Source organism: Stenotrophomonas rhizophila (genome assembly GCF_003651185.1).
Taxonomy (GTDB): Bacteria; Pseudomonadota; Gammaproteobacteria; order Xanthomonadales; family Xanthomonadaceae; genus Stenotrophomonas; species Stenotrophomonas maltophilia_Z.
The window spans coordinates 340,149-381,018 of record NZ_RCDC01000005.1 but is presented as its reverse complement, the minus strand read 5'-3'; the positions used below and the strand labels follow the sequence as shown (position 1 = coordinate 381,018).

The window sequence follows — 40,870 nt, the reverse complement described above, 5'->3', positions numbered from 1 at the left end:
GGGGTACGGCTGGGGGTACAGACCCCGCTTCCGGCGCGCCGCCCCTTGCCGCGTAAGGCTCGGCCGGGCGAGTAAGGTAGAGCCCACCTCCACCAATTAGCCGTTTCGACGGTGCATCAAAGGCTGGAACCCTAGAGAAATCGAAGGTCCCGGCCTTTTTTGTGCCCGTCTTCCGCCAGCGAGACAGCCGCTCAGCCCATCACGGCAACGTAAACTTCCGCGCCATCCGCAGCGGCCACACCGAAGTGAACTGCGCACCACCCACCAGCCGGTACGCCGCCGACACACTGTGCAGCACGCCCATCCCCTCCAGCACATCCTTGGTCTTCCGGAACGTGGGGCGCGGATCCGCGGTGAACATGAAAAGGTTGATCTCTTTCGCGCTGACGTCGTAGCCGTCCAGCGTGGCGGCCTTGCCGAGCGCGTTGGTCAGCTCGGCCTCCAGCGTGGCCAGAAAGGCCTCGTCGTCCAGCGACTTTCGCCAGAACTTGATCACAAGCTGGTAATCCATCAGGCGTTCCCGTCGTTCAAGAAGTGAACCGCCAAGGGTACCCGCATGGCAGACATCACGCTGTCTTCGAGGCGGCGGCAATCATCTGCGCCAGCCGGTCGGCGATGGCCTGCCGCACCTCCGGCGCCAGCCGCGAGCGCGATAGCGCTTCGAACACCCACATGCCGTCGGCGGCGAGCTTGGCGATGAACAGGTCCAGCGCGGCCGGGTCGCTCAGGTCCTGCGGCGTGGGCGGCGACCAGCGTTCGACCACATCGGTCCACGGCTGCATGTTCTCGTCGGTGGCGGCCGCGTCGAACATCAGCTGCAGTTCGGCCCGGGTGGCCGTCTGCGCGCAGGTGAGCGCGTAGGCCTGGTAGCGCTCAGTGGTCTCCGCCTCGTCGGCAGGTTTGCCCGCGGCATCGATCATGCTCGCCTCCCACACGCCGGCCAGGTGCTGGTGGATGCCCTGGAGCAGCGCATCGCGCGAGGGGAAGTGGTACAGCAACCCGCCCCGGGCGATGCCGGATTCGGCAGCGACGGCTTCGAAAGTGAGCGCTGTGATGCCGTCGCGTTCGATCACGCGGACGGCGGCATCCAGGATGTTGGTTCGGTTGCTCGGGCGCATGGGCTTCAGTGGGCGTGGGAGACGGTGGTGGCGTTGCCGGGGCCATGGCGGCGCAGCAGCACGCCGGTGACGACGGTACCGAGCAGCAGCACGGCGGCGATCACATACAGTATCCAGACATAGCTGGCATCGTAGGCGCTGGCGGCAGCACGTAGCCAGCCTGCATCGGCACCGGGCTGCGCGGCCAGTGCGAACGCCTGCTGGATGCTCTCGCCCGCCGCAGCGTCCACACCGTCCGGCAGCGTCACGGTGGCCGAGTACAGCGCAGCGATCAGGCTGCCCAGCAGGGAGACCGCGAACAGGCTGCCGAATTCATAGGACACCTCCTCCACCGAGGAGGCCATGCCGGCGCGGTGCGGGGGCACGTTGCCGATGATCGCAGTCGAGGCCACGGAGATGGTGGCGCCCATGCCCAGCCCGGTGAGCAGCAGCCCGGCGATGGTCCAGCCGAGGTCGCTGCCGAACGTCATCGCCACCAGCAGCACGCCCGCGGTGCCTGCGCCCAGCCCACCGGTGATCAGCGGCAGCAGCCCGACGCGGTGAAGGAACATGCCACCGAAAATGGCGCTGGGCAGGCACCCGATCGCCACCACGGACACCAGCAGGCCGGCCTGCAAGGGGGTGTAGTCGGCGACCAGCTGGAAGCGCTGGGTGGTCAGCAACTGCAGGCCGGCGATCGCGAACATCGCAAACGCCGCAGAGAGCACACCGGCCAGGAACGGCGCATTGCGGAAGATGGCCACGTCGAGCATCGGATACGGCAGGCGGCGCTGGCGGCGCAGGAACAGCACCAGCCCCACCACGAATACCAGCGCCGCACCGGCTGCGAGCAGCCCGTTCGGCGGCGCGTGCGCGACCTCCTTGATCGCCACCACCAGCCCGGACAAGGCGACCAGGCTGAGCAACGAGGAGATCAGGTCCCACGGTTTGCCTGCATCGGGCGTGCCGTGCGGCGCGAACAGCACCGCCCCGACCATGGCCAGCAGCACGATCGGCACATTGATCAGAAACACCGCGCCCCACCAGAAGTGCGCCAGCAGCACGCCACCGACGATCGGGCCGAGGGCGCTGCCGATGATGGAGATACAGCCCCACACGGCGATGGCCAGGTTGCGCTCGCGCTCGTCTTCGAAGGTCAGGCTGATCAGCGCCAGCGTGGCGGGCATCATCGCCGCCGCGCCCACGGCCAACAGCGCGCGCGCGGCGATCAGCAGATTGGCGTCCGGCGCGAACGCGGCCAGCAGCGAGGCGATACCGAAGATCGCCAGGCCGATCAGGAACATGCGGCGGTGCCCCAGGCGATCGCCCAGCGTACCGGCACCCAGCAGCAGGCCAGCCATCACCAGGGGATAAGCGTTGATGATCCACAGACCCTGCAGCGGGGTCGCGCCCAGTTCCTTGGTCAGCGTGGGCAAGGCGGTGTACAGCACCGAATTGTCGAGCGTGATCAGCAGCAGGCCGGCGGCGACGGTGAGAAGCAGGCTCCAGCGCTGGGTCTTGGTCGGGGTCATGGGGCCTCAGAGGGGGCAACGGGATCGTAACTATACAGGACGTCCTGTCCTGTTTGGCCGGATGCCGCCGACGCGTTCAGCCTGCGGCGACACACCGTCTGCGCACTGCGCGCTGGCCGGTGTGCCGGCCCAACTGCGTTTACCTCATTGCAGGGGGCTCACCCGGGCAGGCAGGCGCCTGCCCGGTATGGACTGGGTCGGGGGAACGCTATGGACGGACAGAAAGAGGCTTTTCGGCTGGCGCATGCCGAGTTGGCGCAGTGCTGGGCAGGCGGGATGTCAGCCGCCGAGCGCTGGGCGGTGTATGACGCCATCCATGATCGACTGGTCGCTCAGTGGCCTGCCGAGGCCCATCGCATCGTCGGCATGATGGTGATGTGGGTGACCGAGATCCGCGGCACCTGCCCTGCTCCGTATCGCACGGCAGATGCGGGCCTGAGTGACAGCCCGCCGCTGCGCGCGTGCCGTATCGATTCGTGAGGGGCTACGGCGCCGTCGGCTGGAACGGATCGGTATGGCCGGCCACTTCCATGTTGATGGCATTGATCAGGGCCGACACGGCGGTCGCCAGGCGGCGGCTGTCGGCGATGGAGCCGAAGAACAGAATCGAGGTGCCGTCCAGTTCGACCCCAGCCAGGCCAAGTTCGCCCTTGAGCGCGGCCACGCGTTCGTCGAACAGCGCCAGCCAGTGGGCATCGGGCACAACATCAAGCATGGCCACAATGGCCTCATCCGCGCCGTGATCGACAATGGTCTGCAATGTCGGGACGTCGAAACCCAGCAGGCGCGGCACGCTGCTGTCCGGTACGGGGATGCTCATGCGGGCATGGTAGCCGGTCAGCCGGGCGGGTGCCCGAAGACGTTCAGGAACACGCGATGCTTTCTCGCTGGCCGCAACACAAACGGCCCGGCCAACCCGGCCGGGCCACGGTGCGTACGGACCCGTTTTATTCTTCCTGATCGCTCTGCTGGCCCGAGCGCTGGCCCTGCTGATCCTGGTCCTGCTGTTGCTGCTGCTTCTGGGCATCGCGATCGCGCTGATCCTGCTGCTCCTGCTGGCCCTGCTGCGGGGCGTTGCGCTGCGGATCATTCTGACCCTGCTGCGGGTTCGGGGTGTTGGCCATTGCCGTATCTCCGGTGTTCGGCATCGAAGTGGTGCCGGTGAATCCACGCTAGGCCTGCCGGCGTTACCCATGTGTGCGTGATGGGCGCTTGTGCATGCACGCGCCGGGCACCTGCGTAAACAATTCAGAACGCACTGGAAAGCGACACCGATAGAGCACATTGCGTTCATCACCCGTCGGCGGTGAACCACAGCGCCTCGACAATCCCTTGATCGGGTCGCGCTCATGCTCGAGACGAAACACCCCTGTCGGGGCCACCAAGGACATGCCATGACGCCGCTCCGCTCGCTGCTGTTGACCACCCTGCTCGCCCTGACGCCGATGCTGGCCACCGCGGCGGACAAGGTCACCACCACCCCCGTGCACTTCACCAAGGGCGCCAGCAGCGCCACCGTGCGCGGCACGTTGTCCGGCTATGACACCGTCCGCTACACGATCGCCGCGCGCGCCGGCCAGACCATGGCGGTGACCATCGACGGTAGCCCGAATGCCAACTTCAATGTGTTTGCGCCCGGCGTGACGCCCGGCCAGGGGGAGGCACTGGGCAGCAACAACGAGAAGCGCCGCTGGAGCGGCACCCTGCCGACCACCGGCACCTATGTCGTACAGGTCTACCAGATGCGTGCCCAGGCGCGTCGCAATGAAAAAGCACCGCACAGCCTGACGGTCGCGATCCGCTGAGCCCTGCCCCGGGTATCCTCGGCGTTGTCGGCTTCTTCCTCGCAAGGACCCCGGGATGGACTTCCTCAAACTGCTGCGGTCGCTGGAAGAGTTTCTCTACGAGCTGTGCACCTGGTTCCTGTTTTTTCCGCGCACGCTGTACCGCGTGATCGTGTATCCGCGGCGGATGGCCCAGTACGTGGATACCGAGCTGGAGGAAAAACTGGAGCGCCAGTTCGACGATGCGATCAGCCCGCCCATGTTCCTGATGCTGGCGGTGCTGGTCGCGCACGGGGTGGAGCTGATGCTGCACCAGCAGGTGGTCGGCACCGGGGCGTTGTCGCGCTCGATCTTTGACAATGAGGAGAGCCTGCTGCTGTACCGCTCGATCACGTTCGCGATCTGGCCGCTGGTGACCACCACGCACCTGCTGCGTCGCAAGCACGTGCCGATGACCCGCGAGTCGCTGCGACGCCCGTTCTTCATGCAGTGCTACCTGACCGCGCCGTTCGCGGTGGCGCTGTCCACCAGCATGGTGTTCGTGCGGCTTCCGGGCCAGTTGTCGACCACGCTGGGCATCGCGGTCGGCGTGCTCGCCGCGCTCTGGTATGCGGTGGTGCAGGCCGGGTGGCTGAAGATCGCGCTGCAGCGCTCTTGGTTGAACACGATCCTGTCCACGGTGTGGGTGCTGGTGTTGGGGGCAGCGATCAATATGACGATCGGCGTGATCCTGCTTTCGAGCTGAGGGCGCCACCCCGACCAACCGCCATGTCCCGCATATCCTTTCCCTGCCCATCCATGCGACCCTTTGGGAACGATTTCATGGAATGGAGGGATTCCACATGCTGTCTCGTTTCCATCGGCCCGCGCTGCTGGCCCTGATGATGTTCGCCGCCCCGCTGGGCAGCGCCTGGGCGCAGGCACCGGACGCATTGAAGGTGATGTCTTTCAACGTACGCACACCGGCCGACACCGATCCGGGCAAGCGCTGGGAAGACCGCCGCGATGCGATGGTCACGCTGATCCGTGAGCAGAAGCCCGAGGTGATCGGCACCCAGGAGCTGGTGCAGAAACAGGGCGAGTATCTGGTTGCCCACCTGCCGGGCTACACCCTGTTCGGCAGGGACCGCCGCGGCGGCAACGGCGACGAACACATGGGCGTGCTGTACGACACGGCGCGCCTGAAAGTGCTGGAATCGGGGGACTTCTGGCTCTCCGATACACCGGACGTGCCGGGCAGCATCACCTGGGGCAACCTGTTCCCGCGCATGGTGACCTGGGCACTGTTCCAGCGTCATGCCGATGGCCAGCGCTTCTATCTGTTCAACACCCACCTGCCCTACCGTGATGAAGATGAGCCGCGCCGCGTACTCGGCGCGAAGCTGATCGTCTCGCGGCTGGCCACACTGCCCAAGGACATCCCGGTGGTGGTCACCGGCGATTTCAACAGTGAGCCCGGTAGTGAGACCTACAAGGCGTTTACCGCTGCGTTGGGCGATGCGCGAAAACTCGCCGCCAAGGTCGACGGCCCGCGCCTGACCTTCCATGATTTCACCGGCAAGCCGACGGTGGAACTGGACTGGATCCTGGTGCGCGGTTTCAGCGTGGACCACTTCAGCACGCTGGACCAGAAACCCGGTGGCGTGCTGCCGTCGGATCACTACCCGGTGCAGGCGGAACTGCGGTTCCCCGTGCCCACACCGACGGGCAAGTAAGGACACGCGCGATGGGCGGTCACTGCACCGTCCATCGGCTTGCCCCGGCCGCGCAGCGGCCCTGCGCTTACAGCAATTGACGGCTGTTGCTCAGCCTTCCATCGGGACGGCGCCCTCGCCGTCCCGTTCCCAATGGTGCGGTCAGCGCTGGGTGACCGCCACCGGGGTATTGGCCGCGTCCTGCTGCTGGCCCCAGCCACCCAAGGCCTTGTACACACCGACCACGCTGACGTTGACCGTGGATTCGGCCTCGGCCAGCGCGTCATCCGCAGCGAGCTGCGTGCGCTGTGCATCCAGCAGGGTCAGGAAGTCTTCCGAGCCCTCGCGGAAGCGGATCTGCGCCAGCTCCTCGGCGCGCCCTGCCGCCTGGGCCTGCTCGGCGACGATCGCCAGGCGGGCCTGCTGCTTGGCGTAACGCGTCAGTGCGTTCTCGGTGTCTTCCAGTGCCAGCAGCACGGCCTTTTCGTACTCGGCCGCGGCACCGTCGGCCTGTGCCTTGCTCGCGCGCAGACGTGCCTTCACCGTGCCGAAATCGAACGCGGCCCAGCTGATCGACGGGGTCACCGACCACGCCTTGTTGTTGCCGTTGACCAGGCCACTGGCGTCGCCGGACAGGAAGCCGACAAACCCGCTCAGGCTGATCCTCGGGAACAGGTCAGCCGTGGCCACGCCAACGCGTGCGGTCGCCGCGGCCAGCCGACGCTCGGCCACGCGCACATCGGCGCGCTGACGCAACAGATCGGTGGTGTCGCCCAACGGCAACGCCTTGGCGTACGGCTGCATCTCGCGCGGCTGCAGCAGGCTGTCCAGCGCGTCCGGGCGCTGGCCCAGCAGCACCGCCAGGCGATGACGCGACTGCACCTCGGCCACTTCCAGCAGCGGGATGTCGGCCTCGATCGCCTTCAGGCGCGCACGGCTGCTCTGCACATCCAGTTCGCTGCCGGCACCGAGTTCCCACCGGGTTTCGGTGAGCTTCTGGGTGTCGCGCAGGTTGACCAGCGTGCGTTTTGCCACCGCGATGCGCTTCTGGGTACCGCGCAGCTCGAAGTAGTTGCGGGCGACTTCGGCGGCGACGGTGACCTGTGCATCGGCGAGGTTGTCCTGCTCGGCGCCCAGGTCCGCGCGCGCCGCTTCGGCGGCACGGCGCTGGCGGCCGAACAGATCCAGCTCCCAGCCGGCATCGAAGCCGAGCTGGTAGCTTTCGCTGAAGACGCGCTCGCCACCGACGGTGGCATCCGGCTGCTTGCGACGGTCGTAGCTGCCACCACTGGTGACATGCGGCAACTGGTCCAGGCGCTGCTCGACGAACACCGCGCGGGCCTCACGCACGCGCGACATCGCGATGCGCAGGTCCAGGTTGGTACCCAGTGCGTCATGCACCAGCTGCTCCAGCACCGGGTCGTCGAACTGGGCCCACCAGCTCGCCACCGGCGAGGTGGTGGTGAACACCGGCGCGGCGGCGCCCTGCAGGGTCACCGGCTCGGCCGGCGGCGCCTGGTAGTTGGGGCCGACGCTGACGCAGCCGGCCAGCAGCGCGCTGGTCACGGCCACGGTCAACAGGCGGATCACCATGGCAGCACCTCGCCGAGGTAGGTGAAGCTGCCGTTCGGGCCATCGGCATCGATCAGTGCCATGCCGACGCTGGAACGCGCGCCTTCGCTGATTTCGATCTCACCCTCGCCACCGTTCATGTCGGTTTTGACGTAGCCCGGATGCACGGTGTTGACCTTGGTGGTGCTCTCGCGCAGCTCATAGGCCAGCTGCACGGTCCAGGCATTCACCGCGCTCTTGGAGGCGTTGTAGGCCGGCACCGCGAAGCCATAGATCGGCGAACCCGGCTGGCTGTGCAGGGTCAGCGAGCCCAGGATGCTGGAGACGTTGACGATGCGGCCGGCCGGCGAGGCATTGAGCAGCGGCAGGAAGGCCTGGGTGACGGCGATCACCGCGAACACGTTGGTGTCGAAGGTATCGCGCCAGGTCTGCAGGGTCTGCGCCGAGGGGGCCAGCTTGATGTCGTCGAGCAGGATGCCGGCGTTGTTGACCAGGATGTCCAGGCGGCCGTGGCGCTCGGTCACGGTCTGCACGGCGGCGGCGATGCTGGCGGCATCACCGACGTCGAGCTGGATCGCTTCCACCGGCAGGCCCTCGGCCTGCAGCTTCAGCGCCTCGGCCACGGCGACGTCGCGCTTGCGCCCGGCCAGCAGCGTATGCACGCCGGCCTGGGCCAGCTGACGGACGGTTTCCAGGCCGATGCCGCGGGTGGCACCGGTGACCAGGGCGATCTTTTGGGTAGCGGTATTCATAGGAAAAACCTCGCGGGGGAAGGAATCAGTGGTGGATGGTCGGTTCGCCGTGGGTCACCAGCTGCCCGCCGCCATTACGGCTGACGAACTTGCGCAGGGCCACGTAGAACACCGGGGTCAGGAACAGGCCGAACAGGGTGACGCCCAACATGCCGGCGAACACCGTGATACCGGTCACCGAGCGGACTTCCGCACCGGCGCCATGCGAGATCACCAGCGGGATGGTGCCGGCGATGAACGCGATGGAGGTCATCACGATCGGGCGCAGACGCAGGCGGCACGCTTCCAGTGCAGCCTCCACGATGCCCTTGCCGCCCATTTCCAGTTCTCGGGCGAACTCGACGATCAGGATGGCGTTCTTGCATGCCAGGCCCATCAGCACCACCAGGCCGACCTGCACGAACACGTTGTTGTCACCGCCCGTCATCCATACGCCGAACAACGCAGACAGCAGGGTCATGGGAACAATCAGGATCACCGCCAGCGGCAGCGACCAGCTTTCATACAGCGCGGCCAGCACCAGGAACGCCAGCAGGATCGCCACCGGGAACACGATGAAGGCGGCCTTGCCCTGGGTGGCCTGCTGGTAGCTCAGGTCGGTCCACTCGGTCTGCATGCCCACCGGCAGCACCTTGCCGGCGATTTCGGTCAGCTTGGTCATCGCCTCGGCCGAGGACAGCATCCGCGGGTCGGCTTCGCCGGCCAGATCGGCCGCCGGGTAACCGTTGAAGCGCAGCACCGGGTCCGGGCCGTAGGTCTGCTTCACGGTGACCATGGAGCCGATCGGCACCATCTCGCCGCGGTTGTTGCGGGTGCGCAGGCGACCGATGTCTTCCACGCTGTCACGGAACTGGCCGTCGGCCTGGGCGATCACCTGCCAGGTGCGACCGAACTGGTTGAAGTCGTTCACGTACGCCGAGCCCAGGTAGGTCTGCAGCGTGTCGAACAACTCGGTCAACTCCACGCCCTGGGCCTTGGCCTTGACGCGGTCCACTTCGGCATCCAGCTGCGGCACGTTGGCCTGGTAGCTGGTGATCGGGAACGCCATGCCCGGGGTCTGCGCGACGGCGCCCTGCATCGTGCTCACTGCAGTCTGCAGTGCGCCGTAGCCGAGGTTGCCGCGGTCCTGGATGAACATCTGGTAGCCGTTGCCGTTACCCAGGCCGAGGATCGGCGGCGGCATCATGGAGAACGCGAAGCCCTCCTGCAGCCCGGCGATCTTGGCGTTGATCTCGGCATTGATCTGCGCGGCGGTGCGTCCCTTGCGCTCACTGAACGGCTTGAGCGGAACGAACGCTACACCGGTGTTGGGCGTGTTGGTGAACTGCAGCGCGTTTAGACCCGGGAACTGGATCGTGTGCGCCACGCCATCGGTGTTGCGCGCGATCTCGGCGACCTTGGCCAGCATGGCGTCGGTACGTGCGATCGAGGAGCCTTCCGGCAGCTTCACACCGGCGATCAGGTACAGCTTGTCCTGGGTCGGAATGAAGCCGGCCGGCACCGCCTTGAACATCAGGCCGGTGGCCAGCAGCAGGCCGGCATACACCACGAACACCAGGCCACGGCGGCCCAGCAGGCGGCCGACCGAACCGTGGTACTTCTCCGAGCTGGTCTTGAAGAAGCGGTTGAACGGACGGAAGATCCAGCCGAACAGACGATCGATCAGACGGGTCAGGCCATCCTTCGGTGCACCGTGCGGCTTGAGCAGACGTGCGGCCAGGGCCGGCGACAGGGTCAGCGAGTTGATCGCCGAGATCACGGTCGAGATGGCGATGGTGACGGCGAACTGCTTGTAGAACGCACCGGTCACGCCCGACAGGAACGCCATCGGCACGAATACGGCACACAGCACCAGCGCGATCGCCACGATCGGCCCGGAGACTTCACGCATCGCCTGGTGTGCCGCGGCCAGCGGGGTCAGGCCTTCTTCGATGTTGCGCTCGACGTTCTCCACCACCACGATCGCGTCATCGACCACGATGCCGATCGCCAGCACCAGCCCGAACAGGGTCAAGGTGTTGATCGAGAAGCCCAGCACGTACAGCGCCGCAAACGTACCCACGATGGACACCGGCACGGCGATCAGCGGAATGATCGAGGCGCGCCAGGTCTGCAGGAACAGGATCACCACCAGCACCACCAGCGCGATCGCTTCCAGCAGCGTGGAGACCACGGCCTTGACCGAATCGCGCACGAAGATCGTGGTGTCATACACCGCTTCGTATTTCACACCCGGCGGGAACTGCTTGGTCAGCTCATCCATGGTGTGGATGACCGAGTCGCGGATCTCCAGCGCGTTGGCACCCGGGGCCTGGAAGATACCGATGCCGACCGCGTTCTTGCCATCCAGCTGCGAACGCAGCGTGTAGTCACCGGCGCCGAGTTCCAGGCGCGCGACATCGGACAGGCGCACCACTTCACCGTCGTCACCGGCCTTGAGCACGATGTCGCGGAATTCCTGTTCGGTACGCAGGCGGCCCTGGGCGTTGATCAGGGTCAGGAAGTCGCTGCTCGGCATCGGCTCGGCGCCGAGCTGGCCGGCCGAGACCTGCACGTTCTGCTCGCGCATCGCACGCACCACATCGCTGGCGGTCAGGCCACGGGCGGCGATCTTGTCCGGGTCCAGCCACGCACGCATCGCGTAGTCACCGCCACCGAACATCTGCGCATCGCCGACGCCCTGCAGGCGTGCCAGCGAATCCTTGACGTGCAGGCGCGCGTAGTTGCGCAGGTACAGCGAGTCGTACTTGCCGTCCGGGGAGGTCAGGTGGACCACCATCAGGAAGGTCGGCGACTGCTTCTGGGTGGAGACACCCTGGCGGCGCACGTCTTCCGGCAGGCGCGCCTGCGCCTGGGCCACACGGTTCTGCACCTTGACCGCGGCTTCGTCCGGATCGGTGCCCGGGCGGAAGGTCACGGTCATCTGCAGCACGCCGTCAGAGCCGGCGACGGACTTGATATACATCATGTCCTCCACGCCGTTGATCGCTTCTTCCAGTGGCGTGGCCACGGTTTCAGCAATCACCTTGGGGTTGGCGCCCGGGTACACCGTGCGCACCACCACCGAGGGCGGCACCACTTCGGGGTACTCGCTGATCGGCAGCATCGGGATCGCGATCAGGCCGGCGGCGAAGATCACGATCGACAGCACCGCCGCGAAGATCGGCCTGTCAATGAAAAAACGGGAAAAGTCCATGGGTGGATTCCTGGGGTTTCACCAGCGCCGGCGTGCACGACCCCGGCCGCTGTCGCAGGCGACAGCGGTGGCGGGTTCCCCTGCACGGGGCGATGGCAGTCACGGTAGAGCCGACCGTTGGTCGGCTGCTATGTAGAACCGACGGTCAGTCGGCTGCCCTTCAATTCTTTGCAACAGCCGGCGCGGCTACCGGTGCGGCAACCGGCTGCATCGCAACGGCCTTGGCCTGAACCGGCATGCCGGGCATGAAGACTTTCTGCACGCCGTCGATGATCACGCGGTCACCGGCCTTCAGGCCCTGCTCGACGATCCGCAGGCCGTCGGCGTTGCGGCCGAGCTGGATATCACGGCGCTGTGCCTTGTTGTCCTTGTCGACCACGTAGACGAACTTGCGGTCCTGGTCGGTCAGCACGGCCTTGTCATCGATCAGCATGGCCTGGAACTGGCCGCTGCCCAGCAACTGCACGCGGGCGAACAGCCCCGGGGTGAAGGCGCGGTCGGCGTTGTCCAGCAGCGCGCGGACCCGGATGGTGCCGGTGCTGCGGGTGACCTGGTTGTCCAGGAAATCGACCTTGCCTTCATGCGGGTAGCCGTCCTCACCGGACAGGCCGACCTTCACCGGCAGTTCGCTGTCGCGCTCGCTCGGGCGTTCCCCCTTGCGGGCCATCTGGGCGTAGCGCAGGAAGGTGCCTTCATCGGCATCGAAGTACACATGCACCTTGTCCAGCGAGACCAGCGTGGTCAGCACGCTGGCGCTGTCGCCGGCGGTGACCAGGTTGCCGGCGGTCACCATCGCGCGGCCGGCACGGCCGTTGATCGGGGCGCGCACCTGGGTGAATTCCATGTTCAAGCGCGCTGCATCCACCGCCGCCTGCGCGGCTTGGACCTGCGCCAGGGCCTGCTCGGACACGGCACGGCGCTGTTCCCAGGTCTCCGTGGAAATCGCCTGCTGGTCGGACAGGCGGCGGGCACGGTCGGCTTCGCTGCGACTCACCTGGGCCTGGGTGCGCGCGCGGTTGAGCTCGGCGGTGGCGCGGTCCAGCTCGGCGCGGTAGCTGCGTGCGTCGATGGTGAACAGCACATCGCCCTTCTTGACCTCCTGGCCTTCGACATAGTTGACCTTGTCGATGTAGCCGGAGACGCGCGGGCGCAGTTCAACGCTTTCGACCGCTTCGACGCGGCCGCTGAAGTCGTCCCACTGGCTGACCTGCTTGACCAGCACCGGGGCGGCACTGACCGAGGGCGGCGGCGGCATGCCGGCTTCCTCAGCGTGGCTGCCACTGCAGGCGGTCAGCACCGCGGCGGCAAGGATGGAAACGCCGGCCATGGCCAGCCGTCGGGTGAAACGATGCGGGGAGGAGTTGGAAGTCATGTCATGCATCCGTACGTAGGGGTGGTGATACAGAATCGAAAACGTGGGCGACGTGGGGGGCGTAGCCTGGGACCTGAACCTTGGTAGAGGTCAAGCAGTGCCGGCCGTGTTGCGCGACATCGGCGGAGGGCGGTCCAGATGCAGCAGCCCGCGCGGCAGTTCGGCATCGCGTGCATCGCAGCGCACGATGGCGCGGTTGTCGGTGCAGTTGTCGAGCAGCGAGACCACACGCCGGCCAACCAGCAGCGCGCTCGGCCATTCGATGCAGGCCTTGGCGGCATTGGCCGGGGTGCACACCGGATCGCACACTTCCAGCATCTGCGCGCGCACGCCCAGTGCCTGGGCTTCCTGGTGCAGCACCTGCGCGTACATGCGGGTGGCGGACATGGTGATGGAGGACTCACCGTGCCCGGCCCACGGTTTGAAGCCGGCCGGCCCGCCAACCAGCACGTAGCGCCGTACCTGGGCGCCACCGCGCACCAGCGGCAGCAGATGGCGGCCGGCATGCACGTGCGGCATCACGTCGGCCTGCAGCGCCTGCAACAGCGCATCGCCGCTGCGGTCGGTCACCCGCCCACGGTTGTACGGCCCGCCCATCGCATCCACCACCGCGGCGAGCGCGCGGGCACGTCCGCCGACGCGCTCGGCCACGGTCCGCGCCGAGCCGTCGTCGCCCAGCGAACCGAGCAGGACCTCCAGCCCCGGCTCATCGGCGAACTGCTCCTGCAGCGCGGCCAGCCGGCCGGGGTCGCGGCCGACCACCAACACGGGGCTGCCGGCCTCCAGCAAGGCCGCCACGATCCCCTGGCCCACGCTGCCGGTGCCACCGAGCACCAGCACCTCGGGGGCCAATGTCCCATTCATGGGACTTTCACTCCCGTCGCCGGGATAATCCCAATTCGGCCCAGTCGGTCGCCATTGCGGGCGCCCAGCCGGAAGCTGCCGCCGCGCTGCATGTTGGCAGGCGGGGTGAACTCCCGAAAAGCCTTACGGGACAAGGAACCCGGACGGACTTCCACGGTCATCGCGAGGTCCAGCGGGGCGTTGGGGCCGCTACGCAGGCGGCCAAGAATGTTCCGCAACCACATGGTTGTCGTCCTTCATATCTGGAATGGCGCCAGATTAGTCCTCAAACTCCCCCTTGATTAGTCCGGATTTAGGGGAATAATCATCCCGTGCCCGGCACAATCATTTGCGGCACTCTCTCCCTCCCCGACTTTGGATCCCGTCATGGCCCACGATCTCAACGACACGCTGATCTTCGTCAAAGTGGTCGAGCAAGGCAGTTTCATCGCCGCCGCCACTGCACTGGGGTTACCCAAGACGACGGTCAGCCGCAAGGTGCAGGAACTGGAAACGCGCCTCGGCGCGCGTCTGCTGCACCGGACCACCCGCCGCCTCGGCCTCACTGAAGCGGGCTCGGTCTATCACGAGCACTGCCAGCGCATCGCACGCGAGCTGGAAGAAGCCGAAGGCGCGGTCAACCAACTGCAGTCCGGCCCGCGCGGCTGGCTGCGCTTCACCGTGCCCTACTCGATCGGCATCACCTGGATCGCGCCGCTGCTCGGCCAGTTCCATGCGCAGTACCCGGAAATCCAGCTGGACATGCATCTGGGCAACGAGAAGCTCGACCTGATTGCCGGTGAAGCGGATCTGGCGCTGCGCGTGGGCACCCTGCCCGACTCCAACCTGGTGGCGCGCAAGCTTGGCAGCCTGCGCACGCAGGTGTTTGCCAGCCCGGCCTACATCGAACGCTATGGCGAGCCGCTGCACCCGGATGAACTGCAGTTCCACCGCATCCTGGCGATGCGCAAGGCCCGCAACCTCAACAACAACCGCTTCTTCTGGCAGTTGGGCGAGAACGGCGGCGAACTGCTGGATTTCCCGGTGAATCCGCTGCTGGTGGCCAATGATCCGTCCGCATTGAACGGCGCACTGGTGTGCGGCGAAGGGTTGCTGTTGACCGGTGACGTGATGGCCAAGCCGTTCGTCGAATCGGGGATGGTGCGCCGCGTGCTGGCCGGCTGGACCGGGCCGGAAGTGGACTTCAACGCGGTGTTCGCCGGCGGCCGGCTGGTCTCGCCGAAGGTGCGCGCGTTCGTCGATTTCCTGGTCGAGAAGATGAACTTCGACGCAAACTACATGCTGGCCCAGTGCCCGGCCGCGAAGCTGGCCAAGCAGCAGCAGACGCAGGTGGAAACCGAGCTGCAGGCGGCCGGGAAGCGGATTCTGGAGACGGTGACCGCAGGGTGATGCTGGCGATGCTTCATCGGCGCAGTGCCGTTTGAACGACAACGCCGCCCTTGGGCGGCGTTGTCGTTTGGGCGGTGCGGTCGTGTGGGTGTGCGAGCGGACGGAGTTGTTCCGGGCGTACCGGCCAGCGGCCGGTACCTACAAAAAATGCCGCCTGTAAGGGCGGCATTTTCGTGTTGCGAACCTGGGCTCGCAACACGCAATAACAGCGCGCTGGCGCGCTGTTATTGCTGCAAGGGAATCACACGGATCTCGACGCGGCGGTTCTGCGCGCGGCCGGCATCGGTGTTGTTGTCGGCAATCGGGTAGGCCTTGCCGGCACCGAGGGTTTCGATGCGGGCACGCTGCACACCCTGGCCGGCCAGATAGGCGGCGACCGAGTCGGCGCGTTCCTTGGAGAGGCGGTTGTTGACTGCGTCGCTGCCGATGCTGTCGGTGTGGCCGACCACTTCGATCATGGTCTGGTTGTACTCGGCCAGCGTGCTGGCCACGCCGTTGAGCGAGCTGTAGAACTGCGGCTTCAGCGTGGACTTGCCGAAATCGAAGGTGATGCCGTCCGGCAGGTTCAGGACCAGGTTGTCGCCATTACGGGAGACGTCGATACCGGTGTTGGCGGTACGTTCGCGCAGCGCGCGTTCCTGACGGTCCTGGTACTGGCCGACGGCCGCGCCGCTGAGTGCGCCGATACCGGCACCGATCATGGCGTGCTGGCGGCGCTCGGTGGCGCTGTTGCCGCTGAGCAGGCCGGCGGCGACGCCGACCGCGGTGCCGATCAACGCGTTGCGGCCGGTGCGGTTCTGCTGTTCAACGGGGTTGCCGTACTGGTCACTCTGCACGTAGGAGCCACCGGTGGCGCAGGCCGTCAGGGCGGCAGCAGTCATCAGGGCCAGGGCCACGTTGCGGGTTGCGGGTCGAATCATGAGGTTTCTCCTTGGTTACCGGACGGCGCCGGCGTGCGGGCCGTGAAGAGCATAAACAGCCCAACGCGATGCCGGCATGATGAATGGCACGCCCGGCAGCTCCCTGTTCAGGTAAACGGTTACGGCGAAAGCGACCTTTCCGGGACGCCGGTCACGCCCCGCCGGTATGCCGATACGCTGCCAACGCGGCATCCCGACCCTCGCTCAGATCCACCAGTGGCAATGTCGGGTAGCCCGGCGCGAGCTCGGCCAGCAGCTGCGGCGATTGCCACGGTGCGAAGCGGGCCTTCAACGGAAGCGCTTCCAGTTCCGGCACCCAACGAGTGATGTAACGTGCCTGCGGGTCGAACTTCTGCGACTGTGTGACCGGGTTGAAAATCCGGAAGTACGGCGCGGCATCCGCACCGGTGCCGGCGACCCATTGCCAGCCCATGGTGTTGTTGGCCAGGTCTGCATCGACCAGTGTGTCCCAGAACCAGCGCGCACCTGCGCGCCAATGCTGGCGCATGTGCTTGCACAGATAGCTGGCGACGATCATGCGCACGCGGTTGTGCATGTAACCGGTCGCCCACAGCTCACGCAGGCCGGCATCGACGATCGGGATGCCGGTGCGCCCCTGCTGCCAAGCCTGCAATGCCGCCGGGTCCGGCTTGGCCCACTGGAACTGATCGAAGCGCGGGTTGAGGTTGTGGTCCGGGGTCTGCGGAAAGTGATGCAGCAGGTGGTAGGAGAACTCACGCCAGCCCAGCTCGCGGATGTAGCCATCGATATCCGCATCGCGGCTGGCGCTGCGCTCGCCCTGCAGGCGACGCGCGATCTGCCACGGCGCGATCTCGCCGAAATGCAGGTGCGGCGACAACAGCGAGGTGCCGACCCGGTCCGGCAGATCACGCTGCTGGCGATAGCCGTTGAGGGCACCATCGATGAAAACGGTCAGCGCCTCGTGCGCGCCCGCCTCGCCGGGCTGCCAATGCGTCCAGAACTGCCGGTCCCACGCAATGGAGGGCGCAAGGTCGAGCGCGTCGACACTCTCGCCGCTGGCGCTGTGCGCGGGCAGCCGCTCGGGCAAGCGGGTCGGGGCCGGCAACTGCAGACGGGTCAGCGCATTGCGCCAGAACGGGGTGAACACCTTGTACGGGCCGCCCTGCTGGGTCGCCACATCCCACGGCTCGAACATCAGGCTGCCGTTATGGCTTTCGGCCTCGATGCCCTGCTCGCGCAGTTCCCGTTTGATCTTCGCATCGCGCGGCTGCGTGGCCGGCTCGTACTTGCGGTTCCAGTACACCGCGCCCGCACCGGTCTGCTCGATCAGCTGCTGCAGCTGTGCCTGACTGTCGCCTTGGCGCAGTACCAGCGACGAGCCGCTCGCACGCAGGTCCGCGTCGAGCGCGGCCAACGAGCGGTGCAACCAGGTGTTCGACGCGCCACCGGGCGCCCAGTCGCCTTCTTCGTGTGGCGCATGGATGTAGACCGGTACCGGCACATGGCCGGCATCCAGAGCGGCCTGCAGGGCCGGGTTGTCCTGCAACCGCAGGTCACGGCGAAACCACACCAATGCTACCGACACGAGACTACCCCGGAAGATTCGACAGGCAATGATAGCCAGTGCAGGTGAAGGAGAGGCAGCGATCGCGCGTGGATGGCCCGCACTGTTCCACATCGCCGCGCTTGACCTCAATCACGCTTGAGGTTCTATCGTGGCATCCCCGTGCTGCGTGCCGGCACCGCCCCCACCTGCTCTTCCGGAGATATCCATGGCCTACACCCTCCCCGCCCTGCCCTACGCCTACGACGCACTCGAACCGCACTTCGATGCACGCACGATGGAAATCCATCATGCCAAGCACCACCAGACCTACATCACCAATCTCAATGCGGCACTCGCCGATGCCGGCATCGAAAGCACCGACATCGATGCACTGATCGCCGATATCGGGTCCCTGCCCGAGGGGGTGCGCAACGCCGTCCGCAACAACGGCGGCGGACATGCCAACCACAGCCTGTTCTGGACCGTCCTGACGCCGGACAGCGGCCAACCGGACAATGTGGTTGCCGCCGCCATCGAGCGTGACCTCGGCGGCCACGGCGCGTTCAAGGAGGCCTTCACCAGGGCCGCGCAGACCCGCTTCGGCAGTGGCTGGGCGTGGTTGACGTTGAACCGGGACGGCAAGCTTGCGGTGGAGAGCAGCCCGAACCAGGACAACCCGTTGATGGGCGAGTTCGCCGGCCTCTCCGGTGGCACGCCGATCCTGGGGCTGGATGTATGGGAACACGCGTACTACCTCAACTACCAGAACCGGCGCCCGGACTACATCGCCGCCTTCTTCGAGCTGATCGACTGGACTGAGGTCGCGCGCCGTTACCAGGCCGCCGGCGGGCGTTGATGGGCGCCGGTATTGCACGGTAGAGACATCGATGGATATCCCCGCACTGCAACGTCTGCTCGAACGTGGTCGCGACAGCGCCCTGCTCCGCTTCGGCCTGGGCAAGGCCCTGCTCGATGCGGGCGACACCGCGGAGGCGGTCATCCATCTGCAGCGCTGTGTCGCTCAGGACCCGCGCTACTCGGCGGGCTGGAAATGGTTGGGCAAGGCGCATCTGGCTGCCGGCGATACCGACGCGGCGGCACAGGCGTGGCAGGAAGGCAGTACTGTGGCCGGGACCAACGGCGACAAACAGGCGGTCAAGGAGATGGCCGTGTTCCTGCGGCGGCTGCACAAGGCGACTGCGGGCCGGGCGTGATCGCCCGGCATCGCACGTGGCTGATCAATCGCCCTTCGCGCGCCGCTGCTGCGCATCGAAGCGCTGCATGGAGGCACGAATCAGCGCCTTGGCCTCGGCGGCATTGCCCCAGCCATTGAGCTGGACCGGATTGCGGCCGGCCGGCAGGTCTTTGTAGACCCGGAAGAAAGCTTCGATGCGCTGCCGCTCGATCAGCGGCAGATCGTCCAGATCGCGGATGCTGGCGTAGGTCGGGTCGATCTTGTCGGTCGGCACGCCGATGACCTTTTCGTCCTGCTCGCCGTCATCGACCATCTTCAGGAAACCGATCGGACGGAACCGCACGATCACGCCGGGATGCAGCGGCTCACGGGTCAGCACCAGCGCATCCAGCGGGTCGTTGTCGCCCGCCAACGTGCGCGGCATCGAGCCGTAGTTGGCCGGGTACGCCACCGGCATCGACTGGAAGCGATCCACATGCACCAGACCGTCGTCCTTGATCTCGTACTTGGTGAAGCTGCCGGCCGGGATCTCCACGGCCAGATTCACCTCCTCCGGAGCATTCTTCGGCTGCGCGGCAAGGAACGGGTGCTGCACCGCGTTGCCGGCCACGCTGGCACCGGCGAGCAGCAGCAGCGAGGTGGCCAAGGCGGCCCGCGCGATGGAACGGCGATGGATCATCTCGATCTCCACGGAAGGCCGGGCACGCCGCAGCGGCCCGGCCGGTCGGTCATTCCCAGCAACGGTCGGCGCGGCCCTTCAGGGTCTGGGCGCGCGTGCAGTCACGGGGGGCGATGCGTCCCTGCGTCAGTTCGGCCTTCTGTTTGCGGCCATCGGCGCCACGTGTCAACTCGAAGCCGTCGTACAGGCGGCCGGTGACGGTGCGTGCCTCGTAGCGCAGGTGGCTCGGATCAATCTTCAAGACCTGGAACAGCTGCGTGTCCTCACCCACCGGCGCCATGGTGGCACGGGCTTCGTCCGAGAGCCGGTACTGCTTCGGCCCGGCCACGGTGACCACGAACTGCGGCGTCGCACCCTTCCCTTCGCCACGGCGGCCGTAGGTGTGGTCGTGGCCCTGCAGGACCAGATCGACCTGGTGGCGCCGCACCACGGGCAGCAGCACATCGCGCAGTTCGGCGTTCTCGCGGCCTTCGCGCGGGGAATAGAACGGCTGATGCAGCAGCACGATGCTCCACGGGTGCGGATTGTCGGCCAGCACCGTGTCCAGCCAGGCGGCCTGCGCCTTGGCGGTGCCCAGATCGAGCGCGGAGGTGCCGTCGAGTACGGCGATGCGCACGCCCTGGTAATCGAACCAGTAGGTACTGGTGTCGGCGGCGTCCACGCCGTTGCGTGGCAATGCGAACGTCACCGGCCAGTGACGGCCGAGCACGCGGCGCTCCTGCGGCGTGTCTTCGAATTCCTCGACGTACTCATGGTTGCCGATTGCCGGGGCGACCGCGGTTTCCTGCGGCAGCCAGCCGGCGGCGGCGAACCACTCGCCCCACTCGCTGTCATCCTGCCCGTCGCCACCGCTGACCAGATCACCGGCGAACAGGCTCAGGCGTGCATCCGGGGCGGCCTTGATGCCGGCCCGCATGACGCGCGAAACGTGGCTGAGGTTCTTGTTCTGGGTGTCACCGAAGTACAACAGCGTGAGCGGCTGGTCGGCACGGCCGGCAGTGCGCAGCTGGTTCCAGGCACTCCAGGTGTTCTGACCCTGCACGCGCCACAGGTACAGCGTGTCCGGCTGCAGGCCGGTGATGTCGGCACGGTGATGATGGGACGTGCCCAGTTCGGTGGTCAGCGCCTGCGTGCTGGCGGAGATGCGGGTGGGCGTCCCCACATCCGGCGAATCACCGGCCAGCACCCATTCCAGCACCGGCGCCTTGACCGAGGTATCGGTCCGCCACGCCACCGAGAAGCCGCGCGCCGCGTCCTGTGCCGGCGAGGCGACCAGGCGGTCGGGGAAGCCGGTCGCTGCGTAGTGCCGGTTGCCGGCCGGCACCTGGGTGTTGGGCTCGGCCCCGGTCTCGGCGTCCTTCTTTGCCACGGCGCTGCCACTGCACAGCAGCAGCGCCATCGTCAGCGCGGTCAAGGCGGCAGGAACGCGGCTCACGCGCCGCACTCCAGCGGCAGCGACACCTGCTTGGCGATGCTCGCCCAGTCGAAGGCCACCACGCCCTGATCATCGTGCACGGCATACAGCGCGCCATGCGGGAAGCGCGCGGACGGTGCCTGCATCGACCAGATGCCGTCGGTGTTGGCCACCGTATTACCCTGGAATGCACCGACATGTTTCAGGCTGTGCCGGTCGAACAGATGGAACACGCTGCGCTGCTTGCCCTGCTCGGTGGTGATCCACCAGCCGTCCTTGCCACAGGTGCGCAGCATCACGCCTTCGGCCTGGGCCTGGAAGGCATCGCGGCCGAACGTGGCGCCGCTGAAGCGGCCTTCCAGCGTGTAGACCTTGAACTCGCTGGCGTAGGTTTCGTCTTCTTCAGCGATCAGCAGGCGGTCGTTGGCCGGGTCGCCCCAGATCGATTCGACCACCCGCAGCGCGCCGGCCTCGGTGGTATCACCGATGCTGGCGGTGAGCGTGGCCTGCGCCTTGCCGCCCTCCAGGGTGAGCGCGTAACGACGCACGCGCTTGTCCAGTTCGGCCAGCGGCGGCAGCACGTCGTTGCCCTGCGCGTCTTCGCCCGCGTCGTAGGAATCGGTGACGTACACGTCGTAGCCGTTACCTTGCTTGTTCACCCACAGCCCGTACGGCTTGCGCAGATCGTCGGCGCCGAACACGCCCAGCGGGCTGAAGTCTGGCAGCTGCAGGACCTGCACGCGGTGATTGTCACGCTCCACGATCAGCACGAGGTCATCGACCACGGCGATGCCGTTGGGGCGGTCGAACTGGCCCGGGGCGGTGCCAAGGCTGCCAACGTCACGCAGCTTCGCGCCGGTCTGCCCGTCATAGACCACCAGCTTGTCGGTGGCCTTGGCGGTTGCGATCAACCAGACCTGGCCCTCGGGCGTGGTCCAGCTGGCCGGCGAGTCGATGTTGTCTTTGGGGGTCATCGGGGTCAGGAACGCCTCGGCGACCGTGGCGACATCGCGTGCGGAGGCGTCGGCGGCCGTCGGGGACGCAGCGGGTGCAGCAGCCTGCGGCGTAGCCGCCGGCCGGCAGGCAGTCAACAGCGCCAGTGCGAGCAGGCTCAGACCATGGGACGCGCGCATCACAGGGCCACCTTCAGGCCAAGGGCGTAGGTGCGGCCATATTCTTCGTTCTGCAGGGTGCGCGAGCGCACGCCCTGGTAGAGCTCCAGCGGCTTGTCGAGCAGGTTCTGGGCTTCGAAGTAAACGCTCACGTTCGAGGTGATCTTGTAGTCCATGCTGAAATCGAGCTGGGTGTTGGGCGCCACATAGATGTCATAGGCGCGGCTGTCGCCGAGTGAATCCAGATACTCGCTGCGGTAGACCGCGGCCACGCGGGTGCTGAAGCCGGCCTTTTCATAGCCGAGGTGCGCGCTGTACACGTGCTTGGAGGCACGCGGCAGCATGAAGTCGTCGCGCTCGCGGCCCACAACGCCTGGATCGAAATCGGTATCCAGCCAGGTGCCGCTGGCGCCGACCAGCAGACCATCCCAACCGGCCGGCAGGAAGGCGAGCTGCTGCTGCCAGTTGAACTCGGCACCCTTCACCGTGGCCTTGTTGCCGTTGATCACCCGGGTGACCTCGTAATCCGGGTACGCCGGATCGGTGTTGCTCACCGTGTTGACGATGTAGCCGTCGATCGACTTGTGGAACACGCCCAGCGAGACGATGCCGGTGCTGCCGAGGTATTTCTCGAGCGACAGGTCGATGTTCCTGGATTCATAGGGATTCAGCTGCGGATTGCCGATCCGGACTTCCTCATCCCCCCGGCTCAGGCCGACGCGCGGTGCCACATCGCCGAACGACGGGCGCGAGACGGTCTTGTTGGCGGCCGCACGCAGCACCCAGTCATCGCCGGCGTCGTAGCGCAGGTGCAGGCCGGGCAGCACGTTGGTGTAGCTGCGGCTCACGCTCAACGGGGTGACCGTGAAGCTGCGGCCATTGGGTGCCACGTCCACGCTGTTGCCAGTGGCGCTGAACTGGGTGTTCTCCACGCGCACGCCACCGATGATGCGCAGCGCGCCGATATCCCAGGTGCCCATCGCATAGCTGGCGAAGATGTCTTCGCTGGCGGTGTAATCCTCTTCCAGCGAGGTCAGCGCATTGCCGCCGGTATCCTGCGGGCGGGCGCTGTACTGACCACCAGACTGCGCCCAGTAGCGGCGCATCGCATCCGAGCTCATGCCCTGGCCGAGGCTGCCGCCGCGGTGATCGGGGGTGGAGGTGGTCCAGTCCGACAACGCCACGTCCGGGCCGACGCGCAGTTCGCGCTCATCGACATTGACGTCGCGGTCGCGCCAGCGGCCGAGCAGGCCAAACTTGATGCTGGAGGATTCGCCATCGAAGCGCACGTTGATCTGCGCACTGCGTTCGCTGTCGTTGACCTGCTTGGGCGACACCACGAAACGATCGAAATCGTAGTTGCCGTTATCCATCCACTCCGCGCTGGTCAGGCTGTAGCGCGGGATGCCACTGTTCTGATCGACGCTGGCGCCGAGGTCGTCGCCGTTGTACTCGAAGCGCGCCTCCATCTCATCGTTGACGCGCTCTTCGGTACGCGTGTAACCGACCTTGTAATCGACCACCGCATTGGTCAGGCGGTTCTCGCCGCCGGCGCTGGTGGTGAAGGTGTTTTCTTTCTTGGTGCGATAGCGCATGCGCTTCTGGATCGCATCGGCCGGCAGGTCATCGACGCGGTACTGGTTGCTGCCCAGCGCGGTGACGTCGCCATCGCCGAAGTTGAAGAGGGTGCGCTGGCGGGTTTCGGCATCGTCGAACTGGCTGTACAGCGTGCGCAGGTAATAACGATTGTCTTCATCCGGGTGCCAATCCAGATTGAGGTTCGCGCCGATACGCTTGCGCTCGATCTCGTACTTGCGCTGCTGCAGGCTGGTGGCGAACAGGTCGTCTTCGGCACCGCCGTCGAACTCGCCGTACTCCACTTCGGTGTTGTCCGATTCGAACTTGCGGTTCTGGTAATTCACGCCCAGCGCAACGCCGAAGGTATCGGCGAACACTTCGCTGTAGTTGATCGCGGCCTTCGGGCTGGTATTGCCGGAGAGCTGCTGGTGGCTGGCCTCGATCTTGCCGCGCAGGTTGCGGCCCTCGCGGTCGAACGCCGAGGCCGACTCGACCAGGATCGCGCCACCGATGGCATCGCCCGGCATGTCCGGGGTGGGCGACTTGACCACGCGCAGGCGCTCGGTCGAGTCGGAGGGGATCACGTCCAGCGGTGCAGCGCGGCTGGAGTCTTCCGGGGTGCCGATGGCGATGCCATCCACGCTGACGCTGTTGAGGTTGGCATCCAGGCCACGGATGACCACGAAGCGCCCCTCGCCCTGGTCACGGGTGACGCTGACGCCGGGCAGGCGCTGCAGCGATTCGGCCACGTTTTTGTCGGGGTAGACGCCCATGGCATCGGAGGAGACCGCGTCTTCGATCGCATCGCTGCTGCGCTTGAGGTCGACCGCGCGGGTCTGCGACTCCAGCTGCGGGCGGACTTCGACCCGGTCCAGATCGATGGCGGCGGCACCGGCGGCGGCGCTGCCGGCCACCGTGCCGCCATCGGGCGTTTCGGCGGCATGGGCCGACGGGGTGATCACCGCCAGCAACGAGAGGCTGATCGCCAGGACCAACGGACGCTTCTTCTGCACTGCCTTCCCCAATCTGTGTAAAGAATGGGTCAGCACGGTATGTCCGGGAGGTTTCATGGGGATGACACCGGGGACATCGAACGGTCGGTGGCGGCGTCGGCTTTTGGCTTCGGTGGGGTGTTGCGGCACACTATCGGCCTCTCCTTTGCCAGTCATTCCCCCATGAAAATCGTCGAAGTGCGCCATCCGCTGGTGCAGCACAAGATCGGCCTGATGCGCGATGCGTCCCTGAGCACGAAGGACTTCCGCGAGCTGGCCAATGAGCTTGGTGGGCTGCTGGCCTACGAGGCCACCGCCGATCTGGATACCGAAGCCCACACCATGGCCGGCTGGGCAGGCCCGGTGACGGTGCAGCGCATCGCCGGGGCCAAGATCACCGTCGTGCCGATCCTGCGCGCCGGCCTGGGCATGCTCAGTGGCGTGCTCTCGCTGATCCCCGCCGCGCGCGTGAGCGTGGTCGGCCTGCAGCGCGATGAGGAAACCCTGCAACCGGTGCCCTACTTCGAGCGCCTGACCGGCCGCCTGGAAGAGCGCGATGCGCTGATCCTGGACCCGATGCTGGCCACCGGCGGCACCCTGATCGCCACCATCGACATGCTCAAGCGTGCCGGCGCACGCCGCATCAAGGGGATCTTCCTGGTGGCCGCGCCGGAAGGCATCGCCGCCGTGCAGGCCGTGCATCCGGACGTGGAGATCTATACCGCCGCCATCGATGCCCAGCTCAACGAGAAGGGCTACATCCTGCCGGGCCTGGGCGATGCCGGCGATCGGATTTTCGGGACCCGCGTGGTCGGTTGATTCCCTCGTTCCGACCGGCGGTCACCACCAGCCGCCGGTGCTTCACACGGCCTAGCCATGCCCGGGCAGAAGCTGCGCGCATCCTCAACCCGTGCGTGGAGCTGCGTCATGAAGACCTTGTCCCTGCTGGCCTGTCTGCTGCTTCTGGGTGGCCCGGCCGTTGTCAGTGCGGCGACGCCGCAGCAACAGCGCATGGCCGATTGCTCGGCCAAGAACAAAGGCAAGACCGGCGAGGACTACAAGACCGCGCAGAAGGCCTGCCTGAGCGCTCCGGCGCCGGCGGCGAGCACGCCGCAGGAGCGCATGAAGACCTGCAACGCCGATGCGGCTGCGAAGAAGCTGGCCGGCGATGCGCGCAAGACGTTCATGAGCGGCTGTTTAAAGGCGCATTGACGCATCGGGCCGGATTCATGCCCGGTGCCGTGAGGTGCCGTGCCGACCAACGGTCGGCATCTACCGGTGTGGTTGCCCAGCCGGTAATGCCGGGCACGGCGCGGTAATACCGGCCGGTGCGCGGCCGGACCTGCCGCAGGCGTCAGGCCAGCGCGCGGGCCTTCAGTTCGCCCTGTTCGTGCACGGTGCCGAAGCGGCCCTTCTCATCGCGTGACACCTGCGCCAACGCGCACTGCGGGTCGTGGGTGAAGAACAGATGGACGTTGCGGGCCAGTTTGTCTTCCAGGAAGCTGCGCTTCTCGTCGATCAGCAGTTCGGCGTTGCGGTCGTAACCCATCGTGATCGGCACATGCACCCACGAGCGGCCTGGGATCAGGTCCGCGCAGAACACCACGCCGCCCCGCGCCTGCCCATCCACCGTCTCCGGCCCGATGATCTCGGCCAGCATCAGCCCCGGGGTATGCCCGTCGCTGAAGCTGAAACGTACGCTGTCGCCCAGGGCGGTGGAATACGGACCGTCGACGATTTCCAGGCGGCCACTGGCCTGCAGCAGACCGGGCAGTTCCGGGATGAAACTGGCCCGATCGCGCGGATGCGGATGCAGCGCGCGCGCCCAGTGCTCGGCCCCGACCAGGAAGGTCGCATTCGGGAACAACAGTTCCGGCGCGCGACCTTCGCTCCACGGTGCCAGCAGGCCGCCGGCATGATCGAAGTGCAGATGGCTCAGCACCACCACGTCGATGTCTTCGTGCTCGAACCCGGCCTCGCGCAGGGATTCGATCAGCACATGGCTGGGTTCCTGCACACCGTAGCGGTCCCGCAGTTTCGGCTCGAAGAAAGCGCCGATGCCGGTTTCAAACAGCACCGTCTTGCCGGCCAGCGGGCTGGCGAGCAGTGCACGGCAGGCCAGTTCGATCCGGTTGAGATCGTCCGGCACTGCCCACTTTTCCCAGACCGCGCGCGGCGCATTGCCGAACATCGCGCCACCGTCGAGTTTCTGGGAGTTACCGCGGATGGACCATAGTTTCATTGGCAAATTATCGTCGTGGCCCCGTTAAATATTCGCTAGCCATCGCCCATGAAAAAACCCCGCCACTGGGACGGGGTTTCTCGTTTGTGCGGTCAATCAGTGTGCTTGGCTGACCGCGGCGCTGCCGACCGGATTGCGCGGGTCGCTGCCACCGCTGAGGACATTGCTGCGGCGGTCCCATTCCACGGTCTGCAGGTTGCCCCAGACGTGGCTGGAGCCGCGGCCACCCGCGGCGGTGTCGCCGGGCAGATCGATCTTGTGGCCCATTGCCTGCAGCTGTTTGATGGTGCCCGCATCGAAAGTGCCGCTCTCGGCCTCGATCAGATCCGGCAGCCACTGGTGGTGGTAGCGCGGCAACGCGGCGACCTGCTGGGCAGTCAGGCCATCGTCGTAGCCGAGGATCCCCAGCAGCACCATGGTGATGATGCGGCTGCCACCGGGCGTGCCGAGCACCACGACCTTGTCGGCGGACTCCATGAAGGTCGGGGTCATCGAGCTGAGCATGCGCTTGCCCGGCTTGGGCGCATTGGCCGCGTAGCCCATCACGCCGAAGGCATTGGGCGTGCCCGGCTTGAGCGCGAAATCGTCCATTTCGTTGTTCAGCAGCACGCCGGTACCCGACGGAATCAGGCCCGAGCCGTACAGCAGGTTCACGGTCTGGGTTGCGCCGACGCGGTTGCCTTCGCGGTCGATGATCGAGAAATGCGTGGTCTCGTCATCTTCAAGCGGGGTCGGGTTGCCCGACAGCAGATCGCTCGGGGTCGCCTTCTCCGGGTGGATGGTGGCACGCAGGCCCTGCGCGTAGTCCTTGCTGGTCAGCACTTTCTGCGGGATGTCCACGAAATCCGGGTCGCCCAGGAAGAAGGTGCGGTCGCGGTAGGCGCGGCGCATGGCTTCCACCACCAGGTGGGTGCGATGGGCCTGGTCCAGCGATTTCAGGTCCCAGCCTTCCAGGATCTGCAGCATGGCCGCCAGCGCGATGCCGCCGGAAGACGGGGGCGAGGCGGTGGTGATGGTCCAGTCGCGGTACTTGAAGGCGATCGGCTCGCGCAGCTTGACCCGGTAGCCGGCCAATTCCTCCGCGGTCCACTGGCCGCCGGCCTGCTTCACGCCCTTGAGCAGCAGCTTGCCGGTCTCGCCCCGGTAGAAGCCATCGAAGCCCTGGTCGGCCAGACGCTCCATGGTCCTGGCCAGTTCCGGCTGGCGGAACACATCGCCCTCGGCGATCGGCTTGCCGTTGCGCTCATAGACCTCGCGCGTGCCGGGATAGCGCTGCATCACCGCGCGCCGCGATTGGTAGCCCTTGGACATGCGCGCATACACCGGGAAGCCATCGCGCGCGATGCGCATGGCCGGTTCCAGCGAGGTCTTCAGCGGCAGCTTGCCGTGCTTGGAGGACAGTTCCACCAACGCTGCCGGCAGGCCCGGGATACCGGCCGACCAGGCACCGTTGACCGAACGGTCGCGGTCCAGATCGCCCTTCTTGTCCAGGAACGCTTCGGGCGTGGCGGACTGCGGCGCGGTTTCGCGCGCGTCCAGCATCACGTCCTTGCCGGTGGCCGCATCGTGCAGCAGGAAGAAGCCGCCGCCGCCAAGGCCGGAACTGATCGGCTCGACCACCGCCAGCGTGGCGGACACGGCCACGGCCGCATCGAATGCGTTGCCGCCCTTGGCCAGGATTTCCATGCCGGCTTCGGTGGCCAGGTGATGGCCACTGGCGACGGCCACGCCGTCAGGATGTTTGGCCAGCGCCGCCTGCGGGGATTCCGCCGCCCAGACGCTCGGGCTGACCAACAGGACGAGCAGCAACCAACGACGCGACAGCGTTCTCATTTGGGCAGAAACTCCGTGACATACAATTCGGGATGATCGCGCTGCAGCCCGTGCAGCTTGGCCAGCAGGGCGTCCTGGGTTTCCGGAATGTCCGGATCGGGATCGATGCATTCGACCGGGCAGACGACCACGCACTGGGGTTCGTCGAAATGCCCCACGCACTCGGTGCAGCGGGCCGGATCGATCACGTAGATGGTTTCACCCATCGAAATGGCCTGATTGGGACAGGCCGGCTCACAGACGTCGCAATTGACGCAGAGCTCATTGATTTTCAGCGACATGGCGTTACTCCACGCCCGCGCCGGCGGATGAGAACCGGCCCACGCGGGCGCGCGGGCCGGTCATCGGTGACGCCCCTGCGGGCGCCACCCGGGCCGCGCACACGGCGCAGCCGCCACTGCACGGGTTACTTGGCTTCGACGAAGATGTACTCGGCGCCGGTCGGCTGGATGATCGACTGGACGCGGGCGTTGTCGGCGGCCTTGCCGATGAACACCACGCGCACACCCTTCATCGAATCCGGCGAGACGTCCTTGAACACGGCCTGGATCATGTCGGCCATCTTGGCCGAGGCCGAGGAACCGAAGGCCAGCATGTTGCCCGGCTGCACGCCACGGCCCACGGCCTGGGTCGCGCTTTCGACCTGACGCTCATACTTGGCCGCGAATTCCGGGTCCGATTCCGGGGCGAGGTAATACAGGTACGGGCTGTTGCTGATGTTGCCCATGTTCTGCACGGCCACGGCCTGCAGGTACTTCTTCCAGCCGGCATCGTCATCGGCAGCCGGGGCGACCAGCGCCTGCTGGGCTTCGACGACCGGCGCGGCCTCTTCCTTCTTGCAGGCGGTGAAGGCCAGCGCGAACGACGCGATCAACATGGCACGCATGGTGTTGTTCATGGAATTCCTCCCTTGGTGATTCTTGGTATGTATGGGTCTGACAGGTACTACGCTTGGGCCGACTTCGCTTCACGGACTTTGCGCAGCGCCTCAAGCACGGCGGACGGCACAAAGCCGGACACGTCGCCACCCAGACGGGCGATCTCGCGGACCAGCGAAGACGAAATGAAACTGTGTTGCTCGGCCGGGGTCAGGAACAGGGTCTCGACCTCCGGGATCAGATGGCGGTTCATGCTCGCCATCTGGAATTCATATTCGAAATCGGACACCGCGCGCAGGCCGCGCAGCAGCACCCCGCCCTGCACCGAGCGCACGAAATGCGCCAGCAGGGTATCGAAACCACGCACTTCCACGTTGCGGTTGTGGCCCAGCGCATCGCGGGCCAGCTGCACGCGCTGCTCCAGCGGCAGGGTCGGCCCCTTGGACGGACTCTGCGCCACGCCCACTACCACCTTCTCGAACAAGGGTGCGGCGCGGTTCACCAGATCGATGTGACCGTTGGTGATCGGATCGAAGGTGCCCGGGTAGACAGCAATGCGGCGGTTGGCCACGGTCATACGTCAGCTACGCGTGTTGGTCTGGTGAAAGTGTAGCAGTGGCGCGCCGATACAGGGCAAAACGGACCTCCCGGGTGCCCCCCTCACGGTGCAGCAGCCACGGCGCGGGCATCTTCGGCGCCTGATCGGCCGGGGACTCCACGTACAGCCAGGCATCGGCGGCCAGATGCGAGGGCAGCCCGGCGATCACCGCCTCCCACAGCCCATCGGCGAACGGCGGATCGATGAACACGATATCCGCCAGCGCCCCGGCCGGCTGCCGCAGCCACTGCAGCGCATCGGCCTGTACCACCGCGATCTGCTCCTGCGCCCCCAGCTTGGCGACCGACTCGCGCAGTTGCCGGGACAACGCCACATCGCGCTCCACCAGCGTCGCCTGCGCCGCCCCCCGCGACACCGCCTCCAGCCCCAGCGCCCCGCTGCCGGCGAACAGATCCAGCACCCGCGCCCCACCCAGCCGCGGCATCAGCCAGTTGAACAGCGTCTCGCGCACCCGGTCACTGCTGGGCCGCAGCCCCGGTGACAGCGGCACCGGCAGCTTCGTATTGCGCCATTTGCCCCCGATGATCCGCACCTGACCCACGGCGGCCACCGGCTGCCGCGGCGTCATGCGTGGCTCCGCAGACAGGTGGCAACGGGATGGGCGAACGGGCGGAAGAGAGTCATGGGCACGGATGGCAGGCGGTTCAGGACGACATTCTAGGCGGTCCAGCGGTTGTCTCCACCCAGCGTCCCGATGCCGGAATGAAATGCAGCCACGCATGGCGTGGCTCCTGTCGCACGTCCGACCCACCTTGTAGAAGGTGGCGGGTACGGGGGGCCTAGACCGTTGGGCAGCATGGATGCTGCCCACGAGGCCCCATGGAGGGGTTCACGCCGCGTCCCGGCACCCCGTACCCGCCGCCCTCCCCACGCAGACAGACAGGCGCCGTGCTGGAGGTGGCGGCCTTGAATTCGGGACAATCCACCCCTACCCCTTGAGCCAGCCGCCGCGCCGGGCGCGGCAATGCCCCAAGGAGCAACACGACCCATGACCGTGCAGACCCAAAAAGAAACCCTGGGCTTCCAGACCGAAGTCAAACAGCTGCTGCAGCTGATGATCCACTCGCTGTACTCCAACAAGGAAATCTTCCTTCGCGAGCTCATCTCCAACGCCGCCGACGCCTCGGACAAACTGCGCTTCGAAGCGCTGACCCAGCCGGCCCTGCTCGAGAACGACGGCGACCTGCGCATCCGCGTCAGCTTCGACGCCACCGCCAACACCCTGACCATCGACGACAACGGCATCGGCATGAGCCGTGACGAAGCGATCGCCCACCTGGGCACCATCGCCAAGTCGGGCACCGGCGACTTCCTGCGCCAGCTCTCCGGCGACCAGAAGAAGGATTCCCAGCTGATCGGCCAGTTCGGCGTCGGCTTCTACAGCGCCTTCATCGTCGCCGACCAGGTCGACGTCTACTCCCGTCGCGCCGGCCTGCCCGCCAGCGAGGGCGTGCACTGGTCCTCGCGCGGCGAAGGCGAGTTCGACGTGGAAGGCATCGACAAGACCGAGCGCGGCACCCGCATCGTGCTGCACCTGAAGGACGACCAGCGCGACTTCGCCGACGGCTGGCGCCTGCGCGGCATCATCAAGAAGTACTCCGACCACATCGGCCTGCCGATCCAGATGGTCAAGGAACACCACGGCGAGGACGCCCCGGCCGAGATCGAGTGGGAAACCGTGAACCGTGCCAGCGCCCTGTGGACGCGCCCGCGTACCGAGATCAGCGACGCCGAGTACCAGGAGTTCTACAAGCACGCCGCGCACGACCATCAGGATCCGCTGGCGTGGAGCCACAACAAGGTCGAAGGCAAGCTCGAGTACACCTCGCTGCTGTACGTGCCCGGCCATGCGCCGTTCGACCTGTACCACCGCGATGCGCCCAAGGGCTTGAAGCTGTACGTGCAGCGCGTGTTCGTGATGGACCAGGCCGAGCAGTTCCTGCCGCTGTACCTGCGTTTCATCAAGGGCGTGGTGGATTCCAATGATCTGTCGTTGAACGTCTCGCGCGAAATCCTGCAGTCCGGCCCGGTCATCGATTCGATGAAGTCGGCGCTGACCAAGCGTTCGCTGGACATGCTGGAGAAGCTGGCCAAGGACAAGCCGGACGTCTATGCCGGCTTCTGGAAGCAGTTCGGCCAGGTGCTCAAGGAAGGTCCGGCCGAAGACTATGGCAACCGCGAGAAGATCGCCGGCCTGCTGCGCTTCGCCTCCACCCATGACGACAGCGGCGAGCCGAGCGTGTCGCTGGCCGACTACGTGGGCCGCATGATCGAGGGCCAGGACAAGATCTACTTCCTGACCGGCGACAGCCACACCCAGGTCAAGGACAGCCCGCACCTGGAAGTCTTCCGCAAGAAAGGCGTGGAAGTGCTGCTGCTCACCGACCGCATCGACGAATGGCTGATGGGGTACCTGACCGAGTTCGACGGCAAGTCGTTCGTCGATGTCGCACGCGGCGATCTGGACCTGGGCGCGCTGGAAAGCGCCGAAGACAAGCAGGCGCAGGAAGCCGTCGCCAAGGACAAGCAGGCACTGGTGGACCGCATCAAGACCGCACTGGGTGAGGACGTCGCCGACGTGCGCGTCTCGCACCGCCTGACCGATTCCCCGGCGATCCTGGCGATCGGCGAGCAGGACCTGGGCCTGCAGATGCGCCAGATCCTGGAAGCCAGTGGGCAGAAGGTGCCGGACAGCAAGCCGGTGTTCGAGTTCAACCCGGCCCATCCGCTGATCGGCAAGCTGGATCAGGAAGGCGATGCCGCGCGCTTCGACGACCTGAGCCGCGTCCTGTTCGATCAGGCCGCGCTGGCCGCGGGCGACACGCTGAAGGACCCGGCAGCGTATGTGCGCCGGCTCAACAAGCTGTTGCTGGAGTTGTCGGCGTAAGTCGTGCTGCAGGTGGGTGCCGGCCACGGGTCGGCGCCCGCTGCGGTTGATGGTGCATGGCGCCGCGCGGCAGTCAGCGCACGCGGGTCAGGCCCAGCGGTCGAGCAAGGTGCCCAGCATCTCGTCCTGACGCCGGATCACGGTTGCGTTGGCGGCAAACGCCAGCGCAGCCTGCTTGGCCGTGAGCAGATCCGCGATCGGCGCGTTGGCATCGTCGGGTGCGGCGACCACGGTGGCGGTGACACCGCCCCCTGCCGCTGTGGCCTGCGCGACACCCAGGCGCGTGGCATCAGCCACCGGCAATCGCGCCACGTTGGCGGCGGCCGCCTGTACGCCCAGCGAAGCGGCACGCATACCGGCGCTGGCAATGGACATCACACGCATCGTTCACCGTTTTGCTGTCCCGGCCGCGCCCGCATGGCGCAGCCCTTCACAACCGGTAACGGCCGCATCGGCCATTACTTGAGTCCCGCCCCACCGCACCTGCACGCCCATGGGCATTCGGGGCGCAGTGGTAGCATAGCCCTCTGATTTCAGCGTCTTTTGCCAATGCTCAGCTTCTTCCGTCGCAAAAAGCCCCAGGACGCCCCGCAAGAGGCGGCCAAGACCCAGCATTACTCCACCGAGGAGCTGGCTGCCGCGTTCCCGCAGACCACGCCCGAGCCTGCGGCAGCGCCTGCGCCGCTGCCGCCCGTGGTGGAAGCCGCGGCACCTGCTGCCGCGCCGGTCGAGCGCGAGACCGCGCCGACGCCGGTTGAGACTGCGCCTGTCCTTGCCACCCCGGTTGTGCCTGCGCCCGTTGTACCGGCGCCTGTGGTCGCACCGCCTGTTGCCCCGGCACCGGTCGCCCCCGCACCGGTGGTGACCGCACCGGTTGTCCCGACTCCGACTCCGGCTGCGCCGGTGAGCACGCCTGCGCCGGCTGTCGTCGCGACGCCGGTCGCCGCTCCGGCAGCGCCCGCCCCGGTTACTCCGGCAACGCCCGTTACGCTGGTTGCTCCGGCTGCGCCGACCACCGTGACCGAGCGCCCGTCCTCCCAGGACATCGCCCCCGCCGCCGCCGGCAAGAGCGGCTGGCGCGAGCGCCTGCGCAACAGCGTGATCGCCCGCAGCTTCGGCGGCCTGTTCTCGCGCAATCCCAAGCTCGATGACGACCTGCTCGACGAACTGGAAACCGCGCTGATCACCGCCGATGTCGGCGTCGGCGCGACCACGGCGCTGGTCGAAGGCCTGCGCAAGCGCATGAAGGCGCGCGAGTTCACCGATGCCAATGCACTGCTCACCGCGCTGCGCGCCGAGCTGATCGCGATCCTGCAGCCGGTGGCCAAGCCGCTGGTGATCGACCGCGCCGCCAAGCCCTTCGTGGTGCTCACCGTCGGCGTCAACGGCGTCGGCAAGACCACCACCATCGGCAAGCTGGCCAAGCGCTTCAAGGACGACGGCCACAGCCTGATGCTGGCCGCCGGCGATACCTTCCGTGCCGCTGCCGTCGCGCAGCTGCAGGCCTGGGGCGATCGCAACGGCGTGGCCGTGGTCGCGCAGGGCCAGAACGCCGATGCGGCCTCGGTCGCCTTTGATGCTCTGCAGGCCGGCAAGGCACGCGGCACCGAGGTGCTGATCGCCGATACCGCCGGCCGCCTGCATACCCAGGCCGGCCTGATGAACGAGCTCGGCAAGATCCGCCGCGTGCTCGGCAAGATCGACCCCCATGCGCCGCATGAAGTGCTGATGGTCATCGATGGCACCACCGGCCAGAACGCGCTCTCGCAGCTGCGTCAGTTCCATGCCGCGGTCAACGTGACCGGCCTGGTGGTGACCAAGCTGGATGGCACCGCCAAGGGCGGCGTGGTGTTCGCGCTGGCGCGTGAGTTCGGCATTCCGATCCGCTTCTGCGGCATCGGCGAGCGTCCGGAAGACCTGCGCGTGTTCGATCCGGAAGCCTTCGTCGACGCATTGCTGCCGGAAGCGCTGGGCACCTGAGCCGATGCCGATGCAGCCACGCATGGCGTGGCTCCAGCCCTTCTCCGGAACCTGCATGACCCGCCAGCCTACCGCCAGTGCCCCGTTGCCGACCGACGATGTCTTCGTCTCGCGGCTGTTGCACTGGTTCGATGACCACGGCCGGCATGACCTGCCGTGGCAGCACCCGCGCTCGCCGTACCGCGTATGGCTGTCGGAAATCATGCTGCAGCAGACCCAGGTCAGCACGGTCATTCCGTACTTCCTGAAGTTCCTCGAGGCGTTCCCGACCCTGCCCGACCTCGCCGCGGCGAGCAATGATGCGGTGATGGCGCAGTGGGCAGGCCTTGGCTATTACGCCCGTGCACGCAACCTGCATGCCGCCGCGCAGCGCTGCGTGGCGCTGCACGGCGGCGAGCTTCCGCGTGATTTCGATGCCTTGCATGCGCTGCCGGGCATCGGCCGCAGCACTGCGGGCGCGATTCTCAGCCAGGCCTGGAATGATCGGTTCGCGATTCTCGATGGCAACGTGAAGCGCGTGCTGACCCGCTATCACGGCATCGAGGGCTTTCCCGGACTGCCGGCGATCGAAAAGCAGCTCTGGGCGGTCGCCGAGGCGCACGCAGCGCAGGTACCCGGAACGCGCATGGTCGATTACACCCAGGCGCAGATGGACCTCGGCGCCAGTGTCTGCAGCCGCAGCAAGCCGGCCTGCGTGATCTGTCCGCTGCAGACCACCTGCGTCGCCCGTCGCGAGGGGCGTACCGATCAGCTGCCGACGCCCAAGCCCGGCAAGACCCTGCCCGAGCGCGAGGCGGTGGCGCTGCTGCTGCGCGATGCACGCGGCCGGGTGCTGCTGCAGAAGCGGCCGGACACCGGCATCTGGGCGCAGCTGTGGACCCTGCCCCAGGCCGACAGCGGGATCGCGTTGCAGGACTGGTTCGACGCGCACATCGACGGCTCGCTGGACGATGCCGAGCCGTTGCCGGTGCTGGAGCACACCTTCAGCCACTACCGGCTGCATCTGCGGGTGCTGGTGGCAACGGTACAGGGCTCGCGCGGTAAGGATGCCGGCGTGCGCTGGGTCGCTGCCGAGGAGCTGGCCACGCTGGGCCTGCCCGCGCCGATCCGCAAGCTGCTGGAGACGGGTGCACCGCCCGCTCAGCCCAAGCGCCGTACAATGCGGCGCGCAGCAACACCCCAAGACATCGAGTAACGCTATGCCCCGCACCGTTTTCTGCCAGTACGAACAACGCGACGCCGAAGGCCTGGACTTCGTGCCCTACCCCGGCGAGCTGGGCCAGCGCATCTTCAACCACATCGGCAAGCCGGCGTGGTCCGCGTGGCTGGCGCACCAGACCATGCTGATCAACGAAAACCGGCTGTCGCCGCGCGATCCCAAGCACCGCGCGTTCCTGGAAGAAGAACTGGTGAAGTATCTGTTCAGCGGTGGCGCGGAGAAGCCAGCCGGGTTCGTCCCGGAGGCCTGATCGCCTCTGATACCGACCAACGGTCGGTATGGTCGGGATCCGGTTGCCGGCCAGCGGCCGGCACTACCGGGTTGGCGACTGCTGGCCTTCTTCGCGCTCCTGCACCTGTGCCTGGCGCAGCTCCTGCTCGGACGCGCGCAACGCCTTGGTATCCAGCTTGCGGATGCTGCTGATGAAGCACGGCAGATTGACCGGGCCGGCCGTCGGATCGCGCACCAGCACCTTGTCAAAGCGTGACGAAACGCGGCCGATCCTGCTGGTCAGACCGATCGCCGAGGCATAGTCCAACCCTTGGCACGGCCCGGCCAGATCCAGCAGATAGCCCTCGCTCGGGCGCGTCCAGACCGCCAGCGCACTGTCGCCGAGAGCCGTCCAGCCCGACAGCGAGCCGTACAGCGGCATGTCCTGCTGCAGCGGCCCGGCGTGGGCGCGGTAGAGATCGAGCTTCTGCGCGGTGGACAGGCGGCCGGTACTGGCGCACGCGGCCAGCCCAAGGCACAGGGCCGCGATGGCAAGGGTCAGCTTCATGACGCCTCCTGCTGGGGAATGTGCGCCGATCATGCGCCGCCCGGCGTGCTCCCGGCGAGAGGAACCCGCCGGGTGTTCAGCGCTCAGGCAGCCACCGTTGCCTGCTCAGACCTCGCTGTGGGCCAGGCTGTGCAGCCGCCCTTCGCGCAACTCCAGCACGCGGTCCAGCTTGCGTGCCAGGGAGCGGTCGTGGGTCACCAGCACCAGGCTGGTGTGGTGCGCGCGGTTGAGCTCGAGCATCAGCTCGAACACGGTCGCGGCGGTCTTGTCGTCGAGGTTGCCGGTCGGCTCATCGCCCAGCACGCAGGCCGGACGGTTGACCAAGGCGCGGGCTACGGCCGCACGCTGACGCTCGCCGCCGGAGAGCTCGCCCGGCTTGTGGTCCAGGCGATGGCCCAGGCCGACCGATTCCAGCAGCGCCTGTGCGCGGGTGCGCGCGTCGACCACTTCTTCGCCGCCGAGCAGCACCGGCATCATCACGTTTTCCAGCGCGGTGAATTCGGGCAGCAGATGATGGAACTGGTACACGAAGCCGAGCGCGCGGTTGCGCAGCTGCCCGCGCTGGCTGTCGGACAGGCCGGACATGCGCTGGCCGGCCACGTAGACCTCGCCCGCCGTCGGCGTATCCAGCCCCCCCAGCAAATGCAGCAGGGTGCTCTTGCCGGCGCCGGAAGCACCGATGATGGCCACGGTCTCGCCGGCCGCTACGCGCAGGTCCAGCCCGTTGAACACGGGGGTCTGCATGCGGCCTTCGGCATAGGTCTTGGCCAGCGCTTCGGCGCGGATGACTTCCTGGCCCAGGGTGAGTGCTTCATTCATAACGCAGGGCCTCCGCCGGCTGGGTACGTGCCGCGCGCCAGGCGGGATACAGGGTGGCAAGGAAGCTCATGACCAGCGCCACGGCGGTGATCACGATGATGTCCGGGGTCTGCATGTCGGTCGGCAGGCCGGTGATGTAGTACACGTCCTCCGGCAGCAGCTTGACGTTGAACAGGGTCTCGATCGCGCCGAGGATGCGCTCCAGGTTCAAGGTCAGGGTGATGCCACCGATCACGCCGAGCACCGTGCCGAAGATGCCGATCAGCGAGCCCTGCACCATGAACACCTGCATGACGCCGCCCGGGGTCAGGCCCAGGGTGCGCAGGATCGCGATGTCGGCCTGCTTGTCGGTGACCAGCATCACCTGCGAGGAGACCAGGTTGAACGCGCCCATGGCGATGATCAGCGAGAGCAGGATGCCCATCACCACCTTCTCCATCCGCAGCGAGTGGTAGAGGTTGGCGTTCTGCTGGGTCCAGTCGCTGACCCGGTAGGCACCGGTCAGGTTGTGGGCCAGATCGACGCCGACATCCAGCGCCTTGTCCATGTCATGCAGCTTCAGGCGCACGCCGGTGACGCCATCGATGCGCAGTACTTTTTCCAGATCGGCCATGTTGGCGTAGGCCACGCCGCGGTCGACCTCGTTGTAACCGGCTTCGAAGATGCCGCTCACGGTGAAGCGTTTCATGCGCGGGATCGCGCCGATCGGCGTGCCCTGCACTTCGGCCAACGTGACCAGCACGGTATCGCCCACGCCGACACCGAGGTAGATCGCCAGCTCCTGGCCGACCAGCAGGTTGTAGCTGCCTGCGGTCAGGCTGTCGAAGCTGCCTTTCTTGACCTTCTGGTTGATCACCGAGACGTTGGGCTCCAGCGCCGGATCGATGCCCTGCACGATGGCGCCCTGCACCCGCGGCCCGCTGAGCATGGCCTGGATTTCGATGTACGGCGCCGCGCCGGCAACCCGCGGATCCTTCTTGGCCACCTCCACCGCATGCGCCCAATCGGCCATGGGGGCACCGTCGGTGGTGATGGTGGTATGCGCGGTCATCTGCAGCAGCCGATCGCGGATTTCCTTCTGGAAACCGCTCATGACCGCCAGCGTGGTGATCAGCACGGTCACGCCCAGGGCAATGCCGAGGATCGAGGCCATGGAGATGAAGGAGATGAAGCCGTTGCGGCGTTTGGCGCGCAGGTAGCGCAGGCCAATCGAGACAGGTATGGGTTTGAACATGCAGGTACGCCGGACAATTCAGGCTATGGTGCCACTGCAGGGGGTGAACGGGAAATGCAGTGTGCCCGGACGGCTAGTCGCAGTTCACGTGCCTGCCCCTGCGGGAGCGTATCGGGCCAGAACAAACGCCAGTGGCGGCGCCCGTCGTGCCGCCAGGCCAGCTGCACCAGCGGGCCGCGGCGCCGCATCTGCAGCGCCTCGACCGGCTCGCCATCCACCTGCGCCGGGTCTTCGTCCGCCGGAATCACGAAGACGCAGCCCCGGCGGCGCGCATATCGCCACGCCTCCCACCAGGTGCCGGCCATCGCCACCATGCCCAGCGCCAGGCCCCACGGCGCGGGCAGATCGGTCGCCCACAACGCCCAGGGCATCACCGCGCCCATGGCGATCAGCGCGCGGCACTGCCAGCGCGAGGGATGCCACTCACGCTGGAAGGGCGCGGATCCGGGCGATGAGGGCGGCGGGCGCGGCATGCGGGCACTCCTCGTAACCCATGAACCAGCGCCACAACTTATCGTCCTCGCTCTCGAGCAGGAACAGGAAAACCTCCCGCTCGTCTGTCGGTGCCTGCAGCCAGCAACGGTCCAGGTATCGGCCGAACAGCTGGTCCAGCTCGCGCATGCCGCGGCGGCAACGCCAGCGCAGCTTTTTCAGTTCAGTGGCTTCGTCCATTTTCTGCGTTTCCAGATAAGGCAAAGCCACGCATGGCGTGGCTCGACCGTTTCGATCATTTTCTGCGAAGCCACGCATGGCGTGGCGCTACAGGACACACCTGGATCAGGCGCGACGCGCCATCATCAGCTTCTTGATCTCGGCAATGGCCAGCGCCGGGTTCAGGCCCTTCGGGCAGGTCCGCGAGCAGTTCATGATGGTGTGGCAGCGGTACAGCTTGAAGGGGTCTTCCAGCTCGTCCAGGCGCGCACCGGTGTCTTCATCGCGCGAGTCGATGATCCAGCGGTAGGCCTGCAGCAGGATGGCCGGGCCCAGGTAACGCTCGCCGTTCCACCAGTAGCTCGGGCAGCTGGTCGAGCAGCAGGCGCACAGGATGCATTCGTACAGGCCATCGAGCTTCTTGCGGTCTTCCGGCGACTGCAGGCGCTCACGATCCGGCGGCGGCGGGGTCTGGGTACGGATCCACGGCTTGATCGAGGCGTACTGCGCGTAAAAATGGGTCAGGTCCGGCACCAGATCCTTGACCACGCTCATGTGCGGCAGCGGGTAGATCGGCACTTCGGCCTTGCCGCAATCGGCGATCGCGCGGGTGCAGGCCAGCGTGTTGGTGCCGTCGATGTTCATCGCGCACGAACCGCAGATGCCCTCGCGGCACGAACGGCGGAAGGTCAGGGTCGGATCGATCTCGTTCTTGATCTTGATCAGCGCGTCCAGGACCATCGGGCCGCAGGCGTCCAGATCGATCTCATACGTATCGGTGCGCGGATTGCTGTCGTCGTCGGGACTCCAGCGGTAGATCTTGAAGGTGCGGGTGTTCTTCGCACCGGTCTGGGCGGGGAAGTGCTTGCCCTTTCCGATCTTGGAATTCTTGGGGAGGGAAAACTCGGCCATGGCTGTTCTCGTTGGCTCAGGCGGCTCGCGCTGCAGAGCAGGCGCGGGTAGCACGGAAGATGAGGAAGTCGACACCACCGGCCCGCGGCGCACGCACCACCTCACCCGTGCGGGAGGTGGCGGTGGCGAGCGCTGCGTGGACGGAGGT

The 40,870-nt window shown here is 66.7% G+C and carries 43 protein-coding genes (1 of these 43 running past the window's edge); 13 read left to right on the top strand and 30 right to left on the bottom strand.

The features are described 5' to 3' along the window. Positions 1-199 precede the first annotated feature (199 nt). Genes BCL79_RS13455 through BCL79_RS13445 form a run of 3 tightly spaced genes read right to left on the bottom strand, consistent with a single transcriptional unit; the run spans position 200 to position 2,629 of the window. A complete protein-coding gene (locus BCL79_RS13455; protein WP_121041938.1) occupies positions 200-511 on the bottom strand; it encodes a hypothetical protein in 312 nt (103 codons plus the stop codon). Positions 512-566: 55 nt separating this feature from the next. Next, positions 567-1,118: a TetR/AcrR family transcriptional regulator gene (locus BCL79_RS13450; RefSeq protein ID WP_121041936.1), complete on the bottom strand. Its 552-nt coding sequence runs from the start codon at positions 1,116-1,118 to the stop codon at positions 567-569. Between the two features lie 5 nt (positions 1,119-1,123). Next, entirely contained in the window at positions 1,124-2,629 is a 1,506-nt protein-coding gene (locus BCL79_RS13445; RefSeq protein ID WP_121041934.1) for an MFS transporter, read from the bottom strand. A 210-nt stretch (positions 2,630-2,839) separates the two neighbouring features. Between BCL79_RS13445 and BCL79_RS13440 the strand changes: the two genes are divergently transcribed. Further along, a complete protein-coding gene (locus BCL79_RS13440; protein WP_121041932.1) occupies positions 2,840-3,109 on the top strand; it encodes a hypothetical protein in 270 nt (89 codons plus the stop codon). Positions 3,110-3,113: 4 nt separating this feature from the next. Here BCL79_RS13440 and BCL79_RS13435 read toward each other — a convergent pair whose 3' ends face one another. Together BCL79_RS13435 and BCL79_RS20325 are read right to left on the bottom strand one after the other, a co-directional pair. Continuing rightward, positions 3,114-3,449, bottom strand: a complete 336-nt coding sequence (locus tag BCL79_RS13435; RefSeq protein ID WP_226956590.1) for a hypothetical protein — start codon at positions 3,447-3,449, stop codon at positions 3,114-3,116. A gap of 127 nt (positions 3,450-3,576) precedes the next feature. Further along, the gene (locus BCL79_RS20325) at positions 3,577-3,753 is read right to left on the bottom strand and encodes a hypothetical protein (RefSeq protein ID WP_183073778.1); all 177 of its coding nucleotides are present in this window, start codon (positions 3,751-3,753) and stop codon (positions 3,577-3,579) included. A 270-nt stretch (positions 3,754-4,023) separates the two neighbouring features. On the opposite strand from BCL79_RS20325, the gene BCL79_RS13430 reads away from it, so the two are divergent. The 3 genes from BCL79_RS13430 (at position 4,024) to BCL79_RS13420 (ending at position 6,128) form a co-directional block, all read left to right on the top strand. Further along, on the top strand, positions 4,024-4,434 hold the full coding sequence (locus BCL79_RS13430; RefSeq protein ID WP_121041930.1) for a g-type lysozyme inhibitor: 411 nt from the start codon (positions 4,024-4,026) through the stop codon (positions 4,432-4,434). 55 nt (positions 4,435-4,489) lie between these two features. Next, on the top strand, positions 4,490-5,158 hold the full coding sequence (locus BCL79_RS13425) for a hypothetical protein (protein ID WP_121041928.1): 669 nt from the start codon (positions 4,490-4,492) through the stop codon (positions 5,156-5,158). Positions 5,159-5,255: 97 nt separating this feature from the next. After that, positions 5,256-6,128, top strand: coding sequence for an endonuclease/exonuclease/phosphatase family protein (locus BCL79_RS13420; RefSeq protein ID WP_121041926.1), 873 nt, complete (start codon positions 5,256-5,258; stop codon positions 6,126-6,128). Between the two features lie 141 nt (positions 6,129-6,269). Here the strand turns inward: BCL79_RS13420 and BCL79_RS13415 are convergent, their stop codons facing one another. The 5 genes from BCL79_RS13415 to BCL79_RS13395 form a co-directional block, all read right to left on the bottom strand. Continuing rightward, positions 6,270-7,700 (bottom strand): efflux transporter outer membrane subunit, encoded by a 1,431-nt coding sequence (locus tag BCL79_RS13415; protein ID WP_121041924.1) that lies wholly within the window; start codon positions 7,698-7,700, stop codon positions 6,270-6,272. Continuing rightward, positions 7,694-8,431 (bottom strand): SDR family oxidoreductase, encoded by a 738-nt coding sequence (locus tag BCL79_RS13410; protein WP_121041922.1) that lies wholly within the window; start codon positions 8,429-8,431, stop codon positions 7,694-7,696. The genes BCL79_RS13415 and BCL79_RS13410 overlap by 7 nt, the downstream gene beginning before the upstream one ends. 25 nt (positions 8,432-8,456) lie before the next feature. Beyond that, positions 8,457-11,627: an efflux RND transporter permease subunit gene (locus BCL79_RS13405; protein ID WP_121041920.1), complete on the bottom strand. Its 3,171-nt coding sequence runs from the start codon at positions 11,625-11,627 to the stop codon at positions 8,457-8,459. A 160-nt stretch (positions 11,628-11,787) separates the two neighbouring features. Beyond that, positions 11,788-12,999 carry an efflux RND transporter periplasmic adaptor subunit gene (locus BCL79_RS13400; RefSeq protein ID WP_121041918.1) on the bottom strand — a complete coding sequence of 404 codons (1,212 nt, stop codon included), beginning with the start codon at positions 12,997-12,999 and terminating at the stop codon, positions 11,788-11,790. A gap of 90 nt (positions 13,000-13,089) precedes the next feature. Next, positions 13,090-13,863 (bottom strand): SDR family NAD(P)-dependent oxidoreductase, encoded by a 774-nt coding sequence (locus BCL79_RS13395; RefSeq protein WP_121041916.1) that lies wholly within the window; start codon positions 13,861-13,863, stop codon positions 13,090-13,092. A gap of 366 nt (positions 13,864-14,229) precedes the next feature. Between BCL79_RS13395 and BCL79_RS13385 the strand changes: the two genes are divergently transcribed. Continuing rightward, complete coding sequence (locus tag BCL79_RS13385) at positions 14,230-15,252, top strand: LysR family transcriptional regulator (protein ID WP_121041912.1); 1,023 nt, start codon at positions 14,230-14,232, stop codon at positions 15,250-15,252. 224 nt (positions 15,253-15,476) lie between these two features. Here the strand turns inward: BCL79_RS13385 and BCL79_RS13380 are convergent, their stop codons facing one another. Next, the gene (locus BCL79_RS13380; RefSeq protein ID WP_088432184.1) at positions 15,477-16,172 is read right to left on the bottom strand and encodes an OmpA family protein; all 696 of its coding nucleotides are present in this window, start codon (positions 16,170-16,172) and stop codon (positions 15,477-15,479) included. 151 nt (positions 16,173-16,323) lie between these two features. After that, positions 16,324-17,739, bottom strand: a complete 1,416-nt coding sequence (locus BCL79_RS13375; protein WP_121041910.1) for a cryptochrome/photolyase family protein — start codon at positions 17,737-17,739, stop codon at positions 16,324-16,326. A 187-nt stretch (positions 17,740-17,926) separates the two neighbouring features. Here BCL79_RS13375 and BCL79_RS13370 point away from each other — a divergent pair, with 187 nt between their 5' ends. Beyond that, on the top strand, positions 17,927-18,556 hold the full coding sequence (locus BCL79_RS13370; RefSeq protein ID WP_121041908.1) for a superoxide dismutase: 630 nt from the start codon (positions 17,927-17,929) through the stop codon (positions 18,554-18,556). A 31-nt stretch (positions 18,557-18,587) separates the two neighbouring features. Further along, a complete protein-coding gene (locus BCL79_RS13365; RefSeq protein WP_121041906.1) occupies positions 18,588-18,914 on the top strand; it encodes a tetratricopeptide repeat protein in 327 nt (108 codons plus the stop codon). 24 nt (positions 18,915-18,938) lie between these two features. On the opposite strand, the gene BCL79_RS13360 is transcribed toward BCL79_RS13365, so the two are convergent. From BCL79_RS13360 to BCL79_RS13345, 4 genes are read right to left on the bottom strand one after another with little or no spacing between them, the layout of a single operon-like run. Then, on the bottom strand, positions 18,939-19,574 hold the full coding sequence (locus tag BCL79_RS13360) for an inorganic diphosphatase (protein WP_121041904.1): 636 nt from the start codon (positions 19,572-19,574) through the stop codon (positions 18,939-18,941). Between the two features lie 49 nt (positions 19,575-19,623). Beyond that, positions 19,624-20,973: a purple acid phosphatase family protein gene (locus BCL79_RS13355; RefSeq protein ID WP_183073789.1), complete on the bottom strand. Its 1,350-nt coding sequence runs from the start codon at positions 20,971-20,973 to the stop codon at positions 19,624-19,626. Positions 20,974-21,005: 32 nt separating this feature from the next. Next, entirely contained in the window at positions 21,006-22,121 is a 1,116-nt protein-coding gene (locus BCL79_RS13350) for a phytase (RefSeq protein ID WP_121041900.1), read from the bottom strand. Next, positions 22,121-24,691 carry a TonB-dependent receptor gene (locus tag BCL79_RS13345; RefSeq protein WP_121041898.1) on the bottom strand — a complete coding sequence of 857 codons (2,571 nt, stop codon included), beginning with the start codon at positions 24,689-24,691 and terminating at the stop codon, positions 22,121-22,123. Before BCL79_RS13345 ends, BCL79_RS13350 begins: the two co-directional genes overlap by 1 nt. 162 nt (positions 24,692-24,853) lie before the next feature. On the opposite strand from BCL79_RS13345, the gene upp reads away from it, so the two are divergent. Together upp and BCL79_RS13335 are read left to right on the top strand one after the other, a co-directional pair. After that, a complete protein-coding gene (gene upp / locus BCL79_RS13340; RefSeq protein WP_121041896.1) occupies positions 24,854-25,489 on the top strand; it encodes a uracil phosphoribosyltransferase in 636 nt (211 codons plus the stop codon). Between the two features lie 108 nt (positions 25,490-25,597). Continuing rightward, positions 25,598-25,882, top strand: coding sequence for a PsiF family protein (locus tag BCL79_RS13335; protein WP_121041894.1), 285 nt, complete (start codon positions 25,598-25,600; stop codon positions 25,880-25,882). A gap of 142 nt (positions 25,883-26,024) precedes the next feature. Here the strand turns inward: BCL79_RS13335 and BCL79_RS13330 are convergent, their stop codons facing one another. The 6 genes from BCL79_RS13330 to rsmD all read right to left on the bottom strand — a co-directional run bounded on the left by BCL79_RS13330 (position 26,025) and on the right by rsmD (position 30,810). Beyond that, on the bottom strand, positions 26,025-26,912 hold the full coding sequence (locus BCL79_RS13330; RefSeq protein WP_121041892.1) for an MBL fold metallo-hydrolase: 888 nt from the start codon (positions 26,910-26,912) through the stop codon (positions 26,025-26,027). Between the two features lie 96 nt (positions 26,913-27,008). After that, on the bottom strand, positions 27,009-28,745 hold the full coding sequence (ggt, locus tag BCL79_RS13325) for a gamma-glutamyltransferase (RefSeq protein ID WP_121041890.1): 1,737 nt from the start codon (positions 28,743-28,745) through the stop codon (positions 27,009-27,011). Next, positions 28,742-29,026: a YfhL family 4Fe-4S dicluster ferredoxin gene (locus BCL79_RS13320; protein WP_070427136.1), complete on the bottom strand. Its 285-nt coding sequence runs from the start codon at positions 29,024-29,026 to the stop codon at positions 28,742-28,744. The genes ggt and BCL79_RS13320 overlap by 4 nt, the downstream gene beginning before the upstream one ends. 125 nt (positions 29,027-29,151) lie before the next feature. Beyond that, positions 29,152-29,643 carry a hypothetical protein gene (locus BCL79_RS13315; RefSeq protein WP_019183240.1) on the bottom strand — a complete coding sequence of 164 codons (492 nt, stop codon included), beginning with the start codon at positions 29,641-29,643 and terminating at the stop codon, positions 29,152-29,154. Positions 29,644-29,690: 47 nt separating this feature from the next. Beyond that, on the bottom strand, positions 29,691-30,200 hold the full coding sequence (coaD, locus tag BCL79_RS13310; protein WP_121041888.1) for a pantetheine-phosphate adenylyltransferase: 510 nt from the start codon (positions 30,198-30,200) through the stop codon (positions 29,691-29,693). A 7-nt stretch (positions 30,201-30,207) separates the two neighbouring features. Then, positions 30,208-30,810, bottom strand: coding sequence for a 16S rRNA (guanine(966)-N(2))-methyltransferase RsmD (rsmD, locus tag BCL79_RS13305; RefSeq protein WP_121041886.1), 603 nt, complete (start codon positions 30,808-30,810; stop codon positions 30,208-30,210). Between the two features lie 420 nt (positions 30,811-31,230). Here rsmD and htpG point away from each other — a divergent pair, with 420 nt between their 5' ends. Then, the gene (gene htpG / locus BCL79_RS13300) at positions 31,231-33,129 is read left to right on the top strand and encodes a molecular chaperone HtpG (RefSeq protein WP_121041884.1); all 1,899 of its coding nucleotides are present in this window, start codon (positions 31,231-31,233) and stop codon (positions 33,127-33,129) included. Positions 33,130-33,216: 87 nt separating this feature from the next. Here htpG and BCL79_RS13295 read toward each other — a convergent pair whose 3' ends face one another. Then, positions 33,217-33,513 carry a hypothetical protein gene (locus BCL79_RS13295; protein ID WP_121041882.1) on the bottom strand — a complete coding sequence of 99 codons (297 nt, stop codon included), beginning with the start codon at positions 33,511-33,513 and terminating at the stop codon, positions 33,217-33,219. Positions 33,514-33,678: 165 nt separating this feature from the next. On the opposite strand from BCL79_RS13295, the gene ftsY reads away from it, so the two are divergent. The 3 genes from ftsY to BCL79_RS13280 are packed head-to-tail and all read left to right on the top strand — an operon-like array spanning position 33,679 to position 36,578. Continuing rightward, positions 33,679-35,109, top strand: coding sequence for a signal recognition particle-docking protein FtsY (ftsY, locus tag BCL79_RS13290; protein ID WP_121041880.1), 1,431 nt, complete (start codon positions 33,679-33,681; stop codon positions 35,107-35,109). 55 nt (positions 35,110-35,164) lie between these two features. Beyond that, the gene (gene mutY / locus BCL79_RS13285) at positions 35,165-36,304 is read left to right on the top strand and encodes an A/G-specific adenine glycosylase (RefSeq protein ID WP_121041878.1); all 1,140 of its coding nucleotides are present in this window, start codon (positions 35,165-35,167) and stop codon (positions 36,302-36,304) included. 4 nt (positions 36,305-36,308) lie between these two features. After that, positions 36,309-36,578: an oxidative damage protection protein gene (locus tag BCL79_RS13280; protein WP_088432204.1), complete on the top strand. Its 270-nt coding sequence runs from the start codon at positions 36,309-36,311 to the stop codon at positions 36,576-36,578. 63 nt (positions 36,579-36,641) lie between these two features. Here BCL79_RS13280 and BCL79_RS13275 read toward each other — a convergent pair whose 3' ends face one another. The 7 genes from BCL79_RS13275 to BCL79_RS20500 all read right to left on the bottom strand — a co-directional run. Then, positions 36,642-37,106, bottom strand: coding sequence for a DUF6491 family protein (locus BCL79_RS13275; protein WP_121041876.1), 465 nt, complete (start codon positions 37,104-37,106; stop codon positions 36,642-36,644). 105 nt (positions 37,107-37,211) lie between these two features. Further along, positions 37,212-37,925, bottom strand: coding sequence for a lipoprotein-releasing ABC transporter ATP-binding protein LolD (gene lolD, locus BCL79_RS13270; RefSeq protein ID WP_121041874.1), 714 nt, complete (start codon positions 37,923-37,925; stop codon positions 37,212-37,214). Then, the gene (locus BCL79_RS13265; protein ID WP_088432207.1) at positions 37,918-39,159 is read right to left on the bottom strand and encodes a lipoprotein-releasing ABC transporter permease subunit; all 1,242 of its coding nucleotides are present in this window, start codon (positions 39,157-39,159) and stop codon (positions 37,918-37,920) included. Before BCL79_RS13265 ends, lolD begins: the two co-directional genes overlap by 8 nt. Before the next feature lie 23 nt (positions 39,160-39,182). Then, positions 39,183-39,632 carry a hypothetical protein gene (locus tag BCL79_RS13260; protein ID WP_121041872.1) on the bottom strand — a complete coding sequence of 150 codons (450 nt, stop codon included), beginning with the start codon at positions 39,630-39,632 and terminating at the stop codon, positions 39,183-39,185. Beyond that, positions 39,583-39,831 carry a succinate dehydrogenase assembly factor 2 gene (locus tag BCL79_RS13255; protein WP_019183252.1) on the bottom strand — a complete coding sequence of 83 codons (249 nt, stop codon included), beginning with the start codon at positions 39,829-39,831 and terminating at the stop codon, positions 39,583-39,585. Before BCL79_RS13255 ends, BCL79_RS13260 begins: the two co-directional genes overlap by 50 nt. 105 nt (positions 39,832-39,936) lie before the next feature. Continuing rightward, complete coding sequence (locus BCL79_RS13250) at positions 39,937-40,722, bottom strand: succinate dehydrogenase iron-sulfur subunit (RefSeq protein WP_088432210.1); 786 nt, start codon at positions 40,720-40,722, stop codon at positions 39,937-39,939. A 16-nt stretch (positions 40,723-40,738) separates the two neighbouring features. After that, positions 40,739-40,870, bottom strand: the 3' portion of a protein-coding gene (locus tag BCL79_RS20500; RefSeq protein WP_259462174.1) for a hypothetical protein. It continues 3 nt past the right edge of the window; the window shows 132 of its 135 coding nt (coding positions 4-135); the start codon falls outside the window, past its right edge; it ends in the stop codon at positions 40,739-40,741.

Excerpts from the sequence above, each read along its gene's own strand:
- BCL79_RS13425 (WP_121041928.1), top strand. The coding sequence starts at position 4,490 with ATGGACTTCCTCAAACTGCTGCGGTCGCTGGAAGAGTTTCTCTACGAG.
- BCL79_RS13400 (WP_121041918.1), bottom strand. The coding sequence starts at position 12,999 with ATGACTTCCAACTCCTCCCCGCATCGTTTCACCCGACGGCTGGCCATG.
- BCL79_RS13420 (WP_121041926.1), top strand. The coding sequence starts at position 5,256 with ATGCTGTCTCGTTTCCATCGGCCCGCGCTGCTGGCCCTGATGATGTTC.
- BCL79_RS13370 (WP_121041908.1), top strand. The coding sequence starts at position 17,927 with ATGGCCTACACCCTCCCCGCCCTGCCCTACGCCTACGACGCACTCGAA.
- BCL79_RS13450 (WP_121041936.1), bottom strand. The coding sequence starts at position 1,118 with ATGCGCCCGAGCAACCGAACCAACATCCTGGATGCCGCCGTCCGCGTG.
- BCL79_RS13315 (WP_019183240.1), bottom strand. The coding sequence starts at position 29,643 with ATGAACAACACCATGCGTGCCATGTTGATCGCGTCGTTCGCGCTGGCC.
- BCL79_RS13445 (WP_121041934.1), bottom strand. The coding sequence starts at position 2,629 with ATGACCCCGACCAAGACCCAGCGCTGGAGCCTGCTTCTCACCGTCGCC.
- BCL79_RS13360 (WP_121041904.1), bottom strand. The coding sequence starts at position 19,574 with ATGATCCATCGCCGTTCCATCGCGCGGGCCGCCTTGGCCACCTCGCTG.
- BCL79_RS13380 (WP_088432184.1), bottom strand. The coding sequence starts at position 16,172 with ATGATTCGACCCGCAACCCGCAACGTGGCCCTGGCCCTGATGACTGCT.
- BCL79_RS13350 (WP_121041900.1), bottom strand. The coding sequence starts at position 22,121 with ATGCGCGCGTCCCATGGTCTGAGCCTGCTCGCACTGGCGCTGTTGACT.
- BCL79_RS20325 (WP_183073778.1), bottom strand. The coding sequence starts at position 3,753 with ATGGCCAACACCCCGAACCCGCAGCAGGGTCAGAATGATCCGCAGCGC.
- BCL79_RS13440 (WP_121041932.1), top strand. The coding sequence starts at position 2,840 with ATGGACGGACAGAAAGAGGCTTTTCGGCTGGCGCATGCCGAGTTGGCG.
- ftsY (WP_121041880.1), top strand. The coding sequence starts at position 33,679 with ATGCTCAGCTTCTTCCGTCGCAAAAAGCCCCAGGACGCCCCGCAAGAG.
- BCL79_RS13275 (WP_121041876.1), bottom strand. The coding sequence starts at position 37,106 with ATGAAGCTGACCCTTGCCATCGCGGCCCTGTGCCTTGGGCTGGCCGCG.
- BCL79_RS13415 (WP_121041924.1), bottom strand. The coding sequence starts at position 7,700 with ATGGTGATCCGCCTGTTGACCGTGGCCGTGACCAGCGCGCTGCTGGCC.
- BCL79_RS13330 (WP_121041892.1), bottom strand. The coding sequence starts at position 26,912 with ATGAAACTATGGTCCATCCGCGGTAACTCCCAGAAACTCGACGGTGGC.
- BCL79_RS13295 (WP_121041882.1), bottom strand. The coding sequence starts at position 33,513 with ATGCGTGTGATGTCCATTGCCAGCGCCGGTATGCGTGCCGCTTCGCTG.
- BCL79_RS13260 (WP_121041872.1), bottom strand. The coding sequence starts at position 39,632 with ATGCCGCGCCCGCCGCCCTCATCGCCCGGATCCGCGCCCTTCCAGCGT.
- BCL79_RS13395 (WP_121041916.1), bottom strand. The coding sequence starts at position 13,863 with ATGAATGGGACATTGGCCCCCGAGGTGCTGGTGCTCGGTGGCACCGGC.
- BCL79_RS13410 (WP_121041922.1), bottom strand. The coding sequence starts at position 8,431 with ATGAATACCGCTACCCAAAAGATCGCCCTGGTCACCGGTGCCACCCGC.
- BCL79_RS13385 (WP_121041912.1), top strand. The coding sequence starts at position 14,230 with ATGGCCCACGATCTCAACGACACGCTGATCTTCGTCAAAGTGGTCGAG.
- upp (WP_121041896.1), top strand. The coding sequence starts at position 24,854 with ATGAAAATCGTCGAAGTGCGCCATCCGCTGGTGCAGCACAAGATCGGC.
- BCL79_RS13265 (WP_088432207.1), bottom strand. The coding sequence starts at position 39,159 with ATGTTCAAACCCATACCTGTCTCGATTGGCCTGCGCTACCTGCGCGCC.
- BCL79_RS13250 (WP_088432210.1), bottom strand. The coding sequence starts at position 40,722 with ATGGCCGAGTTTTCCCTCCCCAAGAATTCCAAGATCGGAAAGGGCAAG.
- BCL79_RS13355 (WP_183073789.1), bottom strand. The coding sequence starts at position 20,973 with ATGGCGCTGCTGCTGTGCAGTGGCAGCGCCGTGGCAAAGAAGGACGCC.
- BCL79_RS13430 (WP_121041930.1), top strand. The coding sequence starts at position 4,024 with ATGACGCCGCTCCGCTCGCTGCTGTTGACCACCCTGCTCGCCCTGACG.
- BCL79_RS13365 (WP_121041906.1), top strand. The coding sequence starts at position 18,588 with ATGGATATCCCCGCACTGCAACGTCTGCTCGAACGTGGTCGCGACAGC.
- lolD (WP_121041874.1), bottom strand. The coding sequence starts at position 37,925 with ATGAATGAAGCACTCACCCTGGGCCAGGAAGTCATCCGCGCCGAAGCG.
- rsmD (WP_121041886.1), bottom strand. The coding sequence starts at position 30,810 with ATGACGCCGCGGCAGCCGGTGGCCGCCGTGGGTCAGGTGCGGATCATC.
- htpG (WP_121041884.1), top strand. The coding sequence starts at position 31,231 with ATGACCGTGCAGACCCAAAAAGAAACCCTGGGCTTCCAGACCGAAGTC.
- mutY (WP_121041878.1), top strand. The coding sequence starts at position 35,165 with ATGACCCGCCAGCCTACCGCCAGTGCCCCGTTGCCGACCGACGATGTC.
- BCL79_RS13320 (WP_070427136.1), bottom strand. The coding sequence starts at position 29,026 with ATGTCGCTGAAAATCAATGAGCTCTGCGTCAATTGCGACGTCTGTGAG.
- BCL79_RS13455 (WP_121041938.1), bottom strand. The coding sequence starts at position 511 with ATGGATTACCAGCTTGTGATCAAGTTCTGGCGAAAGTCGCTGGACGAC.
- ggt (WP_121041890.1), bottom strand. The coding sequence starts at position 28,745 with ATGAGAACGCTGTCGCGTCGTTGGTTGCTGCTCGTCCTGTTGGTCAGC.
- coaD (WP_121041888.1), bottom strand. The coding sequence starts at position 30,200 with ATGACCGTGGCCAACCGCCGCATTGCTGTCTACCCGGGCACCTTCGAT.
- BCL79_RS13405 (WP_121041920.1), bottom strand. The coding sequence starts at position 11,627 with ATGGACTTTTCCCGTTTTTTCATTGACAGGCCGATCTTCGCGGCGGTG.
- BCL79_RS13435 (WP_226956590.1), bottom strand. The coding sequence starts at position 3,449 with ATGAGCATCCCCGTACCGGACAGCAGCGTGCCGCGCCTGCTGGGTTTC.
- BCL79_RS13335 (WP_121041894.1), top strand. The coding sequence starts at position 25,598 with ATGAAGACCTTGTCCCTGCTGGCCTGTCTGCTGCTTCTGGGTGGCCCG.
- BCL79_RS13255 (WP_019183252.1), bottom strand. The coding sequence starts at position 39,831 with ATGGACGAAGCCACTGAACTGAAAAAGCTGCGCTGGCGTTGCCGCCGC.
- BCL79_RS13280 (WP_088432204.1), top strand. The coding sequence starts at position 36,309 with ATGCCCCGCACCGTTTTCTGCCAGTACGAACAACGCGACGCCGAAGGC.